Below are 57,671 nucleotides of genomic sequence, written 5' to 3'. Positions count from 1 at the left end.
CATCGTCGGCTACTTCCTGTGGACGCTGTCGGTTGGGGCGTACTCCTCGATATCGAACGACATCGCGAGCGAGGTACAGTGGGGAACGCTCGAGCGCCACATCACGACACCGTTTGGTTTCGCTCCCGTTGCGCTGTTGAAGGGTGTCGCGAAGGTCGTTCGGACGTTTCTCACCTCCGCAGTGGTCCTCGGAGTCATGCTGGTGGTGACAGGGACGAGACTGCAACTCGAGCCGATCACGGTCGTCACCGTCGCCGGACTGGCGATCACGTCGGTGCTGGGACTGGGTTTCGCTGCGGGCGGGATCACCGTCCTCTACAAGCAGATCGGGAACTGGCTCAATCTGTTACAGTTTGGCTTCATCGTCCTGATCTCCGCGCCGGTGTTCGACGCACCGTGGACTCGTTTTCTGCCGTTGGCTCACGGGAGCGCGATGTTGCAACGGACGATGGTCGACGGGGTGAGACTGTGGGAGTTCGGCCTGGGAGAGCTCGGATTGCTCCTGGCGGTGGCCGTCGGATACCTGCTCGGCGGCTACGTCGTGTTTCACTATGCGACGCGGCGCGCTCGTCGTCTGGGCGTCCTCGGTGACTACTGACCGGAACCGACGAACGACAGTTCGTCTCATACGGTTTACTGTACGTCATTGCCGGCGCAACCGCGACCCGGGCGGCGATTGCGCCGGTAAATCGTTACAGCAATCCGTATCACGCGAGGTCGACGCGTCTGAACCAGACGAGTCCGATCAGCGTCGGAACCAGCATCCAGCCGATCAGGATACAGATTGCGACCCCGTCAGCGAGGTAGATGGGTGCCGTTGTGCCGCTCCCGTCCGGTATCGACCTCCCGGTACCACCGCCGAGCAGACCGAAGGTGATCCGTAACGGATGGACGTTCTCCACGCCGATCGCGCCGGCTGCCGCGGCGTACGCTTCGAGCGGGTTGAGACGCTCGAGAAACAGGAGCCACGCGGGAAGCGCCCCGTCGGGCAGCGTGCCGGTCACGGCGTAGTGAGCGCCAGCAACGACTGGCTCCCAGAGAAAGGTCACGAGCATGTAGCCGCTCACAGCCGCCGCTATCGACTGCTTTCGAGACGCGGCGATCGCGGAGACACCGATTGCGAACCCGACGAACGCCCCGGCGAGAAGCATGGTGGTAAGGGCCAGTCCGGCAAGTGCACCGATCGCGACAGCGCCGAACATGAAATAACTCAGCGGGACGGCAAACACGAACGTGACGCCGAGTGTGGCCGCGAGCACACCGATCGTCCCGAGGAACTTTCCGAACACGACCTCGGTCCGGGACGGGGCCAGCCCGAACAGGAAACGGAGACTCCCCGACTCGCGTTCGCCAGCGAGCGTCAGACAGCCGACGAGGATCGCCGCGATGGGGACGATCACTTGCAACAAGAGCGCAAGCACGTCGACTGCCAGCAGCGGCGAGGGGGCAGCCCCGGAACCACCGGCCCCTCGAAACGCCACGACCGTGACCAAGAGTAACACCGCGATCAGGAGACGGAGCGTACTCGAGCGAACGGCGTGGGTACACTCCTTTCGTGCGACGACAATTGACCGGGTGATCGCCGTCGTCCCGTTCGACGCTGCGGACGGAGACTCCGTTCCCTTCATCGGTCACGCCTCCCTCCTGGTGGCCTGCCAGCAGCCGTCCGTCGCCCGTCCGTCGGTTGGGTCGTGTACGCATCGAACACCTGCTCGAGCGTTGCCTCGCGGGTCGTTACGTCGGCTACCCGTGCGCCTGCGTCTCTGACACAGTCGATGACGGCGGGTTTTGCGGCCGAATCCGTCGTGGAAACGGTGATCGTGCTATCGGTCACGTCTACAGCGTGGACCGCCTCGAGCGTTGCTAACGCCTCGTCGATACCGTCCGGCATCGGTTCGACTGCCATCTCGACTGTCGACCCCGAATCGGCGTCGTCGCGTAATCCCTCGATCGTATCCATGGCAACGAGTCGTCCGTCGTCGAGGATCCCAACCCGGTTACAGACCGATTCGACGTGATCGAGGACGTGGCTGGAAAAAAAGACCGTCGCACCGCGGTCGGCTTCCTCGCGAACGAGCTGTTGTAACAGCGCCACGCCGTGGGGATCGAGTCCGCTCGTCGGTTCGTCGAGCAGCAGCAACTCGGGGTCACCGATCGTCGTTAGTCCCAACGCGAGACGCTGGCGCATCCCGGTCGAGTACGTCCCGACCGGGCGTTCGGCGTCGTCGATACTCACGCCGACTCGATCGAGGAGTTGCGCTTCGTCGACGGAAACGCCGTTCATGTTGCCCGCAAATCGGATGTGCTCACGACCGGTGAGCCGGTCGTACAGATCGTATCCGTCCGGGAGGACGCCGATCCGTTCGCGAACCGCCCGGCGCTGTTCCTGCGCGTCGAAGCCAAGCACCGTCGCGGAGCCGTCCGACGGACGGACGTAATCGAGAAGGATGTTGATCGTGGTCGATTTGCCGGCCCCGTTCGGGCCCACGAAGCCGAACACGTCGCCTCGATTGACGGTCAAATCGAGACCGTCGATAGCGGCGTGATCGCCGTAACGTTTGGTCAACCCATTCGTTTCGATTGCAACCATACACCATCGTCGGGTGACACTATCTTAGTTCGGAACCCACAGCTTCTGGCTCGGAAACTCTTTGCGGGAGTATTTTCTGTCGGGGAGACAACCGGAGACCGATGGGAGAGGCTGGCGACCAGATGGACGCCGAGACGATCGGCGAACTGCTCGAGGACGAGTACGCTCGCTCGATACTCGCCGCGATCAGTGTCGAGTCGCTGTCGGCGGAGGAACTGGCAGAGGAGTGTGATGCCTCTCCGCCGACGGTCTACCGTCGGCTCAACCGATTGCAGGAACACGATTTGATCGACGAGGAACAGATCCCCAGCCCCGACGGCCATCACTACCGACGGTTTTCCGCTCGGCTCGAACAGGTGACGATCGAACTGCAGGATGGCAGTTACGCCGTCTCTATCGAGCGGACCGAGACCGACGCCGTCGATCGCTTTACGAAACTGTACGAGGGACTCAGATGACCGGTATCGAAATCACCGTCGAAGGCGGTTCGACCGCTGTCGGGCTGTTTGCGTTCGGCCTCGCGTTCGCAACGATCGTCGTCGGTGTCTGGATCGCACTCGTGGCGTACCGCGGGTATCGTCGATCAGGGGAGCGATCCGTCCTGTTTTTGGCAGTCGGCATCGCATTAGCGTCGACGGTACGTACGTCCGCTAGCATCGTGTTCTCGACCGCCGGTGCGTCGTCGGTCGTCACGAACGCGGTCGCGGTCTCGAGCCAATTCGCAGGCCTGGTGTTGATTCTCTACGCTATCTACGGCCGGCCCGAACGCCACGGCGGGCGCGCAGTCGCAGCCGCGGTACTCGGGGGGCTCCTGACGTTGATCGTTCCGTTCGTAGTCATCGACACATTCGGGCCGAACGAGTCGCTGGTCGAGGCCGGCCTCAACGGTCTCCCCGCGATCGTTGGCGCGTTCGTTACGATCCAGGCCTATCGCGGCTACAGACGATACGGACAGCGACCGATGCTACTGCTGGCCGTCGGTCTCGGACTGTTGACCGTCGGATCCTTCGGAACCATTACCGGGTTGTACGTGCTGACGACAGTTTCCGATGCGGGAGCGTTAGTCGTCATCGGAAGTGTCGAACTCGGTGGGTTACTGGCGATTCTCCGGTCGCTAACACGCGAGTGAGACAATCTACTGTAACGAGTTCCCTGCCCACCGGGACGCCGATACATCTCCCTGTCTGATACGGTTTACTGTACGTCATTGCCGGCGCAACCGCGACCCGGACGGCGGTCGTGCCGGCAATGACGTACAACAGACCGTATCAGCCCTTGATGTTACACACCGGGAACGTCCGCGCGACCTTGTCGCCGATGCCGAGTTCGTCCGAGACCCGGACGACCTCGTCGACGTCCTTGTAGACGCCCGGCGCCTCTTCAGCGACGGTTGCCCCAGATTGGGCCTTGACGTAGATCTGATCTTGGGCCTCGAGTTCGTCCTGGACGTCGCCGCCCCAGAACTCGTTTTTTGCCTGCGTGCGGCTCATCAGTCTGCCAGCCCCGTGGGCGGTCGAGCCGAACGTGAGATCCATCGAGTTCGCGCCCCCTCGGAGCACGTAGCTGCCCGCGCCCATGCTGCCGGGGATGATGACCGGCTGGCCGACATCGCGATATGCCTTCGGAACCTCGGGGTGGCCCTTGGGGAACGCTCGTGTCGCACCCTTGCGGTGGACGTAGAGTTCGCGTTTCTCGTCGCCAACCGTATGGGTCTCCTTCTTCGCGATGTTGTGGGCCACGTCGTACAGCAGTTCCATCTCCATCTCCTCCCACGGGCGCTCGAAGACGCGCTCGAAGACCTGTCGCGTGCGGTGCATGATCAGCTGTCGATTCACCCACGCGAAGTTGATCGCCGCGTTCATCGCACCGTAGTAGTCCTCCGCAAGCTGTGAGCCCGCTGGCGCGGCCGCGAGTTCCTTGTCGGGTAACTGGTTCAACAGCCCCTGGTGGGTCTGCTCGATCTTGCGCAGGTAGTCGTTACACGTCTGGTGGCCCAGCCCGCGCGACCCACAGTGGATGAGGACGACGATCTGGTCCTCCTCGAGGCCGAACGCCTCGCCGACCTCGTCGTCGAAGACATCGGTCACGCGCTGGACCTCGAGGAAATGATTCCCCGAGCCCAGCGAGCCGATCTGGTTCTTGCCGCGATCCTTGGCCTTCTGGCTGACCTTCGAGGGGTCGGCCTCCTCGCGCATTCCCTCGTCCTCGCAGTGCAAGCGGTCGTCCGCGACGGCGTGGCCGTTCTCGACGGCCCAGTCGACGCCGCGTGCGAGGATTTCGTCGACGGTGTCGGCGCCGGCCTCGACGATGCCGCCGCCGCCGAGCCCCGACGGAACGTTGGTAAACAGCGAGTCGACGAGTTCCTCCTCGTGACCCCGAACGTCGTCGTAGGTCAGGTTCGTCCGCATCATTCTGACGCCGCAATTGATGTCGTAGCCAACCGCTCCCGGCGAAATACAGCCGTCTTCGGCGTCGAGCGCACCGACCCCGCCGACGGGGAAGCCATAGCCCTGGTGGCCGTCGGGCATACAGATCGCGTGGTTGGTAATTCCGGGCAGATGGGTCGTATTCGTGATCTGCTCGAGCGTCTTGTCCGCCGAAATCTCCTCCAGCAGGGCCTCGCTGGCGAGTACCCTCGCGGGGACGCGCATGTCTCCCGTTTGGGGAACCTCCCAGACGTGTTCCCGGACCTGCTCGAGCGTGACGTCGTCGACCTCGAACGTGGGATTGCTCATATTCGACAGTCCGTCGGCGACGATGAAAGATGTTCGTCTTGTCCCTCGAGGCGTCGTGGGTGGGGACGGTGCACGATCCGTGCCATCCCCCAAATATTAGATATCCAATATCTATATGGGGATTCTCGAGTAACGACGGTGTATGCCCCCCGCCCTCCATCGACGCATCGCTCTCGGGAGCTGTCTCGTCGTCGTCGCATCGCTGGTCGCGTGTAGCGCCGCCGGAGTTGGCGGTATTCCATCGCTCTCGGCGACGGAGTTCGATCCCGAAACCGACGTCGAAGAGCTGACGGTCGCGCCGGAGGTCTACGATGCACAGCACGGCAGTTCGATCGGGAACGAAACGCGCGAGGCGTTCGAAACCGCAGCCGTCGAGGGAAGCTACGAGGGCACCGCGCCGAACGCCTCGTCCGGATTTTTCGCGTTCGAAACGTACGACTTCATCCTTCTCGAGGGGACGCTCTACGAGTACACCGCGAGCGTCGACGGGGACTCGGTCACGCTGACCGTCACCGAGCGCACTGGCGAATCCGTCGCCGACGAACTCGCCGTCCCGCTCGAGGACGCATCCGAACCCGCTCGAGCGGCGATCGAAACCGGCGAACTGGTCGAGGCCGAAGGAGGTCCCACGGCGACGCCGATCGTCGAGGACGACGGCACGTACTACGCGGTGGCGCCCGAGCACGGATCCAACTCGGGGACGGCGGCGTTGCTGTTGGTCCCGGCCGCGATGATCGTCGCTGCCGGCGGCGGTGTCGTGGTCGTCGTCGGGTTGTTGATTCGTCGTCGGTCGGGGTGACCGTCATCACGGTCGATCCACTCGAAAGCCAGAGAGAGAGACGAACAACAGGTCTTTGCCTCGATACGCCGTCAGTTTACGTATGGTCGAAGCCATGACGCTGCTGGCGCTGGCGTTGCTCGTCGGCGGCGTCGTCGGGACGGTGATCCCGCTCGTTCCCGGCGGAGCGCTCTCGCTATCCGGGCTCTACTGCTACTGGTGGTCCTCCGGCTTTACCGAGCCTGGAACGGGTACGCTCGTCGTCCTGACGGGGCTTGGCCTCTTCGCGCTGGCGGTGGAGTTTTTGGGCGGTTCGATCGCCGCGAAAGCCGGCGGCGCGTCGTGGACGACGACCGCGAGCGCAGCCGTCGTCGCCATCGTGCTCATGATCGTTACCGGGCCAGTCGGACTGCTCGTCGGACTCTTCGGGACCGTCTTCGTCCTCGAGTACGTCCGCAACGGCGACCTGGATCAGAGCGCACAGTCGGCGCTGTACGCCACGATCGGTATCCTCGCGTCGACGGCAGTACAGGTGCTGTTGACGGCGACGATACTGCTTGGATTCGTCGTCGCGGTCTTCGTGCTCTGATCGTGTGATTGGGACCCAAACACTGAGTTCGATGGCGACGTAGATTCGGGTATGGAGTGTACCGAGGAGGGGTGTGATCGGGCGGCGGTCGTCGAGTTACACATTCCCTGGGGGGACAACCGAACCGTCTGTGCGCCACACGCTCGTGTCTTAGGGAGACAAGACGGCATTGTAGCGGATCCCAACCCCGATGGTGGGGACGAATTACTCGGCGACTAATCTCGATTGCAGATCGTTTCACAGGCGGTACGAGGCGGATGCCCCGACCCTTGAGGTCGGGGAGGAAGCCGACACTCAATGACACAAACCACGTCACGATGGCAGGCTGACTCCCAAATGTGTAAGTAACATCAGTATTGTATGTGAAATTACAGTGGAATACCGTCGTACCGCCGTCATCAAACTCGACACTCCCGAAGGAACTGAGGATTTCCTTCGAGAGACTGTCGAGCAGTTCAAACACTGTGCCAACACCGCGAGCGAGTGGTGCTGGCACGGGCGTCGCCAGATTCCGTAGTGATCAAGAGAAGTATTGGGAATGACTGTATGATGTAGTCCCACTGCAGGTTCTAACTGCCCACAAATGACGCTGGACTATTCCCAGAACTTAGCTAATTCATTAAGGAATCTGGCTGCCAACCAGAAACGCGTGCGTTTCTGGTGACGACGACGGCTACCACGTCACCTCGAAAGCCAAAGCCGAACGCGCCCTCTACGACCGACTCCGCGACGAAACCGACCTAACCGCGAACCTCGTCCAGAAAGGGATTCGCAGGGCGGTCGAAGCCGTCAAAAGCGGCGTCGAACGCCTCAAACGTGGCGAGAACACGTCACAACCGCACTTTTCTGCTGATAGCGCGGTCTACGACAAGCGGAGTGCGACGTTCCACCGCGACCACGTTTCTCTTTCGACCGTAGACGGGCGTGTCGAGTGCGACTACATCCTCCCCGACGACTCGGCGACGCCACCCACGAAGTACGTCTCCGATGAGGATTTCGAGTTTCGAATGGCGCACTTACAACATCGGGACGGTGACTGGTATCTCCACGCTTCGATGCGGAAAGTCGAAGTATATGAGAGAACGTCTGAATCCGAGTCCAAGCACAGAACAGTCCTTGGTGTGGATTTGGGCGTGAACAACCTCGCTGTCGCTTCGACGGGGCGATTCTGGTCGGCAGACGAGTTCAACCATTGGCGACGAGAGTACGAGAAACGTCGTGGCTCGCTTCAGCAGTGTGGGTCTCGACACGCCCACGAGAACATTGAATCAGTCGGGCAGAAAGAGTACGGGCGGTTCGAGATATACCTGCACACGGTGGCGAACGAACTTATTGAGGAAGCCGTCGAGAACGACTGTTCGCACATCGTGTTCGAGGACTTAACCCACATTCGGGAGAATATTCCTGAGGCAACGTGGCAACACGTCTGGGCGTTCCGACGCCTCTCCGAGTACGTCGAATACAAGGCCGAAGAACACGGGATCGAAGCCGTGCAGGTTGACCCACGCAACACGTCGAAGCGTTGCTCGACGTGTGGGTTTACCCACGACGATAACCGTGACGGAGAGTCGTTCGAGTGTCACCAGTGTGGGTATGAGAACCACGCCGACTACAACGCTTCCAAGAACATCGGTTTGCAGTATCTCCGTCGTCGGCAAAATGCAGACGATGGAGGCGCACCCGTAGATGTGCGCTTGAATCGCGGGACGCTGAACGTGAGCGGGGAGTACGTACCCCCTACCTCTGTTGAGGCATAGAACGGGAGTCCACGCGAAAGCCTCGGGGTCGTACGGAAATCTTCGATTTCCGTGATGACGAGAATCTCTGATTCTCGAACCACTTGACCCCGAGGCGATTTACTCGTCACAATCGATAGCCCGGGCCGACACGTGTCGCCTGACAGTCCGTCCCAAGAGCAAATAGTGTGTATTGGTACCGCTCCTCATTTATAACCACACGCTTCGAAAATAAATGAAGGGTTATCTATAGATGTCCTCTACTTTACTACATTCAAAATCCGTGACGGTCAATAATGTCCCAGATGTAACTTAACCCGTTGGAAATTGAAGCGGCGCGTATGCGACAAACAGATCCGATGTCACGTCGAACGATTCTGAAACTCGCCGGTGCGACTGGGGCCGCGACACTCGTCGCTGGTTGTAATGGTGGGCCAGGCGACGAAGACGAGGAGGAAGATCCCGCAGAGCCCGACGATCCAGACGAGGAAGATCCCGCGGAAGAGGACGATCCCGATGAGGAAACGGAGCCGGACGACGACGAAGCCGACGGCGACGAGGAGCCAATCGATCCCGAGACGGAGATCATGCTCGACGGCGAAACCCAGGCTTGGATGGGCGTCGAACCCGACGAGATCGCCGACGAGGAGAACCCAACGCTCACCCTGCAGGGAGGAGAATCCTACGAGATTACCTGGGAGAACGCCGACGGTGCCAACCACAACATCGAAATCTGGGACGACGACGACGAGGTCGTCGACGACTACGAAACCGAGATCATGGACGAGGAAGGCGAGACCCAGACACTCGAGATCGACGAGGTCACCGACGAGATGACCCAGTACGTCTGTGAACCCCACTCGACGACCATGATTGGTGATATCGAAGTCGTCGAGGGCGAAAACGGTGAGGATGAGGACGCGGCGGACGACGAGAACGGTGAAAACGGCAACGGCGACGAAGAGAACGGCAACGGCGACGAAGAGAACGGTAACGGCGACGAGAACGGTGAAAACGGTAACGGCAACGGTGACGACGAAAACGGTAACGACGAGAACTAACTGTCACTCGCTCCGAGCCGTGCATTCGTCGTGCGATCGGGTACCCACCACTGCAGTGGCTACGACAGCCGCCGGGGCCACAGGTTAAGAGTCCGGCAGTCGAACGCTCCCGTATGCGTTTGCCAATCGATCCAACGACGATCGATCCCGACGATGTCGGCGAGAAACAGGCCGTCCTCGAGATGGACCACGAGGAAGCGATCGAACACGTCCGAGAGGTTTGTGAGGACGTCGGTTTCGGCATCCCCGTCGAGTTCTCGCCAGCGGAACTATTAAACGAGAAGGTCGATGCGGACCGAGACCCCTACTACGTCCTCGGGGCGTGCAACCCCGAAATCGCGGATCGGGCGTTGGACGAGACGCTGCGTATGGGTGGGCTCTTTCCCTGTAACGTGGTTATCTGGGAGGAAGCGCCGGGTCGACAGCGTGTCTATCACCTTTCGATCATGAAGATCGCACGCCTGCTCGACATCGCACCGGACAACGAGGCGTGGGCCGACATCGTCGAGACGACCGGCGAGCTCACAGAAGACGCGTTCGACCGGTTCGATTCGGTCGACGCCGAGATCACGGACGACCGCAGCTAACCCCTCGTTGTCCGATACAAGTGATTCTGCGAGGGCTTTTCGTCCTCGACTCCGACTCGAGCCGGGCTCACGACTCACTCACAGGGCGCTCGCGGACATACCGGTACTGTCAGTAGTCCGTATCAGAGGAGCCGCCGAAGCACGGGTTCGGGAAGTGCCATTAGGACCCACGCGACGAGTCGCCAGCGACGCGTCACGTAGGCGTGGGATTTCTGCGTTTGGATCGCTCGAGCAATCTGGCTCGCTGCCGTCTCGGGCGAGCACTCCCAAAACGAGCCGTAGGAGAGCTCGGTATCGACGAACCCGGGTTCGATGGTCGTGATCGTCACGTCCGTCTCGCGGCGGGCCTGTCGGGACCGGAGTCCCTCGAGGTACCGCGAGACGAACGCCTTGGAGGCGCTGTAAGCCGGTGCACTTGGATTCCCGAGGAGTGCGCCGACGGAGGAGATACCGACGAGGTGGCCCCCACCCTGGGAGTCAAAGTAGTCCATCGCAGCCGTCGCGATGGCCGTAAAGCCCCGGACGTTGACGTCGATCGTCTCGCGTTCGGGCTCCCACTCGAGATCGCGGTTGAGCGGTGCGACGCCGGCGTTGACGACGACCAGATCGACCGAGCCCATCGCCTCGGCCAACTCGACGAACCCCTCGCGGGCGTCGTCGGTGTCCGTTACGTCCATCGTCGCGACGTAGGATTTCGTCGGGAGTTCGTCGCCGATCGCCCGCATTCGTTCCGTTCGGCGGGCCGCCAATCCGATCTCGTAGCCCTCGTCGGCGAGCGCTCGAGCGAGAGCTTCACCGATCCCCGAGGACGCACCGACGATGATCGCTCGCTGCATACGCTCTCGTTTTCGAACCGGATTGATAACGGTGCTGGTCGGACAGACGGACCGATGTCCGTCGGTCCCGCTGTGGCCGACTGCCTTGCGAGTGGGCCGAATCGTCGGGACGACAGAGGCCGCGAGCAAGCCACCGTGTCCAGTAGCTGCTGTAGATCACTGCGTGTCGTTTTCCAGCGTGATCGCGTCGTCGGCCGCGTTCTGGAGGGCGTCCGATCGACCGTAGCTGCCGGGAGCGATAGCCGTCGTCTCGAGGCCGCGTTTGCCGGCGTACTCGAGGACGGGTTTGAAATCGGTATCGCGCGAGGCGATCGCGAGTCGATCGAAGGTCCCCTCACTAGCGAGTGCCGTTGCGTCGACGGCGAGTTTGACGTCGACGTCGCCGCTCGTGATGACGACCTCGAAGCCCCGAGCTTCGGCCGCCTGAATGAGACCGGGGGTAGCGTGTTCGTCGAGATAGAGCCGCAACACGCCGACCCGACCGAGATCGGTAGCGACCGTCCGAAGGTCGTTCATATCGACGTCGAACTCCTCGCGAAAGACGTTCGGCCCGTCGACGAACAATCCGACCGTCGGTGTGGCCGAGTCTCCTGTGTCACGCGGAGAGAGACGGGCACGAACGGTATCGAACATACCCGGGGATAGCCACGGGGAAAGAAAGGTGTAGCGAAACTTCCCGCAGCGACTGTAAGGGGGCGTTCTCCCCTGTCTATCTAATACTGTCGGACAGAAGTCAGTGAAACGTCGGTCGCGAATTCGCGGCCGTCCTTGCGGTGACGGCCGCAGCACTGCGACCGATCGTTGAATAGTTCTGTCCAACAGTATAACAAACGCAGTAGCAGTTTATCGCTCAACGAACGTCCAATAAGGCGTGATATTCATTTGTTCGTGCTTTATATGCCAATAGTGTTGTGAATGACAGGACATAGTTGAAAGAATATACAAATAAATGGGATATAGTTCGAGAAGTTTTTACTAATTACAGGAGCAGATGATTGTCGTTATATGCAACCAGACGACGATCTGAATAGTAACCGTCGGTCGGTACTCAAGGCGGCCGGACTCTTCGGTGCTTTTTTCGGCTCGAGCGGTGTCGCCAGTGCGAGCGAGGATGCAGACGACCAGTCGACGGCGACGGAATTGCTCGTCGGCGTCTCCGCATCGGTTCCGGATACTGAAGCCGTCGTTGCACGAGCACTCAGCGACGGCGATGTCGTTCACACGAACGAGACGCTTCACTACGCAACGATCGAGCTTCCCGAGAACACCCCGGACGAAGCGAAAGCACAGATACTAGACGCACTCGAGGGCATCGACGACATCGAGTACGTCGAGGAGAATGCGACCCTCGAGTCGTTTGAGACGCCCAACGACCCGTACTACTCCCAGCAGTACGCTCCACAGCAGGTCGATTGCGACGGTGCGTGGGACCGAACGTGGGGTGATTCCGATGTCGTGCTCTCGATCGTCGACCAGGGGGTCCAGTACGACCACGAGAACATCGCCGAGAACATGGACGACCGCATCGGTGCGGTCTTCGCCGGCCGCGGAAGCGATCCCTACCCCGTCAACTCGAGTGAAACACACGGCACGATCGTCGGCGGCATCGCCGGTGCCGGAACGAACAACGGAACGGGCCAGGCGGGCGTCAGTAACTGTTCGATGTTGAGTGCCCGCGCGCTCAACGCAAACGGTGCCGGCTCGCTGGCGGACATCGCCGACGCGATTCAGTGGTCGGCCGACCAGGGAGCCGACGTTATCAACCTCTCACTGGGCTCGGCAAGCAGCTGGCGAACGCTTGCAAACGCCTGTTCGTACGCGTACAGTCAGGACTGTCTGCTCGTCGCGGCTGCCGGGAACGAGGGTGGACGTGTCTCCTACCCGGCCGCATACAACTCGGTCGTGGCCGTCTCGGCGATTACCTCGAACGATCGCCTCGCGTCCTACTCCAACCGCGGTCCCGAAATCGACCTCACGGCACCGGGCAGTGGCGTCCTTTCGACGACACTGTACGACAACTACACGTACGCCACCGGGACGTCGATGGCAGCCCCGGTCGTTGCCGGCGTCGCCGGGCTCGTCCGCTCTCGGTTCCCCGACCTCTCGAGCGAGGAACTGCGCGAGCACCTCCAAGAAACGGCCACCGACATCGGGTTATCGTCGTACGCACAAGGCCACGGCCGCGTCGACGCCGGCGCTGCCGTCAACACCGTTCCCGACGGGCACGAGCCCGACGACGGTAACGACGAAGACGAACAGGACGACGGCGACGACGGCGACGAACTCCCCAACAACCTGCTCGCGGTCGTGACCGAACCGGACGCGTACCTCGCCGAGTACGAGTTCACAGCCGACGGCCCCGTCGAGTTCGCCGACGCGCCTTACGAGAGCCCCTCCGGCGGGAACATCGAAGGTGGGACCTACTCCGGCGTCGACACCATCGACGAAGACGACGGCACGTGGGACGTAAGCGGCATTACCGGCGGCGGACACGGGGACGCCTTCACCGTCGACGGCCCAGTGACCTCGATCGACCTCGATCAACCCGACGTTACCTGGCTCGAGCTCGGCGGCGAACGGCTGTCACCCGAGGAAATCATCAAGGAAACTGGCGGGGACGACGAAGACGACGAGGACGATGACGACGACCTCGAACAGCCAGCACCGCCCGAGGAACTCGAGGCTGTCGCCGTCGATGAAACCCGGATCGAGCTCGAGTGGCAGTCCGATCCCAACGCCGCGTCCTACGTCGTCGCCGTCGACGGCGACGCCGCGGTCAAGACGACCGACGCGGGTGCGACCGTCGAGGACCTCGAGCCGGAGACGACATACGAACTTGGCGTCAGCGCGGTCGGCCCCGACGGCGTCGAAACGGATCCCGCGACGCTCGAGGTGACGACCGACGCCGCCGAGCGCGAGTGTGGCACGGAGACGGAGACGACATCGACTCAGGGAACACTCACCAGCGGCTGGTGGGGATACAGGGATCGATGGACCTACTCGTTTAAGACGGACGAGCCCTGCGAACTCACGATCTCGATCGACGGCCCCGCAAACGCCGATTTCGACCTCTATGTCCGTCGCGACGGCAGTTACCCCTCGCGCTCGAGCTACCACGAAGCCTCGACGGGCAGTGGTGCCGACGAAGCGGTGACGATCGACGTCTCGGACGACGATTCGGTGACGATTCTCGTCTACGCCGAGGACGGGAGCGGAAGCTACCGGCTGACGATCGACGAAAAGGGGAGGTGACGAGCGAGAGCAGATTCGCGTCGTCGTCCCGGTCCGATCCGGTCTAGAACACGAGGTAGTCTCGATCCTCGTACTGGACCGAGATCCACTTCGGTTCGGTCAGTTCCCGGCGGATCCACTCGCCGTGATAGCGCCCGAGACCGGACTGTTTGACGCCGCCGAAGGGCGCGTTGTGGTCTTCGTTGATCGGCTGATCGTTGATGTGGACCATGCCCGCCTCGATCCGGTCCGCGAGCTCTCGAGCGCGCCTTTCGTCCTCGCAAAACACCGCCGAGGAGAGCCCGTACTCGGTGTCGTTGGCCAGTTCGATCGCTTCCGCATCGTCCTCGAAGGGGATGACGGGTGCGACCGGACCGAAGTGCTCGTTGCACGCGGCGGCCATGTCGTTCGTACAGTCAGACAGGACCGTCGGCTCGACGAACAGCCCCTCGGCCTCGCCGCCGGTCTCGAGCGTCGCGCCGGCCTCGATCGACTCCTCGACGAACGCCAGAACGTCCTCGCGCTGAGTCTCGTTTTGGACCGGGCCGAAGGTGACCGATTCGTCCTCGGCGGGGTCCCCGCTCACGAGCGACGCGGCGTGGGCGACGAGCCGGTCGACGTACTCGTCGTAGCGCGACTCGTGGACGAGATGGCGGTTGATCGAGATACAGACCTGGCCCTGGTGGAAGAAGGAGCCGAACGCACCGGCTTTCGCGGCCTGCTCGAGGTCGACCTCGTCGGTGACGACGAAGGGGGCGTTGCCACCGAGTTCGAGTGCCGGCAGCGCGAGGTTCTCGCCGGCTTGTGCGGCGACCTGTTTGCCGACACCGGTCGAACCGGTAAAGGAAATCACGCGTGCCGCCGGGTGCTCGACGACGCGGTCGCCGATTTCGGAGCCGCGGCCGGTGACGACGTTGACGACGCCGTCGGGGACGCCCGCGGCCGCACAGAGCTTCGCGATGAGCAATCCGCCCGTAATCGGCGTGTCCGTCGCTGGTTTGAGCACGACGGTGTTACCGAGTGCGATCGCCGGAGCGACCGCGCGCAAGGAGAGATGCAGGGGAAAGTTCCACGGCGAGATGACGCCGACGACGCCGACCGGTTCGTAGACGACGTGGTTGTCCTTGTCCGGGATCGACGTCGATTGACGGATGTCTTCGTCAGGCATCTCGAGGGAACGGGCCATCTCGAGGTCACCGGTAGCGGTCGCGAACTCGGCCGTGGCACGGAACTGTGGTGTGCCGGCTTCGGTCGCTAACAGGCTTGTAACCTCGTCGTAGTGGCCATTGAGCAGATCGAGCATGTTCTGGACGATTTCATCGCGCTCCTCGCGAGACGTAGCCGCCCAGTCGGACTGGGCCCGGTCGGCCGCCTCGTAGGCCGCGTCGACATCTTCGACGGTCGCTGCGGGGACGGACGTAAACGCTTCCTGTTTCGCCGGATTATCGACGGGAATCGTCTCACCGCCGGTCGCCTCACGCCACGCTCCGTCGACGTAAATGCGGCCCCAATCGGACGTTGGGTCGAGATCTAGTGTGCTCATTCCGATTCTAGTCCCGTTTGTTTCGGGTAAATATGTTTGCCAATATCGTGCCTGTGGAAACGGTGTTGTAATTGGAAGTGATTTACTCGTTCGGCCAGCACGACTGCTCGGGCGACAGCAGCCACAGCGACGAAAAGACATTACTACTCCGGGAGAGATATCTCGAGTATGCCGCTTCAGACGCCGCCGTTACGTGGGACACACGACGAGCGTGGTGCGAAGTTCACGGAGTTTGGCGGCTGGGATATGCCCGTCGAGTTCGACTCGATTCGGGCCGAACACGCGGCCGTCCGGGACGATGTCGGGATCTTCGATGTCTCGCATATGGGCCAGATCCACGTCAGCGGGCCGGACGCAACGGTGTTGATGCAACGACTTACTTCGAACGATGTCAGCCGGCTGGGGGTCGGCGACGCACAGTACGCGACGATCACCGACGAAGACGGCTCTATCATCGACGACACGGTCGTCTATCGGCTCCCCGATGCAGGCGACGAACCGGCAACAGAGAGTCGCGAGGGCGAGGACCACAGTGGCGATCCGACGTACCTCTTCGTCCCGAACGCCGGCGCCGACGAGGCCATCCACGAGCGGTGGGTCGAGCACCGCAACGAGTGGGACCTCGAGGCGACCGTGGACAACCGAACCGACGAGTACGCGATGTTCGCCGTCCAGGGGCCGAACGCGGTCGAGTCGGTCGAGGGCCGGACCGACGAATCGGTCGCCGACCTCGAGCGGTTTACGGCCCGGTACGTGACGGTCGAGGGCGTGGAGTGCTGGATCGCTCGAACGGGCTACACCGGCGAAGATGGATTCGAACTGATCGTCCCCTGGTCGGCGGCCGAGCAACTCTGGTCGGCGTTCGACTGCCAACCGTGTGGACTCGGCGCACGCGATACGCTTCGAATCGAAGCCGGCTTGTTGCTGGCCGGACAGGACTTCGACTACGAGACGGACCCGCGGACGCCCTACGAGGCCGGCATCGGCTTTGTGGTCGCACTCGAGACCGACTTCGTCGGCAGCGACGCGTTGGCACGTCTCGAGGAGTCGGAGACCGAAGAGCAACTCGTCGGCATCCAGTTGATCGATCGCGGCGTCCCGCGACACGGCTACGACATCACGAACACCGACGGCCGCGTCGTTGGCACGATCACCAGCGGCACGATGAGCCCGACGCTCGAGCGCCCGATCGGCCTGGGCTACGTCCCGACCGAGTACGCGGAGCCGGGGACGACCCTGCAGGTCGTCGTTCGCGGTCAATCGAAGAAAGCAAGGGTTGAAACGACTCCGTTCATCGAAACAGTACAATGAGCTTCGACATTCCTGAGGATCGACGGTATCTAGAATCGCACGAGTGGGCACACGAAGACGACGGCGTCGTCCGCGTCGGCATCACGGACTTCGCACAGGACGAACTCGGCGACGTTGTCTTCGTCGAACTGCCCGACGAGGGGGAGACGGTCTCCCAGGAGGGCGAGTTCGGCGTCGTGGAATCGATCAAAGCCGTCTCCGATCTCTACGCACCGGTAAGCGGCGAAGTCGTCGGCGTCAACGAGGCACTGTTCGACGCGCCCGAACTCGTCAACGACGATCCCTTCGGCGACGGCTGGATGCTCGAGATCGACGCCGACGACACGGCCGAACTCGAGGCGCTGCTGACTGCCGCCGACTACGAAGACCAGATCGCCTGAAAGCGGGCGTACCGTACGATGGTTCTCCACCGATCGGTCGTGCAGCCGCCGCTGCCAGCTGCGACCATAACCGGCCTCGATATCATCGCGCTGGTGCTGTTGTTACACGTCTGGGTGCTCGTCGCCGGCCTCGCGACCTGGCAGGACGACGCCCGGACGGGTGTCGAGTGGGTCGACCGCCGCGTCCACATGAGCCCGCGTCTCTACGGTGCGTTGATGCTGCTTGCCGTCCTCGTCGTCTGGCTGCCGTTTGCGGTCGGCCAGTTTCCGATCGGTGGCGATGGGGTCCTCCGACGACGGCGCTCCGTCCTCTTCGTCTTCACGGCCGGTGGGTTGCTCGTCGGCGCCGGCTTCTACTTCCTGGGCGGCGTGCTGACGAATCTTCGTCTGTTCCTCACCGTGAGCCGAACCGAGCCGGTCGACGCAGCCACCGTCGACGCCGGGCGCGTGCTGGTGTCGGGCCGGATCGAAGCGCTCACCGAGCCACTCGAGGCACCCATCAGCGACGCCGAGTCCGTCTGTTACCAGCTGTCGGGAACTCGTACGACGTTTCAGGAGTCCTCGACGTTCGATCCGCTCGCGAGCGGCGGTCGGTCGACCGATTCGACTCAGACGACGGGCTCGAGCCAGCGTCGCTCGAGCGATCCGATTGCGTCACTGGCCGAGGGGAGCGAGCAACTCACGGATCGCCGGCGACCGTTTGCCCTGCGGGACGATTCGGGGCGGGTCGTTGTCGATCCGACCGACGCGCAACTGCGCCTCGAGCGATCGGCCTCGGCTGCCGTCCCCGGTGACGAGCCAACGCCGAGGGGGATCGTCTCCGCGCTTCGCGAGACGAGCGGCCTCGAGCGTACCGACCGGGACTGGGTCTACCACGAGGCGACGCTCGAGCCGGGCGAGGCGGTGACGGTGGTGGGCGTCGCCGATGTGGACGCCGAATCGCCGTCGATCCCGAACGAGACGGCCGATCTGCCGGTGATTACGGCCGGAAAGACGGCGTCGGAGTTCGTCCTGACACCTGGTTGTGAACACCAGATGGGATGTCACGTTCGTCGGACGATATGTGGCTGTGCTATCGCGGGTGTCGGCCTGATCGGCGGCGGATCGTGGATCCTTTGGACGCTTGCGGGCCACCTGTAGGCGCCTCGAGACGCTGACGGCGGCGATCCGACCGCGATCGTCGGCGCGACGATGGCTTCGGCGACGGCGAGTCGAGAGCTTGTAGTAGCCCGCGGTCCCACTGGCAGTCGTGTCACAGCCAGTGCGGGCCGCCCGGCGCCGGTTGCAGGCCGAACACGACGAGGTCGTCGCTGCGATCGACCGCTGTGGCGATGCGGTCGCCGACCCCTGGGACTCGTCCCGGACGACCGACCGCGGGGCCGTGACGGCGCGATTGGAGGCCGCCCTCGAGGAATCCGGCCTGTTGTCTCGGTTGCCACGCGTGCTCGCAGACGTCGTCGCGGCGACCGGTTACGCCCTCCAGGCACAGCCGGTCGCCGGTCCGCCCTACGTCGTGGTGACGAGCCGTGGCCCGATACTGCGAGCCACGATCGAGCCGGGGCGACTCGTCGTTCGCTTCGACGTTTTCGATGTCGTTCGTTCCGGTTCGGCCGACGAACCGGTGGCGTACCGTCGTCGCGACGGTGTCCGGTTGACGGTCTCGCTCGAGTGAGGTTTTTTACTCCCCGCCCGAAACGGCAACGCGATGCACGAACGAGCGACCGTATTCGTCGAGCGCGCACGCGAAGGCTACGATTTCGATCCGGCCGTCGAGGAGTTTCCCGACGGGACGAAGACGGCCGCCGACGCCGCCGAGGCGGTCGGCTGCGATGTCGGCCAGATCGCCAGTTCGCTCGTCTTCGACGCCGACGACTCGCTCGTGGTGTCGGTCACCAGCGGGGCAAATCGAGTCAACGAGTCCGCGCTCGCCGCGGCCGTCGACGCGCCGGCACACGCCGTCTCGATGGCCGAGGCCGACCGGATCAAATCGGAACTCGGCTGGTCGATCGGCGGGGTCCCGCCGTTCTGTCACGACCGATCCGTTCCAGTCGTCGTCGACGAAACCTTGCTCGAGTACGATACCGTCTGGGCCGCCGCAGGGACGCCACAGACGGTGTTTCCGATCGATCCCGACCGACTGTGCGAGTTTGCAGACGGCGAGCCCGCAACGGTCGCTGAGTGATCGGTCGCCCGTCGGAGTGTCGACACACCCGCAAGCTACCGTCGACAGCGAGAGCGGTCCCGCCTTTCGCGTGAGCGACGAGCGTTCCGACACGCTGTTGATCGGAACCGAGGACTGATACGGATTACTGTACCGATGTCCCGGCGGTGAGTCGAACTGTGTGAGACGAGCCTCGGTCGAGGAGCGAAGCGAGTCAACCGGCGCACCCGCCGCCCGGGTCGCGGCTGGGCCGGAAATGACGTACAGTAAACCGTATGAACAGAGCGGACGCGAATCGCGAAGCCGCCGGGGAGATACCGCCGTGTTGCTGCCCCTGATTGCGTCAGGATACGGAGACGATACCCTGAGCGTCGGAGTGCGGAGACGACAATGCTCGAGACGATGCGTCGCCGATGGCTGTACGCCGATGCTAACTCGAGAATTCCAATATTGCATCTTGGTAGTGGAAGGTCTTTAATTGGTGTCTATTAATAATATCGCCAAGTTCATTACCAACCACTCGTAACGGGATGATGGTGACTACACGTGACTGACACGCCACGTCTGCGCTCCCGGCGAACGTTGCTTGCGTCTACTGGCTCGCTCGCAGCACTCGGTATCGCTGGCTGTCTCGGCGACGAGAACGGTGGAGATTCCGAGGACGGCGACCACGACGATCACGATGACGATGATGATGATCACGATGATGACCACGACGGTGACGTCCACGACGAGATCGGGATCTCCGAGTTCGAAATTCTCGATCGAGATCTCGACGAAGCGGTGATTGCATACGTTCACGGTGACCACTGGGACCACGGTCCGCTCGAGGTGCCCCACGGCGACTACGTCTCGGTCGGTGCGTACGTCGAAGACGACGACGGCGACGAAGTAGCGCTCGGGGACGACATTGAACTCGCCATCGAGCCAGCCGACGACGCCGTCAGCGTCGACGGTCACGGCGATCACGTCCACGTCTACGGCGAGGAAGCGGGCTTTACCGAGGTCGTCGTCCAACTTGTCGATAGCGGCGACGTCGTCTACGAGTCACCCGAACTCGAGGTCGCGGTCGACGATTACGACCACGACGACCACGGGCACGGTGAGGTCGACGAGCTGAAGATTATCGATCGATCCGAGGACCCCCACGAGGAGGTCGCCGAGTACCACGACGGCCACTGGGACGGTGAACTGCCACACGTTCACGTCGACGACAACATCTCGCTGGGCGCCGAGTTCCTCGACGATCACGGTGACGAGATCCCGATCGGTGGCAACGAGGAGTACGAACTAGCCGTGACGCTCGCGGACGACGCCGAGGACGGAATCGTCGCGATCGATCCCGACGAGCACTGGCACGGTGATCACGTCCACATCTACGGGGAGGACGAGAGCGAAACCGAGGTCGTCTTCAAGCTCTGGCACGACGACCACGCCGACTGGGAGAGCGCGCCGATCGCGGTCGAGGTCGAGGACCACTAACCCCGTCTCGCTGCTATCGCCGGTCGTCGATCGCCCGTTTCGACCACGCGTCTCGTTACTAACCGAACACCACAGAGTATTCTCTACTATTAATACACTAGTCCAATATAATAACTCTTTTAAGCTCGAGCGCGTGTTATGAGATATGACTCTCTCACGACGCTCGTTCCTCCGGAGCGGGGCCGGCGGCGTTGGACTCGCGACGCTTGCGGGCTGTCTCAGCGAGCCCGACGGCGGCACCACAGCAGAAGGCGGATACGCCGCTTTTTTCGCGCTCTGGGATTGGACCGAAGAGATTACCGGCGACCGGATGGCGATCGAAAATCCCGTCACGACCGGCGAGATGGGACACGGCTGGGAGCCACCAGCCGACCTCCAACGCGAAATCGCCGACACCGAAGTCTTCGTCTACCTCGATACCCCCGAGTTTGCCTGGGCACAGGACATCGCAGCCGACCTCGAGACCGATACCGATGTGGCGTTGATCGACGGAATGGACCGCCTGCAAAACGAGTTGCTCCCGATCGATCGGGCAGTCGAGGACGACCGGGTGCCGGCCGACGCCGAGGCGTTCGATTCGACCGACGTGACCGTCGATGCTTTCGACCTCTACGATCGACAGACGGGCGGCGAGATCACCTACTGGCACGGCGACCACTGGCACGGCGGACTTCCCGACATCCCACTCGACAGTTCCGTCGCCGTCGAAGGCGTCTTCGAAGACGACGAGGGTCGAGTGCTCCCACTCGGCGAGAACGAACCGTTCCAGATCGACGCTCGCATCCCCGACCTAGCCGAGGAAGGTGTCGTCGAAATTGAATCCGAAGGCGACTCCGTTGTCTTCCACGGCCTCGAGGTCGATACCACACGCGTCGTCTTCGAACTCGTCGCCGACGGCGAGGTCGTCTGGGACACGAGCAACGACAATCTCTCGGCGACGGTCGTCGAGGAGTTAGACGAGGACGACGCCCCCGAGTTCTACGATCCTCACGTCTGGGCCGACCCGGTGCTCGCACAGACCATCGTCGAGACGATCGCCGACGGATTGGCCGCGGTCGATCCGGATAACGCGGCCGTCTACGAGGACAACGCGGCCGACTACACCGAGCGTCTTACCGAGGTCGATCAGCAGCTTCAGGACCTCGCAGCCGACGCCAGCCGCGACCTCGCCGTCTTCGCGGGCCACGACTCGTTCCAGTACATCGAACACCGGTACGACTTCGAGTTACATACTCCGGTCGGCATCTCGCCCGACGCCGCCGAGACCGAGGCCGACATCGCCGAGACGATCGAGGTCGTCGAAGAACACGACATCGATACGATCCTCTACGATCCCTTCGAGACGCCGAACCCGGACGAGGACGTTCCGCAGATGGTCGAGTTGCTGCTCGAAAACACCGACGCCGACGACTACGTCCCCATCACTCCCGCGGAGGGGACGATGGAGTCCTGGAGCGAGCAGGGCTGGGGCTGGATCGAACAGATGGAAGAGGTGACGATCCCGTCGCTTCGACAGGCCCTCGATGCCGCCTAATCGAACCAAAGCAGCGCCACCACCGATCGTCCCGACAACGAACTAACCGTGGTAAAATGGAAGAACTAAACCGACACAGGTTCGAGATGAACGTGAGAATACAGTGAGTTCGGTCGTCGATATTCAAAACGTCTCGTTCGCCTACGGGGAGAAACCCGCCCTCGAGGACGTCAGCCTCACCGTCGAGGCCGGTGACTTCCTCGGACTGATCGGGCCCAACGGCTCCGGAAAGACGACGCTGTTGCACATCATGCTCGGCCTGCACAGTCCCGACGAGGGGTCGGTCGAACTGTTCGGCGAACCCGTCGACGAGTTCGACGACGGCGAGCGGATCGGCTACGTCTCCCAGCAGGCGACCAGCCAGGGCGGGACGATGCCCGTGACGGTCCGAGAGTGCGTGCGGATGGGGCGATTCGCCCACGTCGGCCACGGTCGGCTGAGCGACGCGGACAAACGCATCGCCGAGGAGGCCCTCGAGACCGTCGATATCGCTAATCTTGCCGATCAGCGCATCAACCAGCTGTCTGGGGGTCAGCGCCAGCGCGCCTACATCGCGCGAGCGATCGCCTCCGAAGCGGATCTGCTCGCCCTGGACGAGCCCACCGTCGGCGTCGACGCCGAGTCGCGAGACGCCTTCTACCAGTTGCTCGATTCCCTGAACGATTCGGGCATCACGATCGTCCTCATCGAACACGACATCGGCGTCGTCACGGACCGTGCGGACCACGTCGCCTGTCTCAACACGACACTGTACCATCACGGCGATACGGAATCGTTCGTCGAGAGCGACGCACTGAGCGAAGCCTACGGGACGACGGGGACGGTCGTTCATCACCACCACTGATGAGCCGGAGTGAAGACCACGCGGTCGATCCCGACTCGGCCGTCGAAGGCAGCCAGCTGCAAGGCGATGAAACCGACGCTCGAGAGCTGATACAGCTGATCGGCGTCGCGATCGTCGGTGTGTTGGCTGCGGCGATGGTCGTCTTTATCGCACTCGATTGGCTCAGGGAGTACCCTGCCGTCGGGCTCGCCTTCGAGCAGTTCCTGATCGCCGGCGCGTGGCTCGATTACTACCTCGGGACGAACGTCTTCCAACACGCGTTCATGTGGCGAAACATCGCGACGGCCGTGCTCATCGGCGTCGTCGCGCCGCTGGTCGGCACCTACCTCGTCCACCGACAGATGGCACTTATCGGCGAGACGCTCGCCCACACGGCCTTTGCCGGCGTCGCCATCGGATTGCTGTTCATCGCCGTGACGGGGTGGCAAGGATCGTTACTCGTGGTCGCACTGATCGTCAGCGCCCTGGGCGCACTCGCCGTCCAGTGGCTCACCGAGCGGACGAGTACGTACGGCGACGTGCCGATCGCGATCATGCTCGCGGGCAGTTTCGCGATCGGAACGTTGCTGATCAGCTGGGGTCGCGGATCGATGGGCATCGGCGTCGATATCGAGGAGTGGCTCTTCGGCAGTCTGTCGGTCGTCACCGCCGGTGGCGCACGAATGATGGCGATCCTCGCCGTTTCGGTCGTCGCCGTCGTCGCCGTCACCTACAAACAGCTGCTGTTCATCACCTTCGACGAGCAAGCTGCGAAGGTCGCTCAATTCAACGTTTCGGGATACAACACGTTGTTGGTTGTCATGACGGCCGTCGTCGTCGTGGGAGCGATGCAGGTGCTCGGCGTGATCCTCGTCGCCGGGATGCTCGTGATCCCCGTCGCGGCCGCCTCACAGATTGCTCGGAGCTTCCGCGAGACGCTCTCGCTCTCGATTCTGTTCGGCCAGGCGTCGGTACTCGGCGGCTTCGCGTTCGCGATCGGTGCGAGTCTGCCCTCCGGCGGGTCGATCATCGTCGTCGCCATCCTGATCTACCTGCTTGCCGTCGCTCTCACGCTGCTTCTGGGTCGATCCGGGCCCGCGCTGTCGATGCATTGAGTTCGGCCGACGATCCCTCGGACCGGGAACGAAAGGGACCTTTAACTCGACACGCACTGAATCGCCACCCGATGGGACGGCTATCCGATCTCTTCGCCCCCGACACCGTCGCCCTCGTCGGTGCGACCGACCGCGAGGGTGCCGTCGGCCGGGCGATCCTCGAGAATCTCCAGTCCGGCTTCGACGGCGAGATCGTTCCGATCAACCCCGATCGGGAGTCGGTGCTCGGCCTCGAGTGTTATCCGGACGTCGCGAGCGCGCCACCGATCGATCTCGCCGTGGTCGTCGTTCCCCCGCCGATCGTCCTCGAGACGATTCGGGAACTCGGCGAGGCGGGAACGGACGAGGTCGTCGTGATCACGGCCGGCTTCGGCGAGACCGGCAGCGAGGGCGCCGAACGCGAACGAAAATTGCGAGAACTCGCCACACAGTACGATCTGCGCGTCGTCGGCCCGAACAGCCTCGGCATCATGTCGACGCCGGTCGGCCTGAACGCGACGTTCGGCCCCGAAGACGCTCGGGACGGGTCGATCGCCTTTATGAGTCAGTCGGGGGCGTTCATCACCGCCGTTCTCGACTGGGCCAACGAGCAGGGGATTGGCTTTCGCGATGTCGTCTCGCTCGGCAACAAGACCGTTCTCGACGAAACCGACTTCGTCCGCGAGTGGGGCGACGATTCCGAGACCGACGTCGTCATCGGCTACCTCGAGGGGATCGACGACGGCCACGAGTTCGTTCGAACCGCTCGTGAGGTGACCGACGAGACGCCGGTCGTCCTCGTCAAGTCCGGGCGCACCGATGCCGGCGCGCAGGCGGCGTCGTCCCACACCGGCGCGATCGCCGGCAGCGAACGAGCCTACGAGGCCGGCCTCGAGCAGGCTGGCGTTCTCCGAGCGAACTCGGTCCAGGAGCTGTTCGACTACGCGCGCGCACTATCGGGGCTCCCCGAACCCGACGGCGACGGCGTCGCGGTCGTGACGAACGCGGGCGGGCCGGGCGTGCTGACGACCGACGCGATCGGCGACTCGAGCCTCGAGATGGCCGACTTCACCGACGAGACGATCGACGAACTCGCCGCGGCGATGCCCGACGAGGCGAACGTCTACAACCCGATCGACGCCATCGGCGACGCCGATTCGGACCGCTTCGGCGACGCGCTCGAGATCGCCCTCGACGATCCGAACGTCTCGAGTGCGGTGGTCGTCAGCGCGCCGACGGCCGTCCTCGAGTATGACCGCCTTGCGGAACTCGTCATCGAGGCCAGCGAGGAGTCGGGCAAGCCGATCGTCACCTGTCTGATGGGGGGCCAACGGGCTCGCGCCGCCGAGGAAGTCCTCCGGGAGTTCGGCGTGCCGAATTACTTCGATCCATCCAGGGCAGTGGCGGGACTCGACGCCCTCGCACACTATCGGGAGATTCGCCACCAGTCCATCGACGAACCGACGACCTTCGACGTCGACCGCGAGCGAGCGCGAGACGTTCTCGAGCGCGTTCGCTCCCGGCCGGACAACCGCCTCGGAATCGAGTCGATGGAGCTGCTCGAGGCCTACGGCATCCCGACGCCCGACGGCGAGATCGTCGACGATCCGGGGCGCGCACTCGAGGTCGCCACATCGATCGACGGCGACGTCGTCATGAAGATCGTCAGCCCCGACATTTCCCACAAGTCCGACATCGGCGGCGTCCGCATTGGGGTCCCCGACGACGCAGTCGAAGACAGCTTCGAGGATATCGTCGCTCGAGCCCGCAACTACCAACCCGACGCGACGATCCTCGGCGTCCAGGTGCAAGAACAGGTCGACCTCGAGCGCGCGACTGAGACGATCGTCGGGATGAATCGGGATCCCCAGTTCGGCCCGCTCTTGCTGTTTGGCCTGGGCGGTATCTTCGTCGAAATCCTCGAGGATACCTCGGTTCGGGTCGCGCCGATCGGCGAGAGCGAGGGCCGCGCGATGATCGACGAGATCCAGGCCGCGCCGCTATTGCGCGGCGCTCGCGGGCGTGAGCCCGCCGATGTCGACGCCGTCGTCGAGACGATCCAGCGACTCTCACAGCTCGTGACCGATTTCCCGGCGATCCTCGAGTTAGACATCAACCCGCTCGTCGCCGGGCCGGACGGCGTACAGGCGATCGACCTCAGACTCACCGTCGACACCGAGAAACTATGACCGACAGCGATACTGCAACCGACCAGACCGACGCCACGAACGGCCAGACCGATACCGCTGACGACCCGACCGGCACCGCGACGACGACTGCCGACGGGAGTGACCAACAGTCGGCCACCGGGCCCCTGCTCGTGGCCTCGCTCGAGGAATCGACCGGGAAGACGGCGATCACGCTGGCGCTCGCCCAACTCGCCCGCGAGGACGGCGACAGCGTCGGCTACATGAAACCGAAGGGGACCCGTCTCCAGAGTAACGTCGGCAAGACGCTCGACGAGGATCCGCTGTTGGCCCGGGAGATTCTCGATCTCGAGGCCGAGGTACACGATCTCGAACCCGTCGTCTACTCGCCAACCTTCGTCGAACAGGCCATCCGCGGTCGCGAAGATCGCGCGGAGCTTCACGAACGCGTCCGCGAGGCTTACGGGACGGTCGCGGCCGATCACGACCGGCTGTTTCTCGAGGGCGGCGGCCGGTACGACATCGGTGGTATCGTCGATCTCACCGACGCCGACCTCGCCGCGTTGCTCGATGCCCGCGTCCTCTTGGTCGCGCCCTATGAGGTGCCCGGCGATGTCGACGATGTGCTCGCCGCGGCCCGCACGTTCGGCGACCGCCTCGCCGGCGTCGTCTTCAACGACGTCGCCGACGCCGCCTACGATACGCTCGAGACCGACGTGGTGCCGTACCTCGAGGGCCGAGATATCTCGGTCTACGGCATGCTCCCGAGCGAGCGCGAACTCTCCGGCGTGACGGTCGCGGAACTGGCCGACGAGATCGGTGCCTCGGTGCTCGTCGAAGAAGGAGCCGACGCCTACGTCGAACGCTTTGCCGTCGGAGCAATGAGTGCCGACAGCGCGCTGGCACACTTTCGCCGGACGAAAGACGCCGCCGTCATCACGGGCGGCGACCGGGCCGACATTCACACGGCTGCGATCGAAGCGCCTGGCGTTCGGTGTCTCATCCTGGCCGGTGGACACCGGCCATCGGGGGCGATCCTCGGCCAAGCAGCCGAGCACGGACTCCCCGTTCTCTCGGTGCAGACGGACACGCTGACGACCGTCGAACGCGCCGAGGATGTCGTCCGAAGCGGTCGCACCCAGAACGCGGCGACGATCGATCGGATGCGGACGCTGCTGACCGATCACGTCGCCGTCGAAGCACTCCTGGACTCGGCGTGACGCCGACGCTGCCGAGTCGCGGTGAACGCGAGACTCTTTCGGTAGCCAGTTATTTTTTCGGGCAACCGTCACGTCTGACCAACAATTAAGAGCCAGCCGCGCATGCACCCTGACATGGACGACACTCCCCAGGAGATTACCTCCCTCGTCGGTCGCGAAGTCTACTCCAACAGCGGCGTTTTCGTCGGCGAAGTCGAGGACCTGCAGCTGAATCTCAACGGCGAAGCGGTCGTCGGTCTCGCACTCGGCAATCTGAACTCGGAACTGTTCACCGAAGAGGCCCGCACCGAACAAGGCGTCATCGTTCCCTACCGCTGGGTTCGCTCGGTGGGCGACATCATCCTCGTCAACGACGTGGTCGAACGCGTCCGGGATCCGGACGAAGAAGAAGACGAAGTACTCGCCTAGGAGCCGTTCGAACCTTCCGTCCCGTCGACGCCCATCGCGTCGAACAGCGTCCGCTTGACCGCTTCTTCGGTCAGCTCGAGCAGCGTCTCACGATTGTCGTCCGAGATTTCGATTCCGGTGAAGATGCCGAGTTGAATCTCCGCACTAGCTTGTGTCGAGTGCCCCGCCGTTTCGCCCATCTCGCCGTAGGCGTCGTCGAGCACTTTGCCGATATTGATGCGGATATCCTTCGACCGACCGGCGAGGAAGATGGTCTCGTCGGCGATGCCAAAGACCGCTGTCGTCGTGACGCCCTCGAGGTTGAGCAGGTGGCTCGCAGCCTGGGTGAGTGCCTCCCGATCCCGGACGAAGCCGGCGTTCGAGACGAGGTGACTGCCCTGAACGTCGCGGTTGGCGATGGCTTCCGCGAGTACGTCGAGCGTTTCGGGGGACATCGACGGCGACTCGACCTGCTCGAGGGTATCGTGGTTGGCGAACGGATAGAGATAGGCTGCGGCGGTGAGATCTGCGGGAGTCGTATCGCGCTTGAAATCCAGGGTTTCGGCGCGAATGCCATAGAGCAAGGCCGTCGCGACCTCTTCGGAGACGTTCATGTCGAACTCCTGGATGTACTTCGTCATGATCGTCGATGTCGAGGACATGTTCGGCCGAATGTCGACGAACTCGGGTTCGTACTCCGTCTCGGGTTCGTAGTGGTCGATTAGCGCGTCGACGGAGAGGTCCATCTCCGCGGAGGTCGCGTGATCGACCAGCGCCACGGTATCGTAGACCGACCGATCCTCGAGTTCGTCCCACTGGACGAGATCGATTCCGAGTAAGTTGACGAACGCACGATTCTCCTGGTGGCCGATGTCGCCAAGGTAGATGATGTCGGATTCAACGCCGAGGTGGTCGGCGACGGCCTGCATCGCCGCCGCACTGGCGATCGAGTCCGGATCCGGACTGTCCTGGGTGATGATCGCCAGCCGCGAGGCCGTCTCCTCGAGCAGGCCGGCGAGTTTCCCCGCGTTGTACTCGAGTTCGCCCGACTCGAGGGCCCGGAGTGCGGATTCGGCGATCACGGAGGACGGGTTGATGACGATGTCGGCGCCGAGTTCGGAGAGTTCGTCGCCGGAGACCGGATCGCTCGCTCGAGCGACGACGAACTGGCCGTCGTTGGCTTCGCGAATTCGTTCGACCGCTCGCTTGTTCGATTCGACGTTCGACGCCAGGATCAACACGACGTCGCGGTCGGCGACCAACTCGGCGGCTTCGGGTTCTTGGATATCTGCGGTGCGGGCATCGAGATCCTGGTCGCGAAGTGACTCGACGCGACTTTCGTCGCGGTCGACGATCAGGACGTCTTTTCCCTGTTCAACGAGCTCTTCCGCGACGGCGTAGCCGACGCTCCCACAGCCCAAGATAGCGTAGTCAGAAATCGACGAAATCGTAACCCCCGTACTCATTGACTGTGTGCTCGAACCGACCACACTTAACGCTCCCGAAGAATTGCACGTCCTCGGAGTCTAGTCGCCGCTGCAAGTCACTGCACACCTAGTCACACGATAGCTGTGTGATCAGACGTGCAGTGGCTACTAGATCACGAGATCTGACCGGCGAGCGTGATGCTATGGCCCCCTCTGGCACGGCCGGTTCCAAGGGAAACGTATTTCACTGCCGGAGGGAAATTTTGACTCGAGGGCCGGTAGCTCAGTCCGGCAGAGCGTCTGACTCTTAATCAGACGGTCGCGTGTTCAAATCGCGCCCGGCCCGCTTTCCTGTCGCGAACGAATCCGTAAGCGACAGGTAACGGATCCGGCGCGATTTGAAGTTATCCGCGTGCGACAACGATTGATGCCGATGTATCGGACGATCTGTTGTCGATCACTGCCGGTGCGACCACTGATACGGATTACTGTAACTATGTACCGTCGATCGCCGACCCCGTTCTGGCGATCGGCGGTAATTGACTACAGGAAACCGTATAATACGGCCTGCCGTACTCTGTCACTGGAGCAAACCCCAGGATGGGTCGCGGATGCGCCGGTACCGACGTACAGCGTCCGTATGAACGACCGTCGTTGCACCGCCGCGTCGGGACAGCAAACTGCTCAGCACCTGCTCTCGTCCGGACCACGGTCGACCGAACTACTCCGACAGGAGCCGCTGGAGAGTGAGATCGTCGGTCCGCTCGAGCACAACTCGAGTTCGTCGACGACGTCCATCAGCGTGACGGTGTGTCGATCCGAGTCGAACTGCACGACGTTGTGTTCCTCGAGAAGTGGCAGGTGTTTGTGGACGAGCGAGATACTGATACGCTGGAAGACGTCCTCGGCGATCACCGCGGGGTCGTCGTCGAGTTCGCGAGCCGCGATCTGGCGGGTGAGTGTCTCGAGATCCGCCGAGCCGTATTCCGAGAGCAGCGTCAGCAGATGGAGTCGGCGCGTGTCCGAAAGGAGTTCGTACTTGGCGGTTTCGGTGAGGGAGTTTGCTCGAGTCATCGGTAACTGAGTATTGAGAGCGGTTGCACCACAAGCGTTCTCCCAATGTGGTTTGGACGATCGGTTGACAATCGAGTAATTCCACCGTTACTCACTGACCCCGAGTCGTTAGTACGCAGTTATACGCTGGACAGGCGCAATACCACGGCCTTCGGCGGAGGAGGGTATCAATTCGGGCAGAATAGCCGACTTGTTCGAGCGGCCGATGCCGCGCCGCGGCGTCACGGTTCGAACGGTAGATCGTCCAGAAACTCGTCGCTCTGGTAATCGAGGTGATCGAGTCGGGGCCCCAACAGCTGTCGGACGAGAACGACCAGCGGGTTCGACTGGCCCTCGCCAACGATTGCCGTCTCGGTCGTCGTACCGTCGACCTCAGACTCGTCGAGAATGGCGAGCATGATCTTCTCGCGATCGGCGAAGACGAGTCGGCCGATCTTTGGATACTGTGCGGGCGAACTCAACCAGTCGAGCTGTGGTTCCCAGATCGTGGTGCCCGGCAACTCGGTTCGGACTCGTTCTCGCACCTCCGGGTTCTTCGACCCGAGTGCGACATCGACATCGCGCTCGAGTGCGGCATCGACTCGGCGGACGCACTCGTTCTGTAGCAGTACCTCGGAGACGTAGATGTAGAACAGTTCGTCGTCAGCTTCATCAGTCAGGTCTCTGGCGTATTCGATCACGTCGTCCTGGCCCTCGACGACGCCGATCGCGTCCGCCGAAACATCAGTGCCGGCGCTGAAATAGGACCGCAACTCATCGATCAGTTCGAGTTCGACCAACTCGGCGTCGACGGACGGATACCGCTCGTCGGAGACGACGTTTTGGGACCGGTCGTACGTGACGAGTCCCGCTTCGTCGAGTTTTGGCAGATTGTGATGGTGCAAGGACAACTGCAGTTGCTTGCGAGCGGCTTCGTTACTGATATCTGCAATGAGATCCGGCGTCTGGGTCGCGAGTCGGTCGACGAGTTCGGACAACGTCACGGGCTTCGCAGCATCGTTGAGAACGGTCAATACGGCCCGGTTTTCCGGATTAGCGACCAGACGGAGAACACGCTCTTCAGGGGGGTCCATAGGGGTTATTTTTATCGGATCCTACTTAATCAATACCCCTGCCACTGATTGTCGTGGACAGCCAAATCGGGGAGCGTTCTTTGGAACGTATCGAACAGTCGTGGCGTCGGACTGTCGGCAGTCGTTTCCGAAGAACGGCGAGCCCTCCCGCGGTCTCCATCTCACCGGCGAAGCAACTCGTCTCGACCGCCAAATCACGGGTAGAACCCAGACGGATCACGGTCAAAACAGCGTTTTACCGACCGGTATCCGTATGCGTATCGTACTCCTCGTCTGCTGTATGCAGCGACGGACGATGCTTGCAGGGGCGACGACCGGAGTGGCGCTGACTGCTGGCTGTCTCGGTTGGCTCCCAGTCGTCGGCTCGAGCGTACGGACGGACTTCGAGCGAACGAGCACCGACCTCGCCGTCGACGACGATCCGGCGGTTAGCGTCGACGGCGAGACGGTAACGGCTCGCGGCACGGTCCAGTACGGCTCGAGCGAGTGTGGGACGGTCGAGTTGGCCCACGCCGGCTTCGAGGGCTCACAGAACAGGCTGGATCTGCTCGTCGTCGCTGCCGACGACAGGACCGGCGGCGTCGGACTCGGTGGCTGTACCGACGACCTCGTCGCAGGCGGCTATCGGCTCGAGGCAACGGTTTCGGGTCGGCTCCGCCGTGTTTCGGTGACAGAACACCACGTGTTCGGCGAGACGTACTCGACGACAGTCGACGGACTCGATGGCTAAGCCGGCGCTGCCGATGGTGGCCGCTCGCTGAGAGCCGGTGAAACCGTCGCGGACGCAAAGCTTCAACCTCGTGTCCACGAAACCCGAAACCATGCTAGCAAGTGGCGTGACTCTCGGGAGCAGTGAGCGAGCGGAGTTGTTCGAGTACGCGACGCTCGCGGAGGAGCAGGGGTTGGAGTCGGTTTACGCCGGCGAATCGTGGGGCGCAGCAGCGGTTCCGGTACTGACACAACTGCTCGAACGAACCGAGTCGATCGACGTCTGTTCGGGTATCTTCAACATTTACACCAGGACACCGGGGACGGTGGCGATGACGGCCAATACGCTGGCAGACATCGGCGACGGTCGCTTTCGCGTCGGACTCGGGACCAGCGGACCGGCGGTAATCGAGAACTTCCACGGCGTCGAGTTCGACCAGCCGCTGCGTCGGACGCGAGAGTACGTCGAGATCATTCGGGCGTTCCTGGCTGGCGAACGGGTCGACTACGACGGCGACTTGTTCGAGCTCTCGGGGTTCGCGCTCGATATGGACGAGTACTACGAGTGCCCGATATACCTCGCTGCGATGGGCGAGACAAACCGTCAACTGACTGGTGAGTTCGCCGACGGATGGATGCCGCTGCTCGTCCCAAACACCGGGATAGACGACGCGCTCGAGGCCGTCGAACGCGGAACCGAGCGGGGGAATCGGTCGATAGACGATGTCGACGTCGCGCCGTGGGTGCCGACCTGTATCTCCGAGGACGACCCAGACAGTGCCCGCGAACACGTCCGCTCGCTCATCGGCTTTTACGTCGGCGCGATGGGGGAGTACTATGCCAACGCAGCGTCGTCGTTCGGATTCGGAGACGAGGCCGACGCTATTCAGGCCGGCTGGCAGGAAGACCGTCAGGCCGGTGCGGAAGCCGCGGTCACCGACGAGATGGTGTCGGCGTTCGGCGCTGCCGGCACGCCAGCGGAAGCCGCCGAGAGCTTCGATCGATTCGGCGAGGCCGGTGCGAACTCGCCGGTTGCGTACATCCCCTCTCGATGGGCCGACGACGACCTGATTCGGGAGACGATAACGCACCTGTAGGAGTGGGGTTCGGACGTCACCACCCCACGGGAATCGAGAGCGTCACTCGTGGGTATAGACGGCCGTGGAACGGGAGCGGCGTCCACCGCCGACCGCGAGGCGAAACGCACTACGTGCTCCGGCCGATAGATCCAGTAACGCAATCACCGTTTAGCTATGGATCCACTCACACTCCTCGGGATCGACGTGGTGCTCTTTCTGGTCATCGGCCTGCTGGCTGGAGCCCACTGTATCGGAATGTGTGGCCCGCTCGTGACGGTGTACGCCAGTCGGATGGACGATGGAGGCAGTGCCGACGCGACACGTGGCTCCGGCGCTGGTCCGACGCGGGGCGACGGCTCGGGGCGACGAGGTCACCTTACGACGTACGCGGTGCGCCAGCACGCGCTGTTCAATCTCGGTCGAACCGCGAGCTACACCGTTCTGGGCGGCTTCTTCGGCGCGCTTGGGGGCGCGTTGTTCGTCACGACAGCGCAGTTGACGGCCGTCGCCGATCTGGCTCGCGGCGGTGTCGGCCTGCTGGTCGGCGGCTTCGTCGTGGTGACTGGCGTTTACTACCTCCTCGGGCGAACCACCGGCGGACTCTCCGTCCCAGGCGGGGCCCGCGTCACCGGCTGGCTCACGGGTCACGTCGATCGGCTCGCAAACGGGCCGGGTATCGTCGGATTGGGAGCGGTCCACGGCCTGTTACCCTGTCCAGTGTTGTATCCGGCCTTTCTGTACGCGTTCGCAACCGGTTCGCCAACCGGCGGCGCGCTGGCACTCGCCGCGCTCGGTATCGGTACGGTGCCGGCGGTCTTCGCCTACGGGACCGTCATCGACACGGTCGATGTCGCACACCGACAGCGGATCCACCGACTGCTCGGACTCGCGTTCGTCGTCCTGGGCTACGTCCTGCTCGCCCACGGCCTGATGAGTCTGGGGATCCACCTGCCACACCCCGAACTCCCGTTCTACGACGCCCTCGAGACGGGCGCCGATCACGGCCCCCACTAACGACCGATGACGACCGAGCACTCCGACGACGGCTGTACGCTCTGTGACCTGCCCGTCGCAGGCAGCGACATCGAAAGCGACGGCGACGCCTTCTGCTGTGTCGGCTGTCGCGACGTCTACGAGACCCTCGACAACGTCGAGGCGGTCGATGCCGCGGACGTCCGTCGGGCCCGAATCGAGGACGAACCCGACGAGGATCACGTGCGCCCGCCCGGTCACGAGACGACGTTTCTCGAGGTCGACGGCATGTACTGTGGGACCTGCGAGGCGTTCATCGAGTCGGTTGCGGGCGAGGCCGAGGGCGTCAGCGACGTTCGCTCGAGTTACGTCACTGAGACGGTGCGGATCGATCACGATCCCGCCGTCGCCTCGATCGAGTCGCTAAAAGACGATATCAGCCAGCTCGGCTACAGCGCCTACGACCGCGAGGATCAGGTGAGCAAGCGCCGGGCCGACAACTGGGAGATGGGTCGGGTCGCGGTCGGGGTTCTGATGGGGATGATGGTGATGCTCCAGTACGTCGTCATCATCTATCCGACCTACTTCGGCGCGTGGGTCTACGACGAGCGAACTCTCGAGTTCTTCGAGGCGACGCTCGCGAGCGACCTCGCGACGCCGTTTTACATCATCATCGGCGCACTCACGACGATCATCCTCGGCGTGACGGGCAAACCGATCCTGCAGGGGGCCTCCGTCGCGATACAGACGCGGTCGCCGAACATGGACCTGCTCGTCGCGATCGCCGCGGTTAGCGCGTACTGCTACAGCACGCTCTCGATCGTCGTCGGCGGGCCGCACATCTACTACGACGTGACCGTCGCGATCATCGTCATCGTCACCGTCGGCAGCTACTACGAGTCGACGCTGAAACAGGAGGCGATGGACCGACTCTCGGATCTGACCGCCGTCCAGGTCGACGAGGCCACACGCCTCACGGCCGATGGCGACCACGAATCCGTCGCCGTCGACGAGCTAACCGCCGGCGACCGCGTGCTGGTCCGTCCCGGCGAACGGATCCCCGTCGACGGGACGATCGCAGACGGCGAGGCAGCGATCGACGAAGCAGTCGTCACCGGCGAGTCCCTGCCGGTGACGAAATCGGCCGGGGACGACGTGGTCGGCGGCTCGCTGGTTGCGGACGGCTCGATCACGATTCGTGTCGGCGAGGACGCGACGAGCACCCTCGATCGTATCTCCGAACTCGTCTGGGATCTCCAAAGCTCGAATCACGGCATCCAGAAGCTCGCGGACAAGCTCGCGACGATCTTCGTCCCGCTCGTCCTCGTCCTGGCGCTCGTCGTCACCGCCGTCTACCTCGCGCTCGGTGCCGGGATCGCCGGCGCACTGCTGGTCGGGCTAACCGTCCTGATCGTCTCGTGTCCCTGCGCGCTCGGGCTCGCCACCCCCCTTGCGGTCGCCGCCGGCATCCGCGACGCCCTCGAGCGCTCGATCGTCGTCTTCGACGACAGCGTCTTCGAACGGCTGCGCGACGCCGACACCGTCGTCTTCGACAAGACCGGGACACTGACAACCGGCGACATGACCGTCGTCGAGACGGACCTCGGGGACGGTCTCCTCGAGTCGGCCGCGCTGCTCGAGCGCCAGTCGGCCCACCCGATCGGGCGGGCGATCGCCGCGGCCGGCGATCTCGATGGAGCCTCGAGCGACGACGGCGAGTCGAACGGACAGTCGATACCCGACGGCGGCCGCCTCGAGGCGAGCGCCGCGGACGACCGCCTCGAGGACGTCGAGAGCCATCGAAACGGCGTCTCGGGCGTCGTCAACGGTGCGGAGATCGTCGTCGGCCATCCGGACCTCTTCCGGACGAAGGGGTGGACGGTTCCCGACGATCTCGAGGCCCGGATCGACGACCGTCGCGAAACGGGACGAGTGCCGGTCGCCGTCGGCCGCGACGGACGCGCCGAGGGGGTGATCGTCGTCGGCGACGACCTCCGAGACGGCTGGGAGGAGACGGTTTCGTCGATCTCGGCGTCTGGAGCTGACGTGATCGTCCTCACCGGCGACGACGCCCGGGCGGCGACGCGGTTTCGCGAACACGAGGGCGTCGACCAGGTTTTCGCCGGCGTCCCACCGGAAGGGAAAGCCGAGACCATCGAACGGCTCAAGGGAACCGGCCTGACGGTCATGGTCGGTGACGGGACGAACGACGCGCCGGCGCTTGCGGCCGCGGACCTCGGCGTCGCGCTCGGTGGCGGTACCGCGATGGCCGCCGACGCCGCCGACATCGCGCTCGTCGACGACGACATCGGCTCGGTCGACACCGTCTTCGAACTCGCCCGCGCGACCGATCGGCGCGTGAAAGGCAACATCGGCTGGGCGTTCTGTTATAACGGAATCGCGATTCCATTGGCCGTTACTGGCCTGCTCAACCCGCTGTTCGCCGCGGTCGCGATGGGTGCGAGCAGCCTGCTGGTCGTCACCAACTCCTCGCGGTCGCTGCTCGACGACGAGTAATCTATCGGAAAGCTGATCCGATTTCACCGATCTACTTAGCATCCGGCCGATAACGGAATCTATGGCCGATCGGCCCGCGATCCGCGGACGACTCGCCGAGCGCCCCGGACTCACCGCACTGGCGCTCGTCAGCGCCGGCCTCGGGGCACTCGTGATTCTCCCGTATCTGCAGTACGTGCTTCTGGGCGTCGTCCTCGCGTACATTCTCACGCCGCTGCAACGGCGCCTCGAGCGCTACGTCGGCTCGATGGTCGCGGCGATGACGCTCGTCGTCGTCGCCATCCTCGCGATTTTGTTGCCGGTCGCGTACGTCCTGCTTATCGCACTCGAGGAAGCCCTCGAGGTACTCACAGCGATCCAGGAGGGCGATCTCGGCATCGAGACGATCGAATCCTACCTCGAAAGCACGGGGTACGCCGTCGATATCGTCGAGACCTACGAGACGTACCAGGAACCGATCGGGACGGCCGCCCAGGAGTTGGCGACGACGACGCTCGAACTCGTCAGCGCGCTGCCTCAGATTCTCATCGGCCTCACGGTGACGCTGTTCGTCCTCTTTGCGCTGTTGCGAGACGGCGATCGGCTCGTAGCCTGGACGCGGACGGTACTGCCGATTCGGGACGAACTGCAGGACGAACTCCTCGCCGAGTTGGATCAACTCATGTGGGCTTCGGTCGTCGGAAACGTCGCCGTTGCGGCCATTCAGGCGATACTGCTCGGTATCGGGCTCGAGCTGCTCGGAGTTCCCGCGGTCGTCTTCCTGACGGTCGCGACGTTCGTACTCGCCTTACTGCCGTTGGTCGGGGCCTTCGGCGTCTGGGTGCCAGTCTCGATCTACCTCCTCGTTCTCGGTCGCCCCGTCGCCGCCCTGCTGTTGGTCGCCTACGGCTCGCTGGTCAGCGCCTCGGATACCTATCTGCGACCCGCGCTCATCGGCCGCACGAGCGCCTTCAACGCCGCGATAATCGTCGTCGGTATCTTCGGCGGGCTCGTCGTCTTCGGCGCCGTCGGGCTGTTCATCGGCCCAGTCGTCCTCGGCGGTGCGAAGATCATCCTCGATGTCGCCGCTCGAGAGCGCCGGGCTGGACCCGCGGACGATCTCGACGATGCGGAGACGCTCGAGAGTGACGAGATGGCCGCGGATCCCGCAGTCGATACCGATCCGGAGACCGGAATCTCGCCCGAGGACGGCGCCGAATCAGAGAGCGACGAGACGGCTGTCTCCGACGAGGACGCGACTGGTTCGGTCAGCGATGGCGCGACCGAAACGGGGACGGAACCGACGAGCGACGACGAGTCGGGCCAGTCGGGGTAGCTGCGCCAGCGAGACGCTGTCGGACCGTATGCGTTAATTAGCCCGTGGCCGTTACGCTCTGGTATCGTGTCTGGAATCGACACTGACGTTCGACGCAAGTGGCGGCCTGCCGTACCGTTCGTCCGAGGTGGGTACTAAGATGGACGACTCACGACCCACGGGGAGTCCCTACGCACCCCACACGGACGAAGAACGGGCGGCGATGCTCGAGGTGATCGGCACAGACACGGTCACGGAGCTCTTCGACGTTCCCTCAGCGGTACGGTTCGACGACGAGTTCGGCATCGACGCGCGATCCGAGCGGGAGACGCGACGGTTCGTCCGGTCGATTCTCGAGCGCAACGACGACCTGGTCGAACTGCTCGGACGTGGCCACTACGGCTACTACGTTCCCTCGCTGGTCGATCATCTCGCGGATCGATCGGAGTATCTCACCTCCTACACGCAGTACCAGCCCGAGGTCTCCCAGGGCTTTCTGCAGGCGCTGTTCGAATACCAGTCGCTGCTGGTCGAGCTGACCGGCCTCGAGGTCGCCAACTGCTCGATGTACGACGCGGCGACCGCGCTGGGCGAGGCTGCGACGCTTGCAGATCGCGTTCGCGAGACCAGCGGTACGCGCGTGCTGGTCCCCGATCTGCTGCGCGAGGGACGTCGAGGTACCCTCGAGAACTACGTCGCCGGCACCGACCTGTCGATCGAGACCTACCCGACCGCCGACGCCACCGTGGATCTCGCGGCCCTCGAAGATGCCGTCGACGAGGATGTCGTCATGCTGTACGCGGAGAATCCGACGGTTCGCGGGACGATCGAGGAACGACTCGCGGACGTGGCCACACTCGCGACCGACGCCGAGGCGCTGTTCGTCCTCGGCTCGGATCCGATCGCCCTCTCCCTCCTCGAACGACCGGCGGATGTCGGCGCGGACGTCGTCGTCGGCGACGCGAGCGTCCTGGGGCTCCCGACGAGCTACGGGATGGGGCTGGGGCTGTTCGCGACCCGCGAGGACTATCTTCGACAGGTTCCCGGCCGGCTGGTCGGCGCGAGCGAGGATGCGACCGACCGCCGGGCGTTTACGCTCACCCTGCAAACGCGCGAGCAACACATTCGGCGCGAACGCGCCACGAGTAACATCTGTACGAACCAGGCCTGGGTCGCGCTTCGGACCGCGATGCACGCCGCCGTCCTCGGCCCGGACGGCCTGGTCGAACTCGCGACCCGCGGGGTAACCCGCGCTCGAGACCTCGCGGCCGAACTCGACGAGCTCGAGGGCGTGACCGCGCCGGTCCACGACCGTCACCACCTCCGCGAGTTCGTCGTCGACGTCGACCAGGCGGCCACAGATGTCGCCGGGGCCCTCGAGCAGCGAGGGTACGCCGTTCACGTCGTCGGCGAGCACGAACTGCAGATCTGCGTCGCGGGGGTTCCCGAGGAGACGCTCGGCCAGTTCAGCGAGGAATTCGCGGAGGTGGTTCGATGACCGACGACCGAGTGCGGTACGATCAGGCCCGCTACGTCGAGGACGGCCAGTACGAGCCGCTGCTGTCCCAGAAGGATCTGACGCGCGTCGAGATCGGGAACGGCAACGACGCGGACGACGCTGCAACCGCAGGTGAGACCGCCGCCGTCGACTCGCCCCTTCCCGACGACCTCACGCGCGATTCCCTCGAGTTGCCGGCGCTGTCCGAGCCGGAACTCGCACGTCACTACACGCGCCTTTCCCAGATGATCTACGGGATCGACAGTGGGCCCTATCCGCTGGGATCGTGTACGATGAAGTACAACCCGAAATTCACGGAAGACGTCGCCGCGTTCCCGTCGGCTGCCGTCCACCCCGATCGCTCGGAACGGTCGATTCAGGGCACACTCGAGGTGCTCTATCGCCTGCAGGACTATCTCGGCCGCATCGGCGGCATGGACGCCGTGACGCTGCAGCCGCCCGCGGGCGCTGCCGGCGAGTTCGTCGGCATCCGCGTCGCTGCGGCCTATCACGAATACAACGGCGAGGGCCACCGCGACGAGGTGATCGTTCCCGAGAGCGCCCACGGGACGAACTTCGCCACCGCGGCACTGGGCGGCTACGATGTCGTCTCCCTGCCGAGCGACGACGCGGGCCGAGTCGACCTCGACGCGCTCGAGGCCGCCCTTTCGGAGAACACGGCCGCGCTGATGCTGACGAACCCGAACACGCTCGGCCTGTTCGAGCGCGATATCGAGGTGATCGCCGAGATGGTCCACGACGTCGGCGGCTTGCTCTACTACGACGGCGCGAACTTGAACGCCCTGCTCGGCCGCGCTCGCCCCGGCGATATGGGCTTCGACGTGATGCACTATAACGTCCACAAGACGTTCGCGACGCCCCACGGCGGCGGCGGGCCCGGCGCCGGTCCGGTCGGCGTCGTCGAGGATCTCGAGCCCTTCCTGCCCGCACCTCGAGTGCGGAAAGCGGGGGCCGACGACGAAAGCGACGCGGCGTCGGCCGGCCGAACCTACGAACTGTTCGATCCCGACAACACCATCGGCAAGGTCCACGGCTATCAGGGCAACTGGCTCGTCCTCCTGAAGGCGTTCGCCTATATCGCTCGGCTGGGCGATGCGGGACTGACGGACGCAAGCGCGATGGCGGTGCTCAACGCGAACTACCTCGCGAGCCAGATCGAGTACGAGGTGCCCTACGAGCCGTTCCACCACGAGTTCGTCGCCAGCGCAGGCGAACAAGACGCCGCCGACGTCGCCAAGCGAATGCTCGACTACGGCGTCCACCCGCCGACGACGAAGTGGCCCGAGATCGTCCCCGAGGCGTTGATGACCGAGCCCACCGAGGTCGAGAGCAAGGCGACGCTCGATCGCCTCGCCGGCGCGTTCAACGCCGTCGCGGAGGAGGACGACGAGACACTGGCCGACGCCCCCGAGCGGACGGCCGCTCGGCGGATCGACCAGACGACCGCGGCTCGAAACCCGCGCCTCTCGTGGCACGCCCTCGAGGAGTCGTCCGGACAGTGACCCGCCGGCGTGACTGTCGCGCCGTCTGAGAGGCGGTTGTGTTTTCGTCGTCGCTGGCGTACCACGCGCATGGATCCCAATCGACTCTTTCCACGCGATCGACAGCAGCGACCGGCCGACAGACCACTCGAGCAATTGAACAGTCGTCTCGAGGCGACCGAACACCAACTGCGCCGATTGCACAACACGCTGCAGGGGATCGCACGGGAATCGGATATCACGATCGGCTGCCCGTGTGACCGGTGCGATCGAAGTTACCTGCTGGTGGCGGATGGAAAACTGATCTGTCCACACTGTGGCTACCAGCAATCAATGTGAGTCATTTCCGTCCGCTCGGGATTCCTCCGCGTTCACGCGGAGGAGGATGTCAACGATCGAGAGACGCCCGCATCAGCAGTCTCGTTACTCGTCGTTGGTCTCGCTTCTGGTGTTTGGCTCACGGGAGTCGGCCGTGCTGTCGCTGTCCCCGACGACGACGAACTCCCGACAGCCGCATTCACAGGCTTCCTGCCCGATGAGTTGCACGTCACCATCTGGCCACTTTCGCGCCGCGTAGACAGAATCGCAGTCGGTACAGCCCGCAAGAACTCGATCGACATCGTCTCGATTCGCCATCTCGGTGGCGAGGACGACTCGCGGACGTGTTATCAAATTTTCTACTTTATATTTCGTACCCAAACCAACAGCAGGAAATCAGAAGTCACGCACGATTGTAAATTGACATCATAAATTCAAGGCTTGAGCAATACCTTCGTGACACCGGCTTCGCGCTCGTCGAACCGCTCGTACATTTCCGGTGCGTCCTCGAGCGAGACGCGGTGAGAGACCAGAAAGCTCGGTTCGGCCGTGCCGGCAACCCGTCGGAAACACGTCGGCGAGCATAATAAAGTCGTCTTCGTGCCCCTCGTCGAGGAGTTTCAGGGCGTTGAAATCGGCGAAGGGAACCCGGACCTGATCGGCCTGCCCGCCCTAATACGGCCCCATCTGAACGGAGCCGTAGGCGCCGCCCGGCGTTTCGGCAACGTTCTCGCAGTAGCCGTAGTGGCCCTCCTCGCAGTTCTCACAGAACCCGCAGGCGACGTTGAACGGCAGGACGACCCGGTCGCCCGCCTCGAGCGGCTCGACACGTCGCCGACTGCGGCGATCTCGCCCATGATCTCGTGGCCGAAGACCATCCCCTCGTCGGCGCCAGCACGGCCTTCGTACATGTGGAGATCCGAGCCACAGATCGCCGCCGTCGTCACGTCGACGATTGCGTCGTTCGGCCCCTCGAGTTCCGGATCGTCGATGGCTTCGATCGATACGTCGTGGGAGTCGTTGTAGACGACACCGCGGACTGTCGTTGATGGCTTACCACAACCAGCCACAGGCGATCTGTCAGTAGTCCTTGGCCGCGCAAACGCAATGTCGATAGCGCGCCGATGGAGATTTGTGCCTCACCCACACAGTATCGACCGATGGGGCGCCGCGACGAGGATGGAATCGACGACGCGAGAGCCGACTCCCGCGGCTACGGCGACGGCTGGGACGAACTGCGACGCGCGACCCTGCGTCGCGATGGCTACGCGTGTACTCGCTGCGGGGCCGACGATCGAACCCTACAGGCCCACCACGTCGTCCCTCGCGGCGCCGGGGGTCCCGACGAACTCGAGAACCTGCTGACGCTGTGTCGCCCCTGTCACGGCGTCATCCACCAGTCCAACAGGTCGTTCGACGACGTTCGCGACGAAGCACCACTCTTTCCGAATCGAGAGGCACCCGAGGCCGTCGCCAGGATGCGAACCCCCGACGATCAGTGGTGCAGTCGCTGCGGTCACGAGTTCGAGCCGAGCGACCTCGTCGCCTGGAACGACGTCCCCCCGGCGACCGAGTCGACGAGTGTCGCCGACACCGAGTACGACCACCTCACCCTCTGTGAGCCGTGTGCCGGGCTACTTCTGGAGTGTCTGCCCGCCTGCCACCTCGACTCGCTCTCGAGCAACCACGGACTGTCGACGGCAGCCCTCGCCGACCGCCGTCAGGAGGCGCCGGTTCGCTCGAGCGTGTTCGCGTCGCCGCCGGTCTCGGTCCGTCGCGAACCTCGGAGCGTCCGGGAACGAGTGATCGACGATACGCCGATCCGGTTTCTCACCAACCATCGCGGCATTCGGCTCGCGACGGGCACGGTGGCGCTCTATCTCGCCGTGATGATCGTCCTGACCGCGATCTAATCTGTCCGGCGGCGGCCCATTATTCGCTCGCGTCGTCCGCCCGCGGCAGCTCACGCCGACGCGAAAAATAGACGAACGCGACGGCGAGTCCGGCCGTGGGAACCAGAATGCCGAGTTCGTACATCGCGGGATTCGCGAGGCCGAGCCGTTTGGCGTCGACGTGGACCACAATTGCCAGCGGGATCTGGAGAGCGACGACGGCGGCGACGGCGAGCATCACCAATTCTGCTATATCGACGAACGAGTACCACGGGGTATACGTGTGTCGTCGCAGTCGCATGTCGGCTCGAGGTCCTGACTGCACGCGAACCGGACGGGATCGTTCCCTCACGTGAACCGGAAGAACTGCCGATCGTCCGGTTTCGCGTCAGTTGCGGGGTAGACGACGACGAAATTACCATCCGCCCGCCTCGCGATCCGGCTCGGTACCGTCTGCAGGTCGGGCTGCCAGCCGATATCGCCGCGGCGGGAGCTGAGACAGACGACGAGGTCGTCGGCTCGAGACGCCGCCTCGAGCCTGTCCTCTAGCGCCTCCCAGTCCGGGACGGTCTCGACCGACGTCGTCCCGTCGGGAACGGCAGCCTCGATCCAGTTCTCGTGGTGCTGGTCGATTGAATCGGACGCGCCGACGACGAGCGCCTCGATCGGCGCGTCGACGCCGTCTGCGACGAGTCCGATGGTGTGACCCGCCTCGTCGACCCCGTCGTTGTGTTCGACGCCGTGTGGGACCACGAGCAGAATCCGTCCCGTGGTGTTTAGCGGCTCGCGGACGCGACCGACGAGTGCGAGTTGGGTCGTTCGATCGAGCACCTGGTCGATGACGTGCCCGTAGACGGCCTGCGTTCGCGAGCGAGCGCCGTCCCACCCGATGACGAGCGTGGTGATGCGGTGTTCGATGGTCGCGTTGACGATCTCCGAGGCGACGTTGTGGTTGACGCGGGTATGGGGGAGGACCGAAACCTCCGCGCTCGCCGCGTAGGCCGACAGCTCCTCGAGACGCGCCCTCGCGTCGACGACGTTTGCCTCCGTTTGGGCGATCCCGTCCGGCTGCACGACCGACAGCGTATGAATTGACTCGTCGTCTCGCGGGTCACGAATCGTCACCGCGAGATCGAGCAGCGACTCGGCGTGACAGGAGTTCCGCGACACCGGGACGAGAAGCCGCTGGGTCGTCTCGGCGAGGTCGTATGGCGCCTGCGCTCGAGCGCGAACGATCCCGGCACCGGCTCGCTCGACGGCGATGGGGCTGAGGACGCTGACGACTAGAATCATCACGACGACGGCGTTTAGCATGTGCTGGCCGAAGCCGGGGACGCCCGCGTCGAAGCCGATCTGGACGATCGCGAGCGCGGCCGCCGCCTGCCCGACCGACAGGCCAAACATACCGGCGACTTCCTCGTGGGAGTAGCCGTACATCCGCCCGGTGACCCACGCGGCGACGTACTTCGTCGCGACGACCATCACGAGCAACGCCGTGGCGAGAACGAGCGTTTCGGTTCCCTCGAGGACGACCCGCGCGTCGACGAGCATGCCGACCGACAGCAGGAAGAACGGAATGAACAGGGCGTTGCCGACGAACTCGATGCGGTTCATCAGCGTCCCGGTCTCGGGCACCAGTCGGTTGAGCGTCAGGCCGGCGAGGAAGGCGCCGATGATGTGCTCGACGCCGACGAGTTCGGCGAGAAAGGCACAGGTGAACAACACGGCCAGCACGAACAGGTACTCGACGTAACTCTCCTCGTGGTGCCGGCGAAAGAACCACCGACCGAGCCGGGGAACCAGGAGCCAGACGCCGACGAAAAAGACGGCCAGCCCGACCGCCAGTCGGGTCCAGAAGACAGCATCGAGTGTTCCTTCGGTGGCGGCGATGACGATGGCGAGCACGAGCAAGGCGAGCGTATCGGTCAGGATCGTCCCCCCGATGGTCGCCGTCATCGCCTCGTTCGTGACGATCCCCAGCCGAGTGACGATCGGATACGCAAGCAGCGTGTGGGAAGCGAAGATCGCCGCAAACAGCGCCGCCGCCGGCAGCGTCAATTCGAGGAGGGCGACGCCGACGGCCATCCCGACCGCCTGCGGAATCACGAACGAGAGCAGTCCGAAGACGATGCTTCGATCTTTGTACGCGACGAACTGAGCGATGTCGATCTCGAGGCCGGCCAAAAACAGCAGGTAGATCAGTCCGACCTCGCCCAACAGTTGGATCGTCTCACCGCGCTCGAGCAGGCCGAGTCCGTTCGGCCCGATCGCAGCGCCGACGAGGATAATCCCGACGATTCCCGGCAGGCGGTAGCGCTGGAGGAGAAGCGGCGCAACCAGAAAGACGACGACCGCGAGCCCGAAGACCAATACGGGGTCGTCGAACGGTGGAGTCAGTGATACTCTCGAAGCCAGGATTTCGAGGTCGGAAACTATCGAGGACTCATACGGTTTACTGTAAGTCATTTCCGGCGCACCCGCGACCCGGGCGGCGGGTGCGCCGGTAAATCGTTACAGTAATCCGTATCAATCGAGCCGAACGTCGTCTCCATTGGGGACAGCCCTCGGTGGCGAGGTATCGGTCATACGGCGGTCGTTGGCCTCGAGGCGCCGTCGCCGGATCATGGCGGCGCTGTAGCTTCCACAGCCGAGCGCGAGCAGTCCGACGGTCAGCGTGAGCCAGGCACTGCTTTCGTTTCCCATCAGGGTCGGACCAGCGCCGGGACCGATCACGAACGGCGACGCGACGAGCCACAGGCCGGCGACGGCAGCCAGGGACGCGACACCGGCGCTTCCGAGTTCCTGCTTCGAGCGCCGAGAGTAGTTGTACCCGCCGGCGAGGACGAGTACACCACCCACCAAAAAGGCGTTCCAGAACGCGCTCGCCGCGACCTCAAGGGCGAGTGTCTGGCCGATCGTCACGACACCGAGGGCGGCGATACCGACCGAGAGCCACTTGCCGCGTCGGTTCGGGTTCGGATCGGACGCGATCGTATCCCGGTCCGTCGGTTCCCCATCGCTGTAGCCACGTGCGTCGTGTTTCACCTCTGGGTCGTGTTCGTCCCTGTTCCAGGATGGTCGCGTCATCGTCTCCAGCGAAGGGTGGGTCCACGTGAGCAAGAGTCCGGTGCGCGAGGTTGCAGGCCAGTAGCCTCGAGTCGACGGACGAATCTCACGCGGTCGAGCATCGCTCCGGAAAACAGTTACAGCGGGCCGTATCAGGAGTCCGAATGATTCCCGCCACCATCACGGATTTGAACGCCTTGTTTGTGCTGGGGTGAGTATTGAGCGAGCGGCTGGTATAGGTCGCGCTCGCGCGCGTACGTGAAGCTTTATTAGTGGGCGTCCACTACCCGACAGTAGGTTTTGTATGTCCCAGGAAAGCGAGTACGGCGCCGGACAAATTCAGGTCCTCGAAGGCCTGGAGGCCGTCCGAAAACGGCCGGCGATGTATATCGGCTCTACCGACTCTCGAGGACTCCATCACTTGGTCTACGAGGTGGTGGACAACTCGATCGACGAGGCACTGGCTGGTCACTGTGACGACATCACCGTCTCGATCCACGGAGACGGGTCGGTGAGCGTTACCGACGACGGTCGTGGCATCCCCGTCGACACCCACGAGGAGTACGACCGCCCGGCCCTCGAGGTGATCCTCACTGTCCTCCACGCGGGCGGGAAGTTCGATAACAAGTCCTACCAGGTCTCGGGTGGGCTGCATGGCGTCGGCGTTTCCGTCGTCAACGCTCTCTCCGAACGACTCGAGGCGACGGTCAAACGCGACGGTGCCGTCTACGAACACGCCTTTGAAGCCGGCGAACCCGTCGGCGACATGGAGCAGGTCCGCGAGATGAAACCCGATGAGGAGACGGGGACGGCGATCCGTTTCTGGCCAGACACCGGTATCTTCGAGGCCGACGAATTCTCCTTCTCGACGCTCTCGAACCGGCTTCGCGAACTCGCCTTCCTCAACTCCGGTGTTCGCATCACGCTCTCGGACGAACGCGAAGACGCTAGCGACGACGGCCCGCTCGCGGAGACGTACGAGTACGACGGCGGCATCCGCGAGTTCGTCGAGTATTTGAACGAGACGCGCTCGGCGATGCACGAGGATGTCATCTACTTCGAGGACGAGGACCAGAACATCCAGGTCGAAGTGGCCATGCAGGCCACCCAGGAACTCCAGGGCTCGATCCACGCCTTCGCGAACAACATCAACACCCGTGAGGGCGGGACACATCTGACGGGCTTCAAGACAGCCCTCACCCGGACGGTCAACGACTACGCCAACGAAAATAGCCTTCTCTCGGATCTCGAGGACAACCTCAAGGGCGAGGACATCCGCGAGGGACTGACCGCGGTCATCTCGATCAAACATCCCGACCCCCAGTTCGAGGGCCAGACGAAGACGAAACTCGGCAACAGTGAAGTACGAGGGATCGTCGAAAGCGCGATGCACGAGGGGCTTGGCACTTACTTCGAGGAGCACCCCGACACCGCCGAGGCCATCGTCGCCAAGGCCGTCGAGGCCGCCAAAGCCCGCATGGCCGCCCAGAAAGCCGAAGAGCTCACCCGACGCAAGTCCGCGCTCGAGTCGACCTCGCTGCCGGGCAAACTGGCCGACTGCCAGACCAAAGACCCCGACGAGGCCGAACTGTTCATCGCGGAGGGTGACTCCGCGGGCGGCAGCGCGAAACAGGCCCGAAATCCCGAATTTCAGGCCGTCCTGCCGATCAAGGGGAAGATTTTGAACGTCGAGAAACACCGCCTCGATCGCATCCTCGAGAACGACGAGATCCGGAACATGATCACCGCCATCGGCGCGGGGATCGGTGACGAGTTCGACATCGAGGACATCCGCTACAAGAAGATCATCATGGCGACCGACGCCGACGTCGACGGCGCCCACATACGGACGCTCATGCTAACCTTCTTCTACCGGCACATGCGACCGCTGCTGGAAGGTGGCTACGTCTATGCGACCCAGCCGCCGCTCTATCGCATCCGGTATCGCGGCGAGACCTACGACGCGATGACCGATGCCGAGCGCGACGAGATCGTCGCCGAAAAGTGCAACGGCAACCCATCGCAGGTTCAGCGATTCAAGGGACTGGGCGAGATGAACCCCGAACAGCTCTGGGAGACGACGATGAACCCCGACAATCGCATCCTCAAACAGATCACGGTCGAGGACGCCGCCGCGGCGGACAAGATGTTCTCCGTGCTGATGGGCGACGCCGTCGAACCGCGCAAGCAGTTCATCAAAGACCACGCGCCCGAAGCAGAGTGGATCGACATATGAGTGACGAGGTGAGCACATGAGTTCAGACGTACCCGATCCAACAGACGTCGAGGCGCGAGCGGTAGAGAACGTCCGCATCGAGGACGAGATGGAACAGAGCTACATCGACTACGCGATGTCCGTCATCGCGGGTCGTGCGCTCCCGGACGTCCGGGACGGTCTGAAGCCGGTCCACCGGCGCATCCTGTATGCAATGCACGAAATGGGCGTCAGCTCGGGCTCGTCCCACCGGAAGTCCTCCTCGATCGTCGGGGAGACGATGGGTGACTATCACCCACACGGCGACAGCGCCATCTACGACACGCTCGTCCGAATGGCCCAGGACTTCTCGATGCGGTATCCGCTAGTCGACGGCCAGGGGAACTTCGGCTCGATGGACGGTGATCCGGCCGCGGCGCCCCGATACACGGAGGCCCGGATGGCTCCCGTCGCCGAAGAGTTACTCGAGGATATCGAGAAGGACACGGTCGACTTCTCCTCGAACTATGACGATCGCTTACAGGAGCCGGACGTGCTGCCGGCAGCGTTCCCGAACCTGCTGGTCAACGGCTCCTCGGGGATCGCCGTCGGCATGTCGACGAACATCCCGCCACACAATCTCGGCGAGGTAATCGACGCCACGATCGAACTGATCGACGACCCCGATGCGACGGTCGAGGACCTGATGGACCACGTCAAGGGGCCGGACTTCCCGACTGGCGCGAACATCGTCGGCCGCGACGCCATCTACTCGGCGTACAAAACTGGTCGCGGGCGCATTCGGGTCCGCGCCGAGTTCGAGGTCGAGGAGTGGCAGAACGGTCGTGAGCGAATCGTCATTACGGAACTGCCTTATCAAGCCAACAAGGCCCGCCTCGTCGAACGTATCGCCGAAGACATCACCGACGGCGAGATCGAGGGCATCTCGGATCTCCGTGACGAATCCGACCGCGACGGCGTCCGCATCGTCGTCGAGTGCAACCGCGGCGCAAACGTCGAGGTCGTCAAGAACAAACTCCTCGAGAACCACCTCGAGAAAACGTTCGGCGTCATCAATCTCGCGCTGGTCGACGGCCAGCCACGCGTCCTCTCGCTCAAAGAGACCTTAGCGGAGTACGTCGCCCACCGCCGCGAGGTCGTCCGCCGGCGTAGCGAGTACGATCTCGAAGAAGCCGAGGACCGCGCACACATCCTCGAGGGCCGGCTGAAAGCCGTCGAGAACGCCGAGGACATCGTCGAGTTGATCCGCAACAGCGAGACCCGCGACGACGCGAAAACAGCACTGCAGGAGGCCTACGGCTTCTCCGAAGCCCAGGCAACCCACATCGTCCGGATGCAACTCGGCAGTCTCACATCGATGGAGGCCACCGAGATCGAAGACGAGTACGAGGAGGTACAGGCTGAAATCGAACGCCTGACCGAGATTTTAGAGAGCGAGCAGGAACTGCTCGGCGTCATCAAGGAAGAACTCCGCGCGGTCAAAGACGAGTACGCCAACGATCGGCGCACCTCGATCGTCGAGGACCAGGGCACGGTCACGCACGAAGATCTCATCCCGGAAGAAGAGGTCTTCGTCGTCATGACCGAAGACGACTACGTCAAACGAATGCCCATCGAGCAGTTCGACCCCCAGGGTCGAGGCGGGAAAGGAATCATCGGCGCGGACGTCAAGGAGGACGATCGCGTCTCGACGGTCTTCAGAGCGAACACCCACGATTACCTGCTTTGCTTTACTAACCAGGGCAAAGTCTACCAGCTCAAGACCTACGAAATTCCGGAGATGGGCCGGACGGCCCGCGGAAAATCCGCGGTCAACATCCTCGATCTCGATTCCGGCGAGGACATCACGGCCATCGTCGACACCGACGCCTTCGGCGACGACGAGTTCGTCACCATGGTGACCCGACACGGCTACGTCAAACGGACCGCCGGCTCGGAGTTCGACAACATTCGCACGACGGGTATCATCGCCGCCGACCTGGAGGAGGGCGACGAACTCGTCGATGTCGAAGTCACCGACGGCTCGCAGGATCTGGTCATCGCCAGCGAAGGCGGGATGACGATCCGCTTCGACGAAGACGAAGTACGAGCGATGGGGCGGTCGGCCCGCGGCGTCAACGGCATCGACCTCGAGGGCGAGGACGCCGTCGCCGGCCTCGTCGCGACCGACGAGGACGACGAGCGAGCGCTACTTACCGTCACGGAAAACGGCTACGGCAAGCGGACGTTGCTCTCGGAGTATCGCACGCAATCGCGATACGGCAAAGGGCTGATCGATATCAAGACCGGAGAGCGAAACGGTCCAGTGACGGCGGTCAGAGCCGTCTCGGCCGACGATCACCTCGTGTTAATGAGCGAGCGCGGCCAGATCGTCCGGACCCGCGCCGACGAGGTTTCGACGGTCGGGCGCAACACGATGGGCGTCATCGTCATGGCAGTCGAACCTGGTGACGCCGTCGCCAGTATCGACGACATTAAAGCGGCGTCGATAGCGGCCGAGGAATCAGACGAGTAACGCCCTCGAGGCGTAACACTGGAGGCAGAAGCCGCTACGTCCGTCGAAACTCAGTGATTCGGTTCTTCTGCAGGCGCGACCATATCCTCGATACGGAGGATCAGAATATTGTTCGTATCGTCCTTGCCGTCGACACGACCTTCGACGACGAGTTTCGACAGCGGCGTCGGTCCGACGACGACGGCGTCATCTTCGGAGATGTCACCCATCGATCCCTGCATATGGATCTCGGCGCGACAGAGTTCGGGATGGTGGACACTCGAGAGATCGATCTCTTCGACGATAACGTCGGTGACAGGTTCGCCCTCGTGTTCGATCGGGACGGAGGCCGGATCGTCCATCTGCTGGATCTCGAGGGCCTCGTAGGCCGTGGCGGTCGGCTTGTAGCCGCCTTTCGGCCCGGGTACGCCTTCGACCAGTTGTAAGGCTTTGAGACTCTGCATCTGGTTGCGGATCGTCCCCGGGTTTCGGTCGACCTGCTCGGCGATGTCCTCGCCTTTGATAGCGTCTTCGGACTCCTTGTGGAGATTCGTCAATGCACGGAGAATCTTCTTCTGACTCGGCGTCAGTTCGATGGATGACATACTGAAGTATTCGTAATTGCAATCCTTAAACCCGACGGGTGAGGCCGCTCGGTTTGAAGGCGATATTCCGGCGAATTTGGAATAGAACACACGCGCCGTCGTTTTTTCACCTCGCTATCCGCTGTTTGTTCGGTCGAGCCCCTTCCGGCTGTGTAGCCGGGCGATTACGGCGCCAGTAGCCAGCCTTCGAGGACGAGTTCCGTAACGACATCCTCGAGCAAAAACATGAGGACGAAGCCGCCGACGAACGTCGCCGCGTTGACGCGCGTGAGGATGGCTTCGGCGTCGAAGCGGATGAGTTCGGCAACCTCGATGAGCACCTGTAAGATGGCACCGACCGCGATCGCAAAGAAGAGGACGGCAAGCAGCGGCGCTTCGCCGAAGCTCCCGATCCAGCCGCCGAGGATAACCGGACCGCCCGCGAGCAGCCCCATCGCGGCGAAGTGACGAAGCGGCGGCGTATTCCGATCACGCGCCACGGCGGCGACGATCGTCGGCCCCTCCATGACGTTGTGAAGAACGAACGCCAACATGAGCAAGAGCACCTGCGTGGCGTCGCCCTGGATGAACGAGACGCCGATACCCAGTCCCTCGCCGATGCTGTGGAGTCCGAGCGCGAGCGCGACGAGGTAGGCGATCTCGAGGCCGCTTTTTTGCGTGTCGGCCATCGTTCGCTGGCGCCACGTACTCGCCGCGTACATCACGAGGAAGGTACCGCTGATGCCGACGATCGCCAACACGATGGCAAGCGAGGGGCTCCCGGCTTCGGCGCCGTTCTCGACGATATCTTCGGTCATTTCGATCGCGATAAACACCAGGACACCAGCCGCCAGTGCGAGGAAGGCATGTAGATACCGCGGATCGAGATCGCGGATAAACGGGAACCAGAGCATCCCGATCGCGACCGGGACGATTCCCGCAAACACACCGATAACGGCGAGCATCCAGATAATCTCGAGTGTACTCGCCTCACCGACCGCAGCCAGGTCACCGAACGGTGAGATGGCATACAACAGACCGAAGACGCCCCCGAGGATAACGACCGGACCGACAGCAAGGACCCATGGCGGCAGATCAGCTATCGATCGACCGCTCACGTCTTCTCACCGTCACTGGAAACGAACTGCCAACTCATTACCACTGATTAGACACGTCTAAACTTATGTCTTTACCATCGAACTCGAGGTTAGACTCGATCTAAATGTTTGAAAGCGGTGCCTCGAGAAGACAGTGTGTCGGAAGGAACTCAGCGACTGCTACACGCCGTCGCTGTTAGGATTCGATCTCCGCCGGCCGGGAAACGCGGACGTGATAGGCGACCGATTCCGGAAGCGAAACGGCCTCTTCGAGACCGCTCGGTTGGGCCGTCACCATGCCAAACGGTGCGACTTCGAGGATTTCGAGTTCCACACCCGGTTCGACGCCGTGGTCGGCGAGATACGAGAGTACGTCGGGGTCGTGGTCGGCAACCTCTTCGACGATGACGGTCTCGCCTTCGGGGAACTCAGCGACCGACTTCCCCTCTGGCCGCTCGGGTGGCTCGAGATCAGCACCGGGAATCGGCGAGCCGTGTGGATCGACATCGGGCTGGTCGAGCGCGTCGGCGACCCGTGCCTCGAAGTCCTCGCTGATGTGGTGCTCGAGTCGGTCGGCCTCGGCGTGGACTTCCGACCAGTCGTAATCGAGATGTTCGGTGAGATACGCCTCGAGCAATCGGTGGTGACGAACGACCTCGAGCGCGACGGTTTCGCCCTCCGCTGTCAGCGTGACGCCGCGATATTTCTCGCGGTCGACCAGTTCGCGATCCTCGAGTTTCTCGATCATACTCGTGACGGTGGGCGACGTGACCTCGAGTTCGTCGGCGATCTGGGAGGTTTTGATCCGGCCGTCGTGCTCGCGCTGGAGCTGGTAGATCACCTTGAGGTAATCCTCCATCACGTCGCTCAACATCATCGTCCGGCAAATTAGAGCCGTCTAACCCTAAAGCTGTCGACTGCTATCGTCAGCATCGCCAGCTCGGAGACATCACGACTGTCGACAGTCATTCGGTAGGGTCAAACAGACCGCCCACGAACGTGAGACCGATGTCGACCGTCCGAATTATCGGCACACCCATGGACTACGGAGCCAACCGCCGCGGCGTCGACATGGGGCCGTCCGCGATTCGCTACGCCGGACTCGCCGACGAACTCGAGGCTGCCGGCGTCGACCCGGTCGATACCGGCGACTTGCTGGTGCCGCGTGCGGAAGCCCGTGATCCAGACGCCGATCCGCCGACGCGTGGCGATGCCAAGTTCTTGCGCGAGATCGAAGACGTCTGTTCACGGCTGGCAACCGACGTCTCGGAGACACTCGCCGACGGTGCGTTTCCGCTGGTACTGGGCGGCGATCACTCGGTCGCGATCGGGTCGCTGAACGGATCGGCCGACGACGCCGACGTCGGCGTAATCTGGTTCGACGCACACGCCGATCTGAACACCCCCGAAACATCCCCGAGTGGCAACGTTCACGGAATGCCACTCGGCGCGGTCCTCGGTCGGGGCGTCTTCGGCCAACTCGAGTGGGCACACGCCCCCGGTGTCCGCGAGTCGTCGATCGCCTACGTCGGTCTTCGCAGCATCGACGACCGGGAACGCGAACTCGTTCAGGAAAGTGAGATGACCGCGTTCACGATGGCCGATATCGACGAACGTGGCATTACGGCCGTCGTCGAAGACGCCCTCGCGGTTGCGACCGACGGCACCGACGGCGTCCACGTCAGTCTCGACCTCGACTGGCTCGACCCGAAAACCGCACCCGGCGTCGGCACGCCCGTTCGCGGCGGCGTGACCTACCGCGAGGCTCACGCCGCCCTCGAGACCATTTCCGATCGCCACGAGCGTGACGACGTGGTGCGCTCGATGGACGTCGTCGAGGTAAACCCGATTCTGGACGAAGCTAACGAGACGGCGACGCTTGCAGCCGACCTCACCGCGAGTGCCTTCGGGAAACGAATTCTGTGATATCGCCAGTAACTGTGCCAAATGTCATCATTTAACATCGCTGTACGCGTTCCAACACCTTTGTAACAGAGTGATTCCGACTGTGCACCATGACTGAGAATGTCGTCGTACTCGGCGCGGGGTATGCCGGTGCCGGTGCGATCAATACGCTCCAGTCGGAACTCGGGGGAAACGCACAGCTGACCTGGATCGCTGATGTCGATTATCATCTCGTCTTGCACGAAGCCCACCGTGTAATCCGCGATCCGGATGTCCGTACCGATATCACCTTCCCGGTCGACCAGATCGCCGATCCGTCGACCCAGTTCATTCAGGACGAGGTGACCGGCCTCGACGTCGACGAACAGGTCGTTTCCCTCGCCGACGAAGCCGATGTCGAGTACGACTACGTACTTGTCGCACTCGGTACTCAAACCGCCTACTACGGTATCCCCGGCCTCGAGGACCACTCGATGACGCTCAAGAGCCTCGACGACGCTCTCGAGATCCACGACGCCGTCAAAGAAGCCAGCCAGGAAGCGACCCGCGGCGAGCCGGCCCAGATCGTCATCGGCGGCGCTGGCCTCTCGGGCATCCAGACGGCCGGTGAGATCGCCGAATTCCGCGACAACCATCGCGCACCGATCGAGATCCACCTCGTGGAAGCACTCGAAGAGATCTTCCCCGGCAACGATCCCGAAGTCCAGCAGGCGCTTCGTGATCTCCTCGAGGACGCCGGCGTCCAGATCCACACGGACGATCCGATCACTGAAGCGAACGAAGACGCCATCGAATTCGACGAAGGTGAGCCCCTCGACCACGACGTGCTCGTCTGGACCGGCGGCATTACCGGACGCGATGCGATGGACGACGTCGACCTCGAGAACGAACACAATCGCGTCAACGCCGAAGCGACCTTCCAGACATCCGACGACCGTGTCTTTGCTATCGGCGACTCGGCGATCATCGACCAGGGCGACCAGCCCGCACCGCCGACCGCACAGGCCGCCTGGCAGGCCGCCGATGTCGTCGGCGAGAACATCGCTCGTGCGATCGAGGGACGGCCGCTCAAGACCTGGGAGTTCGAGGACAAAGGCACCGTCATCTCGGTCGGCGAGAAGGCAGTCGCCCACGAAGTCAAACCGGCCTTCGGCGTCTCGCTGCCGGTCGACACCTTCGGCGGCGTCCCCGCGGAGACGCTGAAGAAACTGATCGCCGCCCGCTGGATCGCCGACATCACCTCCTGGGGGACGGCCCGCTCCTCCTGGTCGTCGCTGTAGCCGAGGGTTCGTCCCGATCCGACAGCGCCCGTTTTCCGCGGCGGATCACAGCCCCTTTCCCTCGCCGACTATTCGCTCGAGCCGTCGTTTACGCCGCCACTCGCGTCGTCACCGCCCATCGGTCGTGCGGGAACGCCTGCAACGGTCGTCCCCGGTTCGACGTCGCGGGTTACGAGCGAGTTCGCCGCGACGCGAGCGTCGGCGCCGATTTCGACGCCCGGCAGGACGATCGCACCGGCCCCGATCATCGCCCGTTCCCCGACGACCACCTCACCCGTCCGGTACTCGTCTTGCAGAAACTCGTGACAGAGCACCGTTGCGTCGTAGCCCACGATAGCGTGGTCCTCGAGCGTGATCAGTTCCGGCCAGAAGACATCAGGTGTCGCCTCGAGTCCCCAGGAGACACCCGGGCCGACGGTGACGCCGAGCCGTCGCAAGAACCAGCGTCGAAGCCGGAGGCTCGGCGCGATTCGAGCGAGCCAGACGAGGACGTAGTTATACGCAACCCGAAGCGGCCCCTTCGCGGTCGTCCAGTGGGCAAGCGAATTGCTGGCACCCGGTGTCGCATGGTGGCGAACGCGCTCGTGGCGGGAACTGTCGTCGGTCACGACTGGCAGTTCGATCGAATGCTACAAGAAACCGACTGATCGAACGACACTGCTGAAAGTCGACGCTCGGCGGCGTGCTACCTGTAGGCAGGGATACCGGTCAGATCTTCGCCCAGGATCAACGTGTGGATGTCGTGGGTGCCCTCGTAGGTGTAGACCGTCTCTAAGTTGGCCATGTGTCGCATCGGCGAGTAGTCGGTCGTGATGCCATTGCCCCCGAGCATCTCGCGGGCGACGCGGGCCTGATCGCGCGCCATGCTGACGTTATTTCGCTTGGCCATCGAGATGTGTTGGGGGCGCAGGTCGCCACGCTCTTTCAGATCGGCCACCCGGTAGACGAGCAACTGCCCGAGCGTGATCTGGGTCGCCATCTCCGCTAGTTTCCGCTGTTGGAGCTGGAACTGGCCGATCGGCCCGCCGAACTGTTCGCGGTCCGTGGCGTACTGGCGCGCCTCCTCGAAGGCGTCTCTGGCGGCGCCGACGGCGCCCCAGGCGATACCGTAGCGGGCCTGGGTCAGACACGACAGCGGGCCTTTCATGCCCGAGACGCCCGGCAGGACGTTCGTTTCGGGAATCCACACGTCGTTGAGACCGATTTCGCCGGTGATCGAGGCGCGAAGCGAGAGCTTCTCGTCGATTTTGTTGGTCGAGACGCCGTCGCGGTCGGTCTCGACGAGGAAGCCCCGCACGGGGTCGTCCGCGGCCGAACGGTCGCGTGCCCAGACGACGGCGATGTCGGCGATGGGCGAGTTCGTGATCCAGGTCTTCGAGCCGTTGAGCACGTAGCCGTCGCCATCGCGTTCGGCGTAGGTCTCCATCGCCGACGGGTTCGAGCCATGCTCG

Annotated in this window: 52 protein-coding genes, 1 tRNA gene and 2 pseudogenes (1 of these 55 running past the window's edge); 36 read left to right on the top strand and 19 right to left on the bottom strand. The window is 63.4% G+C overall.

The annotated features are described in order from the left end of the window. Window positions 1-598 carry the 3' portion of an ABC transporter permease gene (locus D8Y22_RS18660; protein ID WP_141466189.1) on the top strand. It extends 269 nt beyond the left edge of the window, so 598 of the gene's 867 nt are visible here — the last part of the coding sequence; its start codon lies beyond the left edge, outside the window; it ends in the stop codon at window positions 596-598. Between the two features lie 109 nt (window positions 599-707). Here D8Y22_RS18660 and D8Y22_RS18655 read toward each other — a convergent pair whose 3' ends face one another. After that, entirely contained in the window at window positions 708-1,628 is a 921-nt protein-coding gene (locus D8Y22_RS18655) for an ABC transporter permease subunit (RefSeq protein WP_141466188.1), read from the bottom strand. Beyond that, window positions 1,625-2,590, bottom strand: coding sequence for an ABC transporter ATP-binding protein (locus D8Y22_RS18650; RefSeq protein ID WP_141466187.1), 966 nt, complete (start codon window positions 2,588-2,590; stop codon window positions 1,625-1,627). The genes D8Y22_RS18655 and D8Y22_RS18650 overlap by 4 nt, the downstream gene beginning before the upstream one ends. A 101-nt stretch (window positions 2,591-2,691) precedes the next feature. Here D8Y22_RS18650 and D8Y22_RS18645 point away from each other — a divergent pair, with 101 nt between their 5' ends. Together D8Y22_RS18645 and D8Y22_RS18640 are read left to right on the top strand one after the other, a co-directional pair. Beyond that, window positions 2,692-3,048 (top strand): ArsR/SmtB family transcription factor, encoded by a 357-nt coding sequence (locus tag D8Y22_RS18645; protein WP_246084509.1) that lies wholly within the window; start codon window positions 2,692-2,694, stop codon window positions 3,046-3,048. Further along, window positions 3,045-3,719: a DUF7521 family protein gene (locus D8Y22_RS18640; RefSeq protein WP_141466186.1), complete on the top strand. Its 675-nt coding sequence runs from the start codon at window positions 3,045-3,047 to the stop codon at window positions 3,717-3,719. Before D8Y22_RS18645 ends, D8Y22_RS18640 begins: the two co-directional genes overlap by 4 nt. A gap of 139 nt (window positions 3,720-3,858) precedes the next feature. Here the strand turns inward: D8Y22_RS18640 and D8Y22_RS18635 are convergent, their stop codons facing one another. Then, the gene (locus D8Y22_RS18635; protein WP_141466185.1) at window positions 3,859-5,325 is read right to left on the bottom strand and encodes an RtcB family protein; all 1,467 of its coding nucleotides are present in this window, start codon (window positions 5,323-5,325) and stop codon (window positions 3,859-3,861) included. A 142-nt stretch (window positions 5,326-5,467) separates the two neighbouring features. On the opposite strand from D8Y22_RS18635, the gene D8Y22_RS18630 reads away from it, so the two are divergent. The 6 genes and pseudogenes from D8Y22_RS18630 to D8Y22_RS18605 all read left to right on the top strand — a co-directional run bounded on the left by D8Y22_RS18630 (window position 5,468) and on the right by D8Y22_RS18605 (window position 10,076). After that, a complete protein-coding gene (locus D8Y22_RS18630; RefSeq protein WP_141466184.1) occupies window positions 5,468-6,124 on the top strand; it encodes a hypothetical protein in 657 nt (218 codons plus the stop codon). 82 nt (window positions 6,125-6,206) lie between these two features. After that, a complete protein-coding gene (locus D8Y22_RS18625; protein ID WP_141466183.1) occupies window positions 6,207-6,692 on the top strand; it encodes a DUF456 domain-containing protein in 486 nt (161 codons plus the stop codon). Window positions 6,693-6,743: 51 nt separating this feature from the next. Further along, window positions 6,744-6,911, top strand: a complete 168-nt coding sequence (locus D8Y22_RS22540; protein WP_174811913.1) for a hypothetical protein — start codon at window positions 6,744-6,746, stop codon at window positions 6,909-6,911. A 154-nt stretch (window positions 6,912-7,065) separates the two neighbouring features. Next, a pseudogene (locus D8Y22_RS18615) lies at window positions 7,066-8,449 on the top strand (RNA-guided endonuclease InsQ/TnpB family protein). Between the two features lie 320 nt (window positions 8,450-8,769). Then, on the top strand, window positions 8,770-9,489 hold the full coding sequence (locus D8Y22_RS18610; RefSeq protein WP_141466182.1) for a plastocyanin/azurin family copper-binding protein: 720 nt from the start codon (window positions 8,770-8,772) through the stop codon (window positions 9,487-9,489). A gap of 113 nt (window positions 9,490-9,602) precedes the next feature. Then, the gene (locus tag D8Y22_RS18605; protein WP_141466181.1) at window positions 9,603-10,076 is read left to right on the top strand and encodes a DUF302 domain-containing protein; all 474 of its coding nucleotides are present in this window, start codon (window positions 9,603-9,605) and stop codon (window positions 10,074-10,076) included. A 122-nt stretch (window positions 10,077-10,198) separates the two neighbouring features. On the opposite strand, the gene D8Y22_RS18600 is transcribed toward D8Y22_RS18605, so the two are convergent. Then, window positions 10,199-10,912 carry an SDR family NAD(P)-dependent oxidoreductase gene (locus tag D8Y22_RS18600; RefSeq protein ID WP_141466180.1) on the bottom strand — a complete coding sequence of 238 codons (714 nt, stop codon included), beginning with the start codon at window positions 10,910-10,912 and terminating at the stop codon, window positions 10,199-10,201. Window positions 10,913-11,068: 156 nt separating this feature from the next. Further along, entirely contained in the window at window positions 11,069-11,545 is a 477-nt protein-coding gene (locus tag D8Y22_RS18595; protein WP_141466179.1) for an NYN domain-containing protein, read from the bottom strand. A gap of 372 nt (window positions 11,546-11,917) precedes the next feature. On the opposite strand from D8Y22_RS18595, the gene D8Y22_RS18590 reads away from it, so the two are divergent. Continuing rightward, window positions 11,918-14,164: a S8 family serine peptidase gene (locus D8Y22_RS18590; RefSeq protein ID WP_141466178.1), complete on the top strand. Its 2,247-nt coding sequence runs from the start codon at window positions 11,918-11,920 to the stop codon at window positions 14,162-14,164. 43 nt (window positions 14,165-14,207) lie between these two features. Here the strand turns inward: D8Y22_RS18590 and D8Y22_RS18585 are convergent, their stop codons facing one another. Further along, the gene (locus D8Y22_RS18585; protein ID WP_141466177.1) at window positions 14,208-15,686 is read right to left on the bottom strand and encodes an aldehyde dehydrogenase family protein; all 1,479 of its coding nucleotides are present in this window, start codon (window positions 15,684-15,686) and stop codon (window positions 14,208-14,210) included. A 168-nt stretch (window positions 15,687-15,854) separates the two neighbouring features. Here D8Y22_RS18585 and gcvT point away from each other — a divergent pair, with 168 nt between their 5' ends. The 12 genes from gcvT to D8Y22_RS18525 all read left to right on the top strand — a co-directional run bounded on the left by gcvT (window position 15,855) and on the right by D8Y22_RS18525 (window position 28,246). After that, window positions 15,855-16,997: a glycine cleavage system aminomethyltransferase GcvT gene (gene gcvT / locus D8Y22_RS18580; protein ID WP_141466176.1), complete on the top strand. Its 1,143-nt coding sequence runs from the start codon at window positions 15,855-15,857 to the stop codon at window positions 16,995-16,997. Then, the gene (gene gcvH, locus D8Y22_RS18575) at window positions 16,994-17,377 is read left to right on the top strand and encodes a glycine cleavage system protein GcvH (RefSeq protein WP_141466175.1); all 384 of its coding nucleotides are present in this window, start codon (window positions 16,994-16,996) and stop codon (window positions 17,375-17,377) included. Before gcvT ends, gcvH begins: the two co-directional genes overlap by 4 nt. 18 nt (window positions 17,378-17,395) lie before the next feature. After that, window positions 17,396-18,517 (top strand): GIDE domain-containing protein, encoded by a 1,122-nt coding sequence (locus D8Y22_RS18570; RefSeq protein WP_141466174.1) that lies wholly within the window; start codon window positions 17,396-17,398, stop codon window positions 18,515-18,517. Between the two features lie 109 nt (window positions 18,518-18,626). After that, window positions 18,627-19,049, top strand: a complete 423-nt coding sequence (locus D8Y22_RS18565) for a hypothetical protein (protein ID WP_141466173.1) — start codon at window positions 18,627-18,629, stop codon at window positions 19,047-19,049. Between the two features lie 33 nt (window positions 19,050-19,082). Continuing rightward, a complete protein-coding gene (locus D8Y22_RS18560; protein ID WP_141466172.1) occupies window positions 19,083-19,559 on the top strand; it encodes a YbaK/EbsC family protein in 477 nt (158 codons plus the stop codon). A 525-nt stretch (window positions 19,560-20,084) separates the two neighbouring features. After that, window positions 20,085-21,020, top strand: a complete 936-nt coding sequence (locus D8Y22_RS18555; protein ID WP_141466171.1) for a hypothetical protein — start codon at window positions 20,085-20,087, stop codon at window positions 21,018-21,020. Between the two features lie 145 nt (window positions 21,021-21,165). Beyond that, on the top strand, window positions 21,166-22,554 hold the full coding sequence (locus tag D8Y22_RS18550; protein WP_141466170.1) for a metal ABC transporter solute-binding protein, Zn/Mn family: 1,389 nt from the start codon (window positions 21,166-21,168) through the stop codon (window positions 22,552-22,554). Between the two features lie 103 nt (window positions 22,555-22,657). Continuing rightward, window positions 22,658-23,398, top strand: coding sequence for a metal ABC transporter ATP-binding protein (locus D8Y22_RS18545; protein ID WP_141466169.1), 741 nt, complete (start codon window positions 22,658-22,660; stop codon window positions 23,396-23,398). Further along, on the top strand, window positions 23,398-24,492 hold the full coding sequence (locus tag D8Y22_RS18540) for a metal ABC transporter permease (protein WP_141466168.1): 1,095 nt from the start codon (window positions 23,398-23,400) through the stop codon (window positions 24,490-24,492). The genes D8Y22_RS18545 and D8Y22_RS18540 overlap by 1 nt, the downstream gene beginning before the upstream one ends. Before the next feature lie 71 nt (window positions 24,493-24,563). Beyond that, window positions 24,564-26,660 (top strand): acetate--CoA ligase family protein, encoded by a 2,097-nt coding sequence (locus D8Y22_RS18535; RefSeq protein WP_141466167.1) that lies wholly within the window; start codon window positions 24,564-24,566, stop codon window positions 26,658-26,660. Then, window positions 26,657-27,838, top strand: coding sequence for a phosphotransacetylase family protein (locus tag D8Y22_RS18530; RefSeq protein ID WP_141466166.1), 1,182 nt, complete (start codon window positions 26,657-26,659; stop codon window positions 27,836-27,838). The genes D8Y22_RS18535 and D8Y22_RS18530 overlap by 4 nt, the downstream gene beginning before the upstream one ends. 114 nt (window positions 27,839-27,952) lie before the next feature. Beyond that, entirely contained in the window at window positions 27,953-28,246 is a 294-nt protein-coding gene (locus D8Y22_RS18525) for a PRC-barrel domain-containing protein (RefSeq protein WP_141466165.1), read from the top strand. On the opposite strand, the gene D8Y22_RS18520 is transcribed toward D8Y22_RS18525, so the two are convergent. After that, entirely contained in the window at window positions 28,243-29,691 is a 1,449-nt protein-coding gene (locus tag D8Y22_RS18520; protein ID WP_141466164.1) for a DHH family phosphoesterase, read from the bottom strand. The two genes, D8Y22_RS18525 and D8Y22_RS18520, sit on opposite strands and share 4 nt — an antisense overlap. Before the next feature lie 233 nt (window positions 29,692-29,924). On the opposite strand from D8Y22_RS18520, the gene D8Y22_RS18515 reads away from it, so the two are divergent. Next, a tRNA-Lys gene (locus D8Y22_RS18515) sits at window positions 29,925-29,998 on the top strand. A gap of 338 nt (window positions 29,999-30,336) precedes the next feature. Here D8Y22_RS18515 and D8Y22_RS18510 read toward each other — a convergent pair. After that, the gene (locus D8Y22_RS18510) at window positions 30,337-30,726 is read right to left on the bottom strand and encodes a DUF7344 domain-containing protein (protein WP_141466163.1); all 390 of its coding nucleotides are present in this window, start codon (window positions 30,724-30,726) and stop codon (window positions 30,337-30,339) included. 221 nt (window positions 30,727-30,947) lie between these two features. Beyond that, on the bottom strand, window positions 30,948-31,799 hold the full coding sequence (locus D8Y22_RS18505) for a DUF7344 domain-containing protein (RefSeq protein ID WP_141466162.1): 852 nt from the start codon (window positions 31,797-31,799) through the stop codon (window positions 30,948-30,950). Window positions 31,800-32,052: 253 nt separating this feature from the next. On the opposite strand from D8Y22_RS18505, the gene D8Y22_RS18500 reads away from it, so the two are divergent. From D8Y22_RS18500 to D8Y22_RS18465, 8 genes are all read left to right on the top strand, one after another. Beyond that, entirely contained in the window at window positions 32,053-32,529 is a 477-nt protein-coding gene (locus D8Y22_RS18500) for a hypothetical protein (RefSeq protein ID WP_246084508.1), read from the top strand. A 91-nt stretch (window positions 32,530-32,620) separates the two neighbouring features. Continuing rightward, window positions 32,621-33,604, top strand: coding sequence for an LLM class flavin-dependent oxidoreductase (locus D8Y22_RS18495; RefSeq protein WP_141466160.1), 984 nt, complete (start codon window positions 32,621-32,623; stop codon window positions 33,602-33,604). A 156-nt stretch (window positions 33,605-33,760) separates the two neighbouring features. Further along, window positions 33,761-34,600 carry a sulfite exporter TauE/SafE family protein gene (locus D8Y22_RS18490; protein ID WP_141466159.1) on the top strand — a complete coding sequence of 280 codons (840 nt, stop codon included), beginning with the start codon at window positions 33,761-33,763 and terminating at the stop codon, window positions 34,598-34,600. A gap of 6 nt (window positions 34,601-34,606) precedes the next feature. Then, the gene (locus tag D8Y22_RS18485) at window positions 34,607-37,075 is read left to right on the top strand and encodes a heavy metal translocating P-type ATPase (protein WP_141466158.1); all 2,469 of its coding nucleotides are present in this window, start codon (window positions 34,607-34,609) and stop codon (window positions 37,073-37,075) included. Between the two features lie 61 nt (window positions 37,076-37,136). Then, complete coding sequence (locus tag D8Y22_RS18480; RefSeq protein WP_141466157.1) at window positions 37,137-38,390, top strand: AI-2E family transporter; 1,254 nt, start codon at window positions 37,137-37,139, stop codon at window positions 38,388-38,390. Window positions 38,391-38,529: 139 nt separating this feature from the next. After that, on the top strand, window positions 38,530-39,867 hold the full coding sequence (gcvPA, locus tag D8Y22_RS18475) for an aminomethyl-transferring glycine dehydrogenase subunit GcvPA (RefSeq protein WP_141466156.1): 1,338 nt from the start codon (window positions 38,530-38,532) through the stop codon (window positions 39,865-39,867). Continuing rightward, window positions 39,864-41,390: an aminomethyl-transferring glycine dehydrogenase subunit GcvPB gene (gene gcvPB, locus D8Y22_RS18470; RefSeq protein ID WP_141466155.1), complete on the top strand. Its 1,527-nt coding sequence runs from the start codon at window positions 39,864-39,866 to the stop codon at window positions 41,388-41,390. The genes gcvPA and gcvPB overlap by 4 nt, the downstream gene beginning before the upstream one ends. A 69-nt stretch (window positions 41,391-41,459) precedes the next feature. Next, the gene (locus D8Y22_RS18465; protein ID WP_141466154.1) at window positions 41,460-41,708 is read left to right on the top strand and encodes a hypothetical protein; all 249 of its coding nucleotides are present in this window, start codon (window positions 41,460-41,462) and stop codon (window positions 41,706-41,708) included. 84 nt (window positions 41,709-41,792) lie between these two features. Here the strand turns inward: D8Y22_RS18465 and D8Y22_RS18460 are convergent, their stop codons facing one another. Further along, the gene (locus D8Y22_RS18460; RefSeq protein ID WP_141466153.1) at window positions 41,793-42,005 is read right to left on the bottom strand and encodes a hypothetical protein; all 213 of its coding nucleotides are present in this window, start codon (window positions 42,003-42,005) and stop codon (window positions 41,793-41,795) included. A gap of 201 nt (window positions 42,006-42,206) precedes the next feature. Next, window positions 42,207-42,757: pseudogene (locus D8Y22_RS18455) on the bottom strand (alcohol dehydrogenase catalytic domain-containing protein); the annotation flags it as partial. Window positions 42,758-42,847: 90 nt separating this feature from the next. On the opposite strand from D8Y22_RS18455, the gene D8Y22_RS18450 reads away from it, so the two are divergent. Then, a complete protein-coding gene (locus tag D8Y22_RS18450) occupies window positions 42,848-43,600 on the top strand; it encodes an HNH endonuclease (RefSeq protein ID WP_141466152.1) in 753 nt (250 codons plus the stop codon). 19 nt (window positions 43,601-43,619) lie between these two features. On the opposite strand, the gene D8Y22_RS18445 is transcribed toward D8Y22_RS18450, so the two are convergent. The 3 genes from D8Y22_RS18445 to D8Y22_RS18430 are packed head-to-tail and all read right to left on the bottom strand — an operon-like array spanning window position 43,620 to window position 46,666. Further along, entirely contained in the window at window positions 43,620-43,880 is a 261-nt protein-coding gene (locus tag D8Y22_RS18445) for a hypothetical protein (RefSeq protein WP_246084507.1), read from the bottom strand. A gap of 47 nt (window positions 43,881-43,927) precedes the next feature. Further along, window positions 43,928-46,045, bottom strand: a complete 2,118-nt coding sequence (locus tag D8Y22_RS18440; protein ID WP_141466151.1) for a cation:proton antiporter — start codon at window positions 46,043-46,045, stop codon at window positions 43,928-43,930. 60 nt (window positions 46,046-46,105) lie between these two features. Continuing rightward, complete coding sequence (locus D8Y22_RS18430; protein WP_141466150.1) at window positions 46,106-46,666, bottom strand: DMT family transporter; 561 nt, start codon at window positions 46,664-46,666, stop codon at window positions 46,106-46,108. Window positions 46,667-46,949: 283 nt separating this feature from the next. On the opposite strand from D8Y22_RS18430, the gene gyrB reads away from it, so the two are divergent. Continuing rightward, window positions 46,950-48,881, top strand: a complete 1,932-nt coding sequence (gene gyrB / locus D8Y22_RS18425; RefSeq protein ID WP_141466149.1) for a DNA topoisomerase (ATP-hydrolyzing) subunit B — start codon at window positions 46,950-46,952, stop codon at window positions 48,879-48,881. Between the two features lie 16 nt (window positions 48,882-48,897). Further along, window positions 48,898-51,375, top strand: a complete 2,478-nt coding sequence (gyrA, locus tag D8Y22_RS18420) for a DNA gyrase subunit A (protein WP_141466148.1) — start codon at window positions 48,898-48,900, stop codon at window positions 51,373-51,375. A 50-nt stretch (window positions 51,376-51,425) separates the two neighbouring features. Here the strand turns inward: gyrA and D8Y22_RS18415 are convergent, their stop codons facing one another. The 3 genes from D8Y22_RS18415 to D8Y22_RS18405 all read right to left on the bottom strand — a co-directional run bounded on the left by D8Y22_RS18415 (window position 51,426) and on the right by D8Y22_RS18405 (window position 53,912). Beyond that, window positions 51,426-51,959, bottom strand: a complete 534-nt coding sequence (locus tag D8Y22_RS18415; RefSeq protein ID WP_141466147.1) for an Rrf2 family transcriptional regulator — start codon at window positions 51,957-51,959, stop codon at window positions 51,426-51,428. A 164-nt stretch (window positions 51,960-52,123) separates the two neighbouring features. Further along, the gene (locus tag D8Y22_RS18410) at window positions 52,124-53,056 is read right to left on the bottom strand and encodes a ZIP family metal transporter (protein ID WP_141466146.1); all 933 of its coding nucleotides are present in this window, start codon (window positions 53,054-53,056) and stop codon (window positions 52,124-52,126) included. Between the two features lie 175 nt (window positions 53,057-53,231). After that, a complete protein-coding gene (locus D8Y22_RS18405) occupies window positions 53,232-53,912 on the bottom strand; it encodes a metal-dependent transcriptional regulator (RefSeq protein WP_141466145.1) in 681 nt (226 codons plus the stop codon). 131 nt (window positions 53,913-54,043) lie between these two features. Between D8Y22_RS18405 and rocF the strand changes: the two genes are divergently transcribed. Beyond that, window positions 54,044-54,961, top strand: coding sequence for an arginase (gene rocF, locus D8Y22_RS18400; protein ID WP_141466144.1), 918 nt, complete (start codon window positions 54,044-54,046; stop codon window positions 54,959-54,961). 89 nt (window positions 54,962-55,050) lie between these two features. Then, a complete protein-coding gene (locus tag D8Y22_RS18395; protein WP_141466143.1) occupies window positions 55,051-56,220 on the top strand; it encodes an NAD(P)/FAD-dependent oxidoreductase in 1,170 nt (389 codons plus the stop codon). A gap of 68 nt (window positions 56,221-56,288) precedes the next feature. Here the strand turns inward: D8Y22_RS18395 and D8Y22_RS18390 are convergent, their stop codons facing one another. Then, window positions 56,289-56,828, bottom strand: coding sequence for an acyltransferase (locus D8Y22_RS18390; RefSeq protein ID WP_174811912.1), 540 nt, complete (start codon window positions 56,826-56,828; stop codon window positions 56,289-56,291). A gap of 77 nt (window positions 56,829-56,905) precedes the next feature. Next, on the bottom strand, window positions 56,906-57,671 hold a 766-nt coding region (locus D8Y22_RS18385), incomplete at its 5' end, for an acyl-CoA dehydrogenase family protein (protein WP_141466141.1).

The sequence above is a fragment of the Salinadaptatus halalkaliphilus genome, assembly GCF_006543045.1.
Taxonomy (GTDB): Archaea; Halobacteriota; Halobacteria; order Halobacteriales; family Natrialbaceae; genus Salinadaptatus; species Salinadaptatus halalkaliphilus.
This window is presented reverse-complemented; position numbering and strand designations above follow the sequence as displayed.

Coding starts and splice junctions, on each gene's coding strand:
- D8Y22_RS18655 (WP_141466188.1), bottom strand. CDS start 1,628: ATGAAGGGAACGGAGTCTCCGTCCGCAGCGTCGAACGGGACGACGGCG.
- D8Y22_RS18650 (WP_141466187.1), bottom strand. CDS start 2,590: ATGGTTGCAATCGAAACGAATGGGTTGACCAAACGTTACGGCGATCAC.
- D8Y22_RS18645 (WP_246084509.1), top strand. CDS start 2,692: ATGGGAGAGGCTGGCGACCAGATGGACGCCGAGACGATCGGCGAACTG.
- D8Y22_RS18640 (WP_141466186.1), top strand. CDS start 3,045: ATGACCGGTATCGAAATCACCGTCGAAGGCGGTTCGACCGCTGTCGGG.
- D8Y22_RS18635 (WP_141466185.1), bottom strand. CDS start 5,325: ATGAGCAATCCCACGTTCGAGGTCGACGACGTCACGCTCGAGCAGGTC.
- D8Y22_RS18630 (WP_141466184.1), top strand. CDS start 5,468: ATGCCCCCCGCCCTCCATCGACGCATCGCTCTCGGGAGCTGTCTCGTC.
- D8Y22_RS18625 (WP_141466183.1), top strand. CDS start 6,207: ATGGTCGAAGCCATGACGCTGCTGGCGCTGGCGTTGCTCGTCGGCGGC.
- D8Y22_RS22540 (WP_174811913.1), top strand. CDS start 6,744: ATGGAGTGTACCGAGGAGGGGTGTGATCGGGCGGCGGTCGTCGAGTTA.
- D8Y22_RS18610 (WP_141466182.1), top strand. CDS start 8,770: ATGCGACAAACAGATCCGATGTCACGTCGAACGATTCTGAAACTCGCC.
- D8Y22_RS18605 (WP_141466181.1), top strand. CDS start 9,603: ATGCGTTTGCCAATCGATCCAACGACGATCGATCCCGACGATGTCGGC.
- D8Y22_RS18600 (WP_141466180.1), bottom strand. CDS start 10,912: ATGCAGCGAGCGATCATCGTCGGTGCGTCCTCGGGGATCGGTGAAGCT.
- D8Y22_RS18595 (WP_141466179.1), bottom strand. CDS start 11,545: ATGTTCGATACCGTTCGTGCCCGTCTCTCTCCGCGTGACACAGGAGAC.
- D8Y22_RS18590 (WP_141466178.1), top strand. CDS start 11,918: ATGCAACCAGACGACGATCTGAATAGTAACCGTCGGTCGGTACTCAAG.
- D8Y22_RS18585 (WP_141466177.1), bottom strand. CDS start 15,686: ATGAGCACACTAGATCTCGACCCAACGTCCGATTGGGGCCGCATTTAC.
- gcvT (WP_141466176.1), top strand. CDS start 15,855: ATGCCGCTTCAGACGCCGCCGTTACGTGGGACACACGACGAGCGTGGT.
- gcvH (WP_141466175.1), top strand. CDS start 16,994: ATGAGCTTCGACATTCCTGAGGATCGACGGTATCTAGAATCGCACGAG.
- D8Y22_RS18570 (WP_141466174.1), top strand. CDS start 17,396: ATGGTTCTCCACCGATCGGTCGTGCAGCCGCCGCTGCCAGCTGCGACC.
- D8Y22_RS18560 (WP_141466172.1), top strand. CDS start 19,083: ATGCACGAACGAGCGACCGTATTCGTCGAGCGCGCACGCGAAGGCTAC.
- D8Y22_RS18550 (WP_141466170.1), top strand. CDS start 21,166: ATGACTCTCTCACGACGCTCGTTCCTCCGGAGCGGGGCCGGCGGCGTT.
- D8Y22_RS18540 (WP_141466168.1), top strand. CDS start 23,398: ATGAGCCGGAGTGAAGACCACGCGGTCGATCCCGACTCGGCCGTCGAA.
- D8Y22_RS18535 (WP_141466167.1), top strand. CDS start 24,564: ATGGGACGGCTATCCGATCTCTTCGCCCCCGACACCGTCGCCCTCGTC.
- D8Y22_RS18530 (WP_141466166.1), top strand. CDS start 26,657: ATGACCGACAGCGATACTGCAACCGACCAGACCGACGCCACGAACGGC.
- D8Y22_RS18525 (WP_141466165.1), top strand. CDS start 27,953: ATGGACGACACTCCCCAGGAGATTACCTCCCTCGTCGGTCGCGAAGTC.
- D8Y22_RS18520 (WP_141466164.1), bottom strand. CDS start 29,691: ATGAGTACGGGGGTTACGATTTCGTCGATTTCTGACTACGCTATCTTG.
- D8Y22_RS18510 (WP_141466163.1), bottom strand. CDS start 30,726: ATGACTCGAGCAAACTCCCTCACCGAAACCGCCAAGTACGAACTCCTT.
- D8Y22_RS18505 (WP_141466162.1), bottom strand. CDS start 31,799: ATGGACCCCCCTGAAGAGCGTGTTCTCCGTCTGGTCGCTAATCCGGAA.
- D8Y22_RS18500 (WP_246084508.1), top strand. CDS start 32,053: ATGCGTATCGTACTCCTCGTCTGCTGTATGCAGCGACGGACGATGCTT.
- D8Y22_RS18495 (WP_141466160.1), top strand. CDS start 32,621: ATGCTAGCAAGTGGCGTGACTCTCGGGAGCAGTGAGCGAGCGGAGTTG.
- D8Y22_RS18490 (WP_141466159.1), top strand. CDS start 33,761: ATGGATCCACTCACACTCCTCGGGATCGACGTGGTGCTCTTTCTGGTC.
- D8Y22_RS18485 (WP_141466158.1), top strand. CDS start 34,607: ATGACGACCGAGCACTCCGACGACGGCTGTACGCTCTGTGACCTGCCC.
- D8Y22_RS18480 (WP_141466157.1), top strand. CDS start 37,137: ATGGCCGATCGGCCCGCGATCCGCGGACGACTCGCCGAGCGCCCCGGA.
- gcvPA (WP_141466156.1), top strand. CDS start 38,530: ATGGACGACTCACGACCCACGGGGAGTCCCTACGCACCCCACACGGAC.
- gcvPB (WP_141466155.1), top strand. CDS start 39,864: ATGACCGACGACCGAGTGCGGTACGATCAGGCCCGCTACGTCGAGGAC.
- D8Y22_RS18465 (WP_141466154.1), top strand. CDS start 41,460: ATGGATCCCAATCGACTCTTTCCACGCGATCGACAGCAGCGACCGGCC.
- D8Y22_RS18460 (WP_141466153.1), bottom strand. CDS start 42,005: ATGGCGAATCGAGACGATGTCGATCGAGTTCTTGCGGGCTGTACCGAC.
- D8Y22_RS18450 (WP_141466152.1), top strand. CDS start 42,848: ATGGGGCGCCGCGACGAGGATGGAATCGACGACGCGAGAGCCGACTCC.
- D8Y22_RS18445 (WP_246084507.1), bottom strand. CDS start 43,880: ATGCGACTGCGACGACACACGTATACCCCGTGGTACTCGTTCGTCGAT.
- D8Y22_RS18440 (WP_141466151.1), bottom strand. CDS start 46,045: ATGACTTACAGTAAACCGTATGAGTCCTCGATAGTTTCCGACCTCGAA.
- D8Y22_RS18430 (WP_141466150.1), bottom strand. CDS start 46,666: ATGACGCGACCATCCTGGAACAGGGACGAACACGACCCAGAGGTGAAA.
- gyrB (WP_141466149.1), top strand. CDS start 46,950: ATGTCCCAGGAAAGCGAGTACGGCGCCGGACAAATTCAGGTCCTCGAA.
- gyrA (WP_141466148.1), top strand. CDS start 48,898: ATGAGTTCAGACGTACCCGATCCAACAGACGTCGAGGCGCGAGCGGTA.
- D8Y22_RS18415 (WP_141466147.1), bottom strand. CDS start 51,959: ATGTCATCCATCGAACTGACGCCGAGTCAGAAGAAGATTCTCCGTGCA.
- D8Y22_RS18405 (WP_141466145.1), bottom strand. CDS start 53,912: ATGATGTTGAGCGACGTGATGGAGGATTACCTCAAGGTGATCTACCAG.
- rocF (WP_141466144.1), top strand. CDS start 54,044: ATGTCGACCGTCCGAATTATCGGCACACCCATGGACTACGGAGCCAAC.
- D8Y22_RS18395 (WP_141466143.1), top strand. CDS start 55,051: ATGACTGAGAATGTCGTCGTACTCGGCGCGGGGTATGCCGGTGCCGGT.